Origin of the sequence: Bradyrhizobium lablabi (genome assembly GCF_001440475.1) — a bacterium.
In the GTDB taxonomy this organism is placed as follows: Bacteria; Pseudomonadota; Alphaproteobacteria; order Rhizobiales; family Xanthobacteraceae; genus Bradyrhizobium; species Bradyrhizobium lablabi.
The window spans coordinates 1-56913 of sequence record NZ_LLYB01000129.1 but is presented as its reverse complement, the minus strand read 5'-3'; the positions used below and the strand labels follow the sequence as shown (position 1 = coordinate 56913).

53 protein-coding genes and 4 pseudogenes (1 of these 57 only partly in view) are annotated in these 56913 nt (G+C 63.0%); 27 read left to right on the top strand and 30 right to left on the bottom strand.

The window, feature by feature from the left end:
- Together ilvD and CQ14_RS38435 are read right to left on the bottom strand one after the other, a co-directional pair.
- A protein-coding gene (gene ilvD, locus CQ14_RS38440) for a dihydroxy-acid dehydratase (RefSeq protein ID WP_057862944.1) crosses the window boundary here: on the bottom strand, positions 1-179 show its beginning. It extends 1666 nt beyond the left edge of the window; 179 of the gene's 1845 nt are visible here — the first part of the coding sequence; the start codon lies at positions 177-179; its stop codon lies off the left edge, out of view.
- 187 nt (positions 180-366) lie between these two features.
- Positions 367-1221: a helix-turn-helix transcriptional regulator gene (locus tag CQ14_RS38435; protein ID WP_057862943.1), complete on the bottom strand. Its 855-nt coding sequence runs from the start codon at positions 1219-1221 to the stop codon at positions 367-369.
- A gap of 51 nt (positions 1222-1272) precedes the next feature.
- On the opposite strand from CQ14_RS38435, the gene CQ14_RS38430 reads away from it, so the two are divergent.
- The gene (locus CQ14_RS38430; RefSeq protein WP_199805731.1) at positions 1273-2694 is read left to right on the top strand and encodes an MFS transporter; all 1422 of its coding nucleotides are present in this window, start codon (positions 1273-1275) and stop codon (positions 2692-2694) included.
- 133 nt (positions 2695-2827) lie between these two features.
- Here the strand turns inward: CQ14_RS38430 and CQ14_RS38425 are convergent, their stop codons facing one another.
- Together CQ14_RS38425 and CQ14_RS38420 are read right to left on the bottom strand one after the other, a co-directional pair.
- The gene (locus CQ14_RS38425) at positions 2828-4021 is read right to left on the bottom strand and encodes a CaiB/BaiF CoA transferase family protein (protein WP_057862941.1); all 1194 of its coding nucleotides are present in this window, start codon (positions 4019-4021) and stop codon (positions 2828-2830) included.
- 177 nt (positions 4022-4198) lie between these two features.
- Positions 4199-5128: a glycine reductase gene (locus CQ14_RS38420; protein ID WP_057862940.1), complete on the bottom strand. Its 930-nt coding sequence runs from the start codon at positions 5126-5128 to the stop codon at positions 4199-4201.
- Between the two features lie 282 nt (positions 5129-5410).
- On the opposite strand from CQ14_RS38420, the gene CQ14_RS38415 reads away from it, so the two are divergent.
- The gene (locus CQ14_RS38415; RefSeq protein WP_156435839.1) at positions 5411-5620 is read left to right on the top strand and encodes a dodecin; all 210 of its coding nucleotides are present in this window, start codon (positions 5411-5413) and stop codon (positions 5618-5620) included.
- 46 nt (positions 5621-5666) lie between these two features.
- On the opposite strand, the pseudogene CQ14_RS38410 reads toward CQ14_RS38415, so the two are convergent.
- Positions 5667-5867 (bottom strand): annotated as a pseudogene (locus CQ14_RS38410) (potassium/proton antiporter); the annotation flags it as partial.
- A gap of 85 nt (positions 5868-5952) precedes the next feature.
- Here CQ14_RS38410 and CQ14_RS44255 point away from each other — a divergent pair.
- Together CQ14_RS44255 and CQ14_RS38405 are read left to right on the top strand one after the other, a co-directional pair.
- The coding region (locus CQ14_RS44255) for a hypothetical protein (protein ID WP_210183186.1) at positions 5953-6162 on the top strand (210 nt) is incomplete at its 5' end.
- Entirely contained in the window at positions 6159-6671 is a 513-nt protein-coding gene (locus CQ14_RS38405) for a hypothetical protein (RefSeq protein ID WP_057862937.1), read from the top strand. The genes CQ14_RS44255 and CQ14_RS38405, both read left to right, overlap by 4 nt.
- Before the next feature lie 313 nt (positions 6672-6984).
- On the opposite strand, the gene CQ14_RS38400 is transcribed toward CQ14_RS38405, so the two are convergent.
- On the bottom strand, positions 6985-8778 hold the full coding sequence (locus CQ14_RS38400; RefSeq protein WP_057862967.1) for a potassium/proton antiporter: 1794 nt from the start codon (positions 8776-8778) through the stop codon (positions 6985-6987).
- A 216-nt stretch (positions 8779-8994) separates the two neighbouring features.
- Here CQ14_RS38400 and CQ14_RS38395 point away from each other — a divergent pair.
- The 10 genes and pseudogenes from CQ14_RS38395 to CQ14_RS38355 form a co-directional block, all read left to right on the top strand.
- A pseudogene (locus CQ14_RS38395) lies at positions 8995-9940 on the top strand (mechanosensitive ion channel family protein); the annotation flags it as partial.
- A 54-nt stretch (positions 9941-9994) separates the two neighbouring features.
- A pseudogene (locus tag CQ14_RS47365) lies at positions 9995-10313 on the top strand (mechanosensitive ion channel protein MscS); the annotation flags it as partial.
- Between the two features lie 115 nt (positions 10314-10428).
- Positions 10429-11253 (top strand): type I methionyl aminopeptidase, encoded by an 825-nt coding sequence (gene map / locus CQ14_RS38390; protein WP_057862936.1) that lies wholly within the window; start codon positions 10429-10431, stop codon positions 11251-11253.
- Between the two features lie 53 nt (positions 11254-11306).
- Positions 11307-12290, top strand: coding sequence for an SMP-30/gluconolactonase/LRE family protein (locus tag CQ14_RS38385; RefSeq protein WP_245320864.1), 984 nt, complete (start codon positions 11307-11309; stop codon positions 12288-12290).
- Positions 12291-12444: 154 nt separating this feature from the next.
- Positions 12445-13404, top strand: a complete 960-nt coding sequence (locus CQ14_RS38380) for an MBL fold metallo-hydrolase (RefSeq protein ID WP_057862935.1) — start codon at positions 12445-12447, stop codon at positions 13402-13404.
- A 126-nt stretch (positions 13405-13530) separates the two neighbouring features.
- Entirely contained in the window at positions 13531-14244 is a 714-nt protein-coding gene (gene radC / locus CQ14_RS38375) for a RadC family protein (RefSeq protein WP_057862934.1), read from the top strand.
- Between the two features lie 214 nt (positions 14245-14458).
- Positions 14459-15028 (top strand): HdeD family acid-resistance protein, encoded by a 570-nt coding sequence (locus CQ14_RS38370; protein WP_057862933.1) that lies wholly within the window; start codon positions 14459-14461, stop codon positions 15026-15028.
- A 58-nt stretch (positions 15029-15086) separates the two neighbouring features.
- Entirely contained in the window at positions 15087-15317 is a 231-nt protein-coding gene (locus tag CQ14_RS38365; RefSeq protein ID WP_057862965.1) for a LapA family protein, read from the top strand.
- Between the two features lie 38 nt (positions 15318-15355).
- Entirely contained in the window at positions 15356-16384 is a 1029-nt protein-coding gene (locus CQ14_RS38360; protein WP_057862932.1) for a patatin-like phospholipase family protein, read from the top strand.
- Positions 16385-16398: 14 nt separating this feature from the next.
- Positions 16399-17853 carry a GntP family permease gene (locus tag CQ14_RS38355; RefSeq protein WP_057862964.1) on the top strand — a complete coding sequence of 485 codons (1455 nt, stop codon included), beginning with the start codon at positions 16399-16401 and terminating at the stop codon, positions 17851-17853.
- A 57-nt stretch (positions 17854-17910) separates the two neighbouring features.
- Here the strand turns inward: CQ14_RS38355 and CQ14_RS38350 are convergent, their stop codons facing one another.
- Entirely contained in the window at positions 17911-18756 is an 846-nt protein-coding gene (locus CQ14_RS38350; RefSeq protein WP_245320862.1) for a DUF1326 domain-containing protein, read from the bottom strand.
- A gap of 243 nt (positions 18757-18999) precedes the next feature.
- Between CQ14_RS38350 and CQ14_RS38345 the strand changes: the two genes are divergently transcribed.
- From CQ14_RS38345 to CQ14_RS38330, 4 genes are all read left to right on the top strand, one after another.
- A complete protein-coding gene (locus CQ14_RS38345; protein ID WP_057862931.1) occupies positions 19000-20169 on the top strand; it encodes a saccharopine dehydrogenase family protein in 1170 nt (389 codons plus the stop codon).
- 94 nt (positions 20170-20263) lie between these two features.
- Positions 20264-20446: a hypothetical protein gene (locus CQ14_RS38340; RefSeq protein WP_057862930.1), complete on the top strand. Its 183-nt coding sequence runs from the start codon at positions 20264-20266 to the stop codon at positions 20444-20446.
- A 217-nt stretch (positions 20447-20663) separates the two neighbouring features.
- Positions 20664-21581, top strand: coding sequence for an aldo/keto reductase (locus CQ14_RS38335; protein ID WP_156435837.1), 918 nt, complete (start codon positions 20664-20666; stop codon positions 21579-21581).
- Entirely contained in the window at positions 21581-22264 is a 684-nt protein-coding gene (locus tag CQ14_RS38330; RefSeq protein ID WP_057862928.1) for a DUF6064 family protein, read from the top strand. Before CQ14_RS38335 ends, CQ14_RS38330 begins: the two co-directional genes overlap by 1 nt.
- Positions 22265-22267: 3 nt before the next feature.
- On the opposite strand, the gene CQ14_RS38325 is transcribed toward CQ14_RS38330, so the two are convergent.
- Positions 22268-22762 carry a DUF3237 domain-containing protein gene (locus CQ14_RS38325; protein ID WP_057862927.1) on the bottom strand — a complete coding sequence of 165 codons (495 nt, stop codon included), beginning with the start codon at positions 22760-22762 and terminating at the stop codon, positions 22268-22270.
- 28 nt (positions 22763-22790) lie between these two features.
- Positions 22791-23258 (bottom strand): ester cyclase, encoded by a 468-nt coding sequence (locus tag CQ14_RS38320; RefSeq protein ID WP_057862926.1) that lies wholly within the window; start codon positions 23256-23258, stop codon positions 22791-22793.
- A gap of 116 nt (positions 23259-23374) precedes the next feature.
- On the opposite strand from CQ14_RS38320, the gene CQ14_RS38315 reads away from it, so the two are divergent.
- Positions 23375-23983: a TetR/AcrR family transcriptional regulator gene (locus tag CQ14_RS38315; RefSeq protein WP_057862925.1), complete on the top strand. Its 609-nt coding sequence runs from the start codon at positions 23375-23377 to the stop codon at positions 23981-23983.
- A 12-nt stretch (positions 23984-23995) separates the two neighbouring features.
- Here CQ14_RS38315 and CQ14_RS38310 read toward each other — a convergent pair whose 3' ends face one another.
- The 6 genes from CQ14_RS38310 to CQ14_RS38285 all read right to left on the bottom strand — a co-directional run bounded on the left by CQ14_RS38310 (position 23996) and on the right by CQ14_RS38285 (position 29509).
- Positions 23996-24373, bottom strand: a complete 378-nt coding sequence (locus CQ14_RS38310; RefSeq protein WP_057862924.1) for a hypothetical protein — start codon at positions 24371-24373, stop codon at positions 23996-23998.
- A gap of 80 nt (positions 24374-24453) precedes the next feature.
- Positions 24454-26112: a methyl-accepting chemotaxis protein gene (locus CQ14_RS38305; RefSeq protein WP_057862923.1), complete on the bottom strand. Its 1659-nt coding sequence runs from the start codon at positions 26110-26112 to the stop codon at positions 24454-24456.
- Positions 26113-26141: 29 nt separating this feature from the next.
- Entirely contained in the window at positions 26142-26462 is a 321-nt protein-coding gene (locus tag CQ14_RS38300; RefSeq protein ID WP_057862922.1) for a cupredoxin domain-containing protein, read from the bottom strand.
- A 30-nt stretch (positions 26463-26492) separates the two neighbouring features.
- The gene (locus CQ14_RS38295; protein ID WP_082650221.1) at positions 26493-27578 is read right to left on the bottom strand and encodes a cytochrome-c peroxidase; all 1086 of its coding nucleotides are present in this window, start codon (positions 27576-27578) and stop codon (positions 26493-26495) included.
- A gap of 211 nt (positions 27579-27789) precedes the next feature.
- Positions 27790-29079, bottom strand: a complete 1290-nt coding sequence (locus CQ14_RS38290) for an RNA polymerase sigma factor (RefSeq protein ID WP_057862921.1) — start codon at positions 29077-29079, stop codon at positions 27790-27792.
- Positions 29080-29110: 31 nt separating this feature from the next.
- Positions 29111-29509 carry a YciI family protein gene (locus CQ14_RS38285; protein ID WP_057862920.1) on the bottom strand — a complete coding sequence of 133 codons (399 nt, stop codon included), beginning with the start codon at positions 29507-29509 and terminating at the stop codon, positions 29111-29113.
- 202 nt (positions 29510-29711) lie between these two features.
- On the opposite strand from CQ14_RS38285, the gene CQ14_RS38280 reads away from it, so the two are divergent.
- A complete protein-coding gene (locus tag CQ14_RS38280; protein ID WP_347337183.1) occupies positions 29712-30272 on the top strand; it encodes an SGNH/GDSL hydrolase family protein in 561 nt (186 codons plus the stop codon).
- 150 nt (positions 30273-30422) lie between these two features.
- Here CQ14_RS38280 and CQ14_RS38275 read toward each other — a convergent pair whose 3' ends face one another.
- The 6 genes from CQ14_RS38275 to CQ14_RS38250 form a co-directional block, all read right to left on the bottom strand.
- The gene (locus tag CQ14_RS38275; RefSeq protein WP_057862919.1) at positions 30423-30737 is read right to left on the bottom strand and encodes a barstar family protein; all 315 of its coding nucleotides are present in this window, start codon (positions 30735-30737) and stop codon (positions 30423-30425) included.
- A gap of 195 nt (positions 30738-30932) precedes the next feature.
- Positions 30933-31631: a protease inhibitor Inh/omp19 family protein gene (locus tag CQ14_RS38270; protein ID WP_057862918.1), complete on the bottom strand. Its 699-nt coding sequence runs from the start codon at positions 31629-31631 to the stop codon at positions 30933-30935.
- Positions 31631-32620: a 2-hydroxyacid dehydrogenase gene (locus tag CQ14_RS38265; RefSeq protein ID WP_057862917.1), complete on the bottom strand. Its 990-nt coding sequence runs from the start codon at positions 32618-32620 to the stop codon at positions 31631-31633. Before CQ14_RS38265 ends, CQ14_RS38270 begins: the two co-directional genes overlap by 1 nt.
- Positions 32620-33408, bottom strand: a complete 789-nt coding sequence (locus CQ14_RS38260; protein WP_057862916.1) for an ABC transporter permease — start codon at positions 33406-33408, stop codon at positions 32620-32622. Before CQ14_RS38260 ends, CQ14_RS38265 begins: the two co-directional genes overlap by 1 nt.
- Entirely contained in the window at positions 33405-34202 is a 798-nt protein-coding gene (locus CQ14_RS38255; RefSeq protein ID WP_245320860.1) for an ABC transporter ATP-binding protein, read from the bottom strand. The genes CQ14_RS38260 and CQ14_RS38255 overlap by 4 nt, the downstream gene beginning before the upstream one ends.
- 21 nt (positions 34203-34223) lie before the next feature.
- Positions 34224-35243 (bottom strand): ABC transporter substrate-binding protein, encoded by a 1020-nt coding sequence (locus CQ14_RS38250; protein WP_057862914.1) that lies wholly within the window; start codon positions 35241-35243, stop codon positions 34224-34226.
- 144 nt (positions 35244-35387) lie between these two features.
- On the opposite strand from CQ14_RS38250, the gene CQ14_RS38245 reads away from it, so the two are divergent.
- The 3 genes from CQ14_RS38245 to CQ14_RS38235 all read left to right on the top strand — a co-directional run bounded on the left by CQ14_RS38245 (position 35388) and on the right by CQ14_RS38235 (position 39190).
- Positions 35388-36203 carry a creatininase family protein gene (locus CQ14_RS38245; RefSeq protein ID WP_057862913.1) on the top strand — a complete coding sequence of 272 codons (816 nt, stop codon included), beginning with the start codon at positions 35388-35390 and terminating at the stop codon, positions 36201-36203.
- 146 nt (positions 36204-36349) lie between these two features.
- Positions 36350-36607: a hypothetical protein gene (locus CQ14_RS38240; RefSeq protein WP_057862961.1), complete on the top strand. Its 258-nt coding sequence runs from the start codon at positions 36350-36352 to the stop codon at positions 36605-36607.
- 681 nt (positions 36608-37288) lie between these two features.
- Positions 37289-39190, top strand: coding sequence for a carbohydrate porin (locus CQ14_RS38235; protein ID WP_057862960.1), 1902 nt, complete (start codon positions 37289-37291; stop codon positions 39188-39190).
- Between the two features lie 129 nt (positions 39191-39319).
- On the opposite strand, the gene CQ14_RS38230 is transcribed toward CQ14_RS38235, so the two are convergent.
- From CQ14_RS38230 to CQ14_RS38215, 4 genes are all read right to left on the bottom strand, one after another.
- A complete protein-coding gene (locus tag CQ14_RS38230; protein WP_057862912.1) occupies positions 39320-40627 on the bottom strand; it encodes a hemolysin family protein in 1308 nt (435 codons plus the stop codon).
- A 98-nt stretch (positions 40628-40725) separates the two neighbouring features.
- A complete protein-coding gene (locus tag CQ14_RS38225; protein WP_057862911.1) occupies positions 40726-42357 on the bottom strand; it encodes an FMN-binding glutamate synthase family protein in 1632 nt (543 codons plus the stop codon).
- A gap of 187 nt (positions 42358-42544) precedes the next feature.
- On the bottom strand, positions 42545-43417 hold the full coding sequence (locus tag CQ14_RS38220; RefSeq protein ID WP_057862910.1) for a patatin-like phospholipase family protein: 873 nt from the start codon (positions 43415-43417) through the stop codon (positions 42545-42547).
- 205 nt (positions 43418-43622) lie between these two features.
- Complete coding sequence (locus tag CQ14_RS38215) at positions 43623-44396, bottom strand: ferredoxin--NADP reductase (RefSeq protein ID WP_057862909.1); 774 nt, start codon at positions 44394-44396, stop codon at positions 43623-43625.
- A 290-nt stretch (positions 44397-44686) separates the two neighbouring features.
- On the opposite strand from CQ14_RS38215, the gene CQ14_RS38210 reads away from it, so the two are divergent.
- Together CQ14_RS38210 and CQ14_RS38205 are read left to right on the top strand one after the other, a co-directional pair.
- The gene (locus tag CQ14_RS38210; protein ID WP_057862908.1) at positions 44687-45685 is read left to right on the top strand and encodes a hypothetical protein; all 999 of its coding nucleotides are present in this window, start codon (positions 44687-44689) and stop codon (positions 45683-45685) included.
- A complete protein-coding gene (locus CQ14_RS38205) occupies positions 45685-46998 on the top strand; it encodes a bifunctional folylpolyglutamate synthase/dihydrofolate synthase (protein WP_057862907.1) in 1314 nt (437 codons plus the stop codon). The genes CQ14_RS38210 and CQ14_RS38205 overlap by 1 nt, the downstream gene beginning before the upstream one ends.
- 132 nt (positions 46999-47130) lie before the next feature.
- Here the strand turns inward: CQ14_RS38205 and CQ14_RS38200 are convergent, their stop codons facing one another.
- Together CQ14_RS38200 and CQ14_RS38195 are read right to left on the bottom strand one after the other, a co-directional pair.
- Positions 47131-48057 carry an amino acid ABC transporter substrate-binding protein gene (locus tag CQ14_RS38200; RefSeq protein ID WP_057862906.1) on the bottom strand — a complete coding sequence of 309 codons (927 nt, stop codon included), beginning with the start codon at positions 48055-48057 and terminating at the stop codon, positions 47131-47133.
- A 12-nt stretch (positions 48058-48069) separates the two neighbouring features.
- Complete coding sequence (locus CQ14_RS38195; protein WP_057862905.1) at positions 48070-49359, bottom strand: dicarboxylate/amino acid:cation symporter; 1290 nt, start codon at positions 49357-49359, stop codon at positions 48070-48072.
- Between the two features lie 225 nt (positions 49360-49584).
- Between CQ14_RS38195 and CQ14_RS38190 the strand changes: the two genes are divergently transcribed.
- Positions 49585-50586: an NADP-dependent oxidoreductase gene (locus CQ14_RS38190; protein ID WP_057862904.1), complete on the top strand. Its 1002-nt coding sequence runs from the start codon at positions 49585-49587 to the stop codon at positions 50584-50586.
- 72 nt (positions 50587-50658) lie between these two features.
- On the opposite strand, the gene CQ14_RS38185 is transcribed toward CQ14_RS38190, so the two are convergent.
- From CQ14_RS38185 to CQ14_RS38175, 3 genes are all read right to left on the bottom strand, one after another.
- Positions 50659-51774: an amidohydrolase family protein gene (locus CQ14_RS38185; RefSeq protein ID WP_057862903.1), complete on the bottom strand. Its 1116-nt coding sequence runs from the start codon at positions 51772-51774 to the stop codon at positions 50659-50661.
- A 249-nt stretch (positions 51775-52023) separates the two neighbouring features.
- Positions 52024-55182, bottom strand: a complete 3159-nt coding sequence (locus tag CQ14_RS38180; RefSeq protein WP_057862902.1) for an efflux RND transporter permease subunit — start codon at positions 55180-55182, stop codon at positions 52024-52026.
- A gap of 9 nt (positions 55183-55191) precedes the next feature.
- Complete coding sequence (locus tag CQ14_RS38175; RefSeq protein WP_057862901.1) at positions 55192-56301, bottom strand: efflux RND transporter periplasmic adaptor subunit; 1110 nt, start codon at positions 56299-56301, stop codon at positions 55192-55194.
- Positions 56302-56600: 299 nt separating this feature from the next.
- Between CQ14_RS38175 and CQ14_RS42975 the strand changes: the two are divergent.
- Positions 56601-56913: pseudogene (locus tag CQ14_RS42975) on the top strand (cysteine rich repeat-containing protein); the annotation flags it as partial.

Here is a 56913-nt window from a genome sequence, read left to right as displayed (position 1 = left end):
ACGAGCTGGCCGAGATCCTTCAGGTGCACGTGGCCGGGCACGAACTGGGTGAACGAATTGACCACGGCGATGATCGGCTTGCCGAAATCCTCGTTCTTCATGCCGGTGGCGCGCCAGAGGCCGCGGGCGCCCGCCATGTTGCGGCCGTGGGTCGTGGTTCGGGAGCGGTAGGCGGGCATGATCTGTCCTTCTGGGAAGCGGGAAAGGCGTCTTTTAGACGGTGGACCGCGTCGATAAAAGCGGCTTGGCGCAGGGTCGCCATGCGCCGGCAGGTCCAAAACGGGACAGGAACCGGACGTCCCTGCCCCGGCTACCCGCAGCTTGGACGAGAAACAGGCAGCGGCAGTTGCTCCGAACATCCTCCTGCTAAGGTCGACGGCCGGCCAGCCAGCCTTGCCGTAGCGCGGCGATCCTCGCGGCGCTCTCGGAGTTTGCCGGCGCATACACGACCAACCGTGTGCCGACGGCTCCTTCCAGAAGCAAGGTCGTCTGCTCCAGTTCCATCTCGCCGACGAGGGGCGACGAAAACCGCTTCGGTCCCTCGGGTTTGATCGTGACGTCATGCTGCGGCCACCAGGCAAGGAATTCGGACGAGACCGCACAGAGCCGCTGGATAAGCTGGTTGAAGCGCTCGTCGCCCTGATGGCGCCCATACTCTATCCGGAATCGCGCCAGCATCGCTCGCGCCGCTTCGGCCCAGTTCGGTATCGAAGCCCGTTGCGCAGGATCGGCGAACATCAACCATAGCATGTTGCGGTTTTCTGCGGGGACCAATGAGAGATCGCCGAACACGGCGTTCAACGTTTCGTTCCAGGCCAGCACGTCCAGATTGGCGGTCGCGATATAGGCCGGCCCCTCGAAACACGCGAGCATCCGCTGATGCGCAGGTGCGACCGCAAACGAACCGGCATTGCCGGCGAGCGCAGCGCGGTTGTTGGCGAGAACAAACAGATGTGCCCGCTCTTCCCGGTCGAGGCGAAGAGCACGGGCAATCTGCTCCAGAAAATAGGACGATACCTCGATGGCGCGGCCCTGCTCGAGCCACGTGTACCAGGTCAGGCCGACTCCAGCGAGATGCGCAACTTCCTCACGGCGCAAACCCGGCGTGCGCCGCCGTTTGGTGACGGGCAGGTCGACATCGGCCGGAATCAGGCGCGCACGCCTTGATTTCAGAAAATCGGCGAGTTCCTGTCTCGCCGCCGTGCGTGGATGGCGCGGCAAAGGGATGCTCGTAGTACCAGGATAAAAAGCCAACTACCATGGTATTCCAGCGTGACTCATATTCCCAGCCCGTTCATTTCAAAAGAGGGCTGGCCGTTCGTGTCACGAAATCCTTCACTATCCTGGCCGGGGCTCGCTGCGCTCCTGTCAGCACCGTTTCTGACGGTCATGAGCGCGTTCTCCGTGATGGTCGCGGCTCCGAGCATCCAATCGGAGTTCGATGCAAGCGCCGCGCAGATCTCGGCGATCATTTCCGGCTATGCGGTCGCCTATGCAGCCGCACTGATACCCGGCAGCCGACTCGGCGATATCGTTGGCCGACGACGGATGTTTGCCTTTGGCATGCTTGCGTTCGGAGCGACGGCATGCCTTTCTGCTGCCGCGACGAACATCTGGTGGCTTATCGCCGCGCGCACACTCCAGGGTTTTGCCGCGGCGGCGGCATTTCCGCAGGTCCTGACGATCATTCGATTGCAAGCCGGCGACGAACAGGCACGCGCTCGCGGCTTCGCGGCGTTTGGTGTGGCGCTTGGCGTCTCCGGGATCACGGGACAGGTTCTCAGCGGCGCAATGATCGATACAGATTTCGCCGGCCTGGGCTGGAGGGGGATCTTTCTGGTGAATCCGCTCGTAGCTGTGGCAGCCTGCCTGATCGTCTGGCGAGAAATACCTGAGACGAGAGTATCTCCGGCGCCGCGCCTTGACGGTCCCGGAGCTTTGCTGTCGGCACTGGGTTTCGGCTTGCTGCTTGTTGCGGCGTTGAGTGCGTCCGGGGATTTGACGACCGCGGGCGGCGTGGCCCTGGCCGCGCTCATATTGCTGGCGATCTTCGCGCATCGACAGGTTCGGTTGTCGCGTGACGACAGCCATCCCTTGGTGCCCGTGACGCTTTTCCAATCCAGGTTTGGCTGGGCGCTTGCCGCGGCAGGCCTGTTTCACACCACGGTCGTTGCATTCCCGCTCACGATGGCGGTCTTTCTTCAGGCCGGATTGGGACAGTCGGCCTGGACAGCAGGTCTATTCGGGCTACCCGTGACCATCGCATTTCTTTGTGCCTCGTCGCTTTCGGAACGTGTCCTGCGAGTGTGGCCGCCATATCGGGTCATGATCTGCGGCGGTGCACTGACCGCGCTCGGGTTGGCTGCATGCGCAGGTGCCGGTTTCTCCGGAACGCCGGCGCTCCTGATTGGTCCTCTGCTGGTAGTGGGCTGGGGACAAGGCTGGTTCCTTCCGCTATTGCTGAACGCTGCGCTCTCCGGACTTCGGCCGACGCTTGCAGGCGCGGGTTCGGGCATGCTTGCGACGATGCAGCAACTCGGTGGAGGCTTCGGGGCAGCCGCTGCCAATGGCGTTTACTTCCACCTCATCCAGGGATCGTCGACAGCGGGCTTGGCGTTCGTGCTCGCGACATTCATTCCGACCATTGCAGCAGTATGTGCAATCGCGCTTCTGCCGAATCCGGCGGAAGCGTGAGTGCGGGAGACGGCGCTGTGCGGGCGAACCTGAAGNAGCATGATCCGGAAAAGTGTGTAGCGGTTTTCCGAAAAGATCATGCTCAAATAGAAGGATAAAGCGGGATGACGATTCGAAGAAAAGTCATCGCGCTTTAGACCACCTCGCGTGCCCGCAATTCCGCGATCGCGCCTGCGTCATAGCCGAGCGAGGCCAGCACCTCCTCGGTATGGGCGCTGAGCGCCGGTGCCATCCGGTCGAGCCTGCCGCCGCCATGGGCGAGCTGAAAACCGCTGCCGGCAAAGCGCAGCCGGCCATAGGGCGTGTCGATCTCCTGAATGGCGCCGCGCGCCGCGATCTGCGGATGGTCGATGACTTCCTCGACCTTCCAGATGCTGGCGCAGGGCGCGCCTGCGGCCTCCAGGATCTTCTCCCACTCCCGCGGGTCTTTCTTCGAGAGCGCCTCCTCGATGATGGCCCGCAGCGCCGGCTCATTCTCCTGGCGGGCAAACCAGTCGGCGAAGCGCGGGTCCTCCAGCGCGTCCGCACGGCCAAGTGCGGTCATCAAGGCGATGTATTGCTTCTCGCTGTTGACGGCGAGCAGCAGATAGCCCTCGCCGGCCTTGAAGAGATTGGCGGTCGGCCGGCGGCTCACCGCCTGGTTGCCCGAAAGCTGCTGGCGATGGCCGGCCACCGAATAGTCCGCCACCTGCCCGGACAGGAACGCCAGCGTTGCCTCCAGCATGGAGACGTCAACCAACTGGCCCTTGCCGGTATGGGTACGCTGAAACAGCGCGCTCGACACGCCGAAGGCGGCGGTCGCGCCCGACAGGACATCGCAAACGGCAAAGCCCGCGCGCGTCGGCCCGGTCTCGGCGTGGCCGGTGATCGACATGATGCCGGATAGCGCCTGGATCTTGCCGTCATAGCCGGCGCCCAGCCGCTCCGGCCCGGTCTGGCCGAAGCCGGAAATGGCGCAATAGATCAGCCGCGGGTTGATCGCCGAGAGCGCGGCGTAGCCGATACCGAGCTTGTCCATCACGCCGGGGCGAAAATTCTCCATCACCACGTCGGCTTGCGCGGCGAGCTGCTTGACGATCGCGATCGCCTCCGGCTTCGAGAGATCGAGGGTGAGGCTGCGCTTGTTGCCGTTGATCGCCTGCCAGCCCGGCGCGAGGCCGCGTTCGGCCCATTCGCGGCTGAGCGGCGTGCGCCGCATGTCCTCGCCTTCGCGGCGCTCCACCTTGATGACATCGGCCCCGAGCAAAGCGAGCTGGTAGCTCGCATAGGGACCAGCCAGCACCTGCGTGAAGTCGAGAATCTTCACGCCTTCGAACGGTCGGGTCAAAGGGGCATCCTCCTGCTTCTTTTTGTTTCTTATTCCTTCCCTCTCCCCTTGTGGGAGAGGTGGCTTCGCGAAGCGAAGACGGGTGAGGGGTTCTATCCGCGAGCACCAAGTGCGCGGTGAGATACCCCTCATCCGGCGCTTCGCGCCACCTTCTCCCACAAGGGGAGAAGGAAGGGATCACGCCGCCCGGTTGCCGCGCGCGATCTCCTTCTGCTTGTCGAACTCGGCGCGGCGCCGCGCCAGTTCTTCCGGGCTCATCTGCGAGATGTTGTTGTAGTCGAGCTTCCAGGAAGCATCCTCGCTCCAGCGCAGCGGCGACTGCATCGTGGTGCGCGCGCCGGGGGCGGACTCCAGGAGGCGCAGCGCCAGTTCGAGCGTCAGCGCCTGCGACTCCACTTCATGCGGCTTGCCGGCGGAGTTGCCGAGCGGGAAATCCGAAAACAGGAAGCGCGGCGCGGCGGCATGTTCGACGATGTCCTTGGCGCAGCCCATCACCACGGTCGCGATGCCGTTGGCTTCGAGGTGGCGTGCGACCAGCGCCGAGGTCTGGTGGCAGACCGGGCAGTTCGGCACGATCACGGCGACATCGACCTGATCGGCGAGGCAGCGCGCGAGGATATCGGGCGCATCGGTATCGATGGTGACGCGGTGGCTGCGGTTGGTCGGCGCGCCGAAGAAGCGCGGCGCGACCTCGCCGATCCGGCCCGCGGCCTTCGCCTTGATAAGCTGCGGCAGCGGAAACCAGGTGCCGCTGTCGGTAGCCGTGGTGTGCTTGCGATCGTAGCCGATATGCGAGATCCGCAAATCGTGCTGCTGCGAGGTATCGCCGTCATAGACCTGGTAGAATTTCGCGCTGCCATTATAGGCCGCGCCGGGCCCCTGATCGCCCTTGGTGGGATCATATTGGGCGGCGGTCGTGACGATGGTGACGCGCGATTGCGCCAGCGGCTTCTTCAGCGGCTGAAACGGCGCATCGACATAATGCGCCCAGCGGTAGGGCGTGGTGTAGCCGATCGCGGCATAATAGTCGCGCGTGCGCTGCATATAGGGGACAGGAGAATCGTAGTCGGGCGCAAAGCCGAGCTGGTCGTCTGACGGGCCGGACATTGTTGTGTCTCTCCTTACGTTTCCACCATGAAGTCATCGGCTGACCGTCAGCTAAGCTAATGATAGTTCGCCTATTCCTCAACAACGGAATGCGCCGGAGAATGCACGGCGGCTGCGCAATCGATGCATCGCACGCGGTGCCCTGATCGTCGACTCGGTCGCGCGGCAGTCACCGCGATGCACAAGTCGGCAGAAAGTCATGGAACTGAGGCGGTCGATAACTCGTTCAGAAATGAGCACCGATGGCCGCAACGGAGGTTAGCAATGCCCGATACCGCCGGAATGAAGGATCACGTGTACAAGATCCTCGATCTCGTAGGATCTTCCGAAAAAAGCATCGAGGACGCGATTCAGAACGCCATTACCCGCGCGTCAAAAACCATTCGCGAAATGAAATGGTTCGAAGTCGTGCAGACCAGAGGCCATATCGAAAACGGGTCTGTCCGCCATTACCAGGTCACCTTGCGGGTTGGATTTACCCTGGAGGAGTAATTCCGGACACAACGCGTGGCGGGCGCTAGCCACGGCCCGCACTCGCTCAAACCCCGGCGACCGACGACCAGATCTCGGCCAACTTGCGTCTGGCCTTCTGCCTGCGCGTCAGCGGCACGGCCTCCTCCTCATCCTCGGGCAGCCGCAGGCCGACCACGTTGACCCGGCCGCCGCCGATGCTGCGCGCGACCAGCACGATGGGATCGAGCGTATGCTCGCCCGAGACCATGAAATCGCCGAGCAGATGCGCGAATTACGGTGATAGAATTAAGAATTACNGGTGCAGTGTCACCGTAATTTGACTGACGGATATGCGCGGAGTGCGAAGGGTNTTGGCCGATTGGCTTTGGCGCGAAGTGGGACCTCCTCGGATCATGTCGCAAGGCGATTTCGAAAAGAACTATAGGTCGTCTTCGGGCATCATATACGAGAGTCCGCCGCCGGGGGCTGCGGCCCACATCGACCTTTGGAACGGAAGCGCCCAAAAATCAGGCTCTGGATATTACTTGGCGAAAGAAATCTGGTTCTGGAAGCTAAAATGAACGTACTCGCTATGAGACTAATGAGGCTTGTGATCCTACTCCTATTGGGTGGCCTCTATAACGAGGCCACCCAGGCAGAGGAGCAGAAATGTAGTGCGCACCAGCTTCACGCAAACCTGATGAAATCTGACAGCAACTGGATGGCTGAAGCAGACCCCCTCCCACCAAAAGGAAGAATAGAGGTGGGCTCCATTGTATTTCAGCCAATTCCACGGCTCAGGATTCGAGGCGGCGCGATCTGGGTGGCTCCATTCTACGCAGACTTTGACCAGGCCAGGATTCGAGTGGTGGGCAACGAAGTCAGTCTCGATCGAATCAGATTCATGCGTCCGCTCGGCCCCGAAATGTGGGAGGCCTTGATGGTCCAGAGGTATGCGCAGCCACGCGTGCGGTTCAATCTTTCCGCGCCCGATGGCGAGTGTGGAGCGGAGGCGCTCGTACTGACAATTGACGGCAAGGCAGCTGCTGCACCATTTCCGATCGAGCGGTGGCAGTTCAAACGAAAGTAATGCGAATTGCAAAGTCGCCGACGTGAACATCGTATCATCGCCGTCGCTCACGGTCATGGACAATAAACCGTCCGACCTGCAGATCGGAGATCAGGATTACGGTGACACCCATTAGCCGGCCGGTCGTCAAGAGCCGAGCGAATTTTTTTGGCAGCGCCAGCTGCCAACGTTTCTGGGGTGTTACGGTGACATTGCACTTAATACGCTAAGTCGAAACGCCGTTTGCTCGAGCACTGAATCGCTTAATTAAGTACACTAAACTCGTCACGCCCCCACGCCGTGGCGGGCACGTCGGCACAGATCGCACCGGCGATCAAACCCCCGCCACCGACGACCAGATATCGGCCAGCTTGCGCTTCAACCGTTGCCGACGCGTCAGCGGCACGACCACTTCCTCATCCTCGGGCAGCCGCAGGCCGACCACGTTGACCCGGCCACCGCTGATGCTGCGCGCGACCAGCACGATCGGATCGAGCACAAGCTCGGCGCCCACCTTCGGCGCATGGTCGAGGTGAATGTCGAAATAGTCGGCCAGCGTCAGCGTGGCCTGCTCTTCGCCGGCCGATACGCCGTAGATCTGCGCCAGCTCGCCGAGCGTATGCTCGCCGGAGACCATGAAATCGCCGAGCAGATGCGGGTCCGGCGCCGAGCTCGGCGCCATGTCGACAAAGAAGCGGTCCAGCGCCTCGGCCTTTTCCGGCGGCGCCAGCAGATAGAGGTAGTCGCCGGCCGCGACGGGATCGGCCTCGGCGGGCGAGAGAATCCGCTCCTCGCGGATCACCAGCGTCGGCTTGGACCAGGATGGCAGCAGGCCACGCCGGAAATAGAGGCTTTTCGGACGCACGGGATAACCGACCAGTTGCTGCTCGAGCTGGCCGGGCAGATCGAGCTCGACGCGCCTGGGACCGCGGTCCACGCGCGGCAGCGCCACGTGCAGCCAGCGCGCCGCCGGCGCCAGCGTCCAGCCCTGCAGCAACAGCGAGATGATGACGACGACGAAAGCGACGTCGAAATAGAGATAGGCTTTCGACAATCCGATCAGCATCGGGATCGAGGCGAGGAAGATCGCGACCGCGCCGCGCAAGCCGGTCCAGGCGATGAAGATCTTTTCGCGCCAGTTGAAGCGGAACGGCACGAGACACAGGATCACCGCGAGCGGCCGGGCCACCAGCATCAGCACCAGCGCCACGATGATCGCTGGTCCCACGCTATCGAGGAGACGCTGCGGCGACGAGAGCAGCCCGAGCAGGACGAACATCACGATTTGCGCCAGCCAGGTCGCGGCGTCGAGGAAGGTGATCACCGAATTATGCGCGCGGGTCGGCCGGTTGCCGATGATGATGCCGCCGAGATAGACCGCGAGAAAGCCCGAGGCATGCGCGATCTGCGCCACGCCGAAGATCACCAGCGCGGCCGTGGTGACGAAGGGCGCATGCAGGCCCTGCGGCAGCGCCATGCGATTCAGCGCCAGCACCACCAGGCGGCCGCCGATCACGCCGACGACGGCGCCGAGCACGCCTTCGCGGGCGAGCTCCAGCACGACATGTCCGGCTGAGCTTTCGCCGATCGAAATGAACTCGACCAGCATCAGCGTGAGGAAGATCGCAAACGGATCGTTGGTGCCGGACTCCGCTTCCAGCGTTGCCCCCACCCGGGGCCGCAGACGCAGGCCCTGCGTATGCACCAGCAGGAATACCGCCGCCGCGTCCGTCGACGCCACGACGGCGCCGACCAGCAGGGACTCGGTCCAGCTCAGATCGAGCATATATCGGGCGGCCGGTGCAGTGACCAGCGCGGTGAGCAGCACGCCGATCGTCGCCAGCACCATGGAGGGCGCCAGCACCGTGCGAATGCTTTGAAACTTGGTCCGCAGGCCGCCGTCGAACAGGATCAGCGCCAGCGCCACCGATCCGACCAGATAGGTCGTGCGGACGTCATTGAAGCTGAGCTGGCCCGGCCCGGCATCGCCCGCCAGCATGCCGATCCCGAGGAACACCAGCAGCAAGGGCGCCCCGAAGCGCAGCGCGAGCAGGCTCGACAGGATGCCCGCCATCACCAGAACGGCGCCCAGAAAGATGGCGATGCTGACCGAGTCGAGAGAAGCCATGAACCTCCGATAATCGTTGCAAAATACTTGCAACTGCATCCATATCGTTGCCACAGTTGAACGCCAACCCATTTCTGCGACAGCGGCAATGTGCCCTATTTTAAGGGCTAAACTGACTTGGCCGGTCCATGTATCGATGGTCCGTCCGCCCGGTTTGTGGAAATCTGCCCACTGTTCGAATCAAATTGCCTGCGCTCCGCCTGACGAGATTTACCGATGGATATGGCCCCGAAGGAAGTCATTGAGTTTCTGCAATCGACTGCACGATCGGTCGGTGCAGAGGTCACCTCGCCATGGTTCTATTTGCAGTTCGGACTGATGCTGACCGCCGCCGGCATCGCCTATGCGGCGGATGCGGCGATCCGCGCGCGGGTCGACATGACGTCGCTGGCGATGCGCTGGCCGTTGCCGCTCCGGCATTTCGCCCGCGTGCTGGTCGGCAGCGCCTCGACCGCGGTGTTCGCGGTCCTGGTGATCGCGGAGCGCGTCACGATGTACCATCTGACGTGGCCGAGCCGCAGCTATCTCCTGATGGTCGCCGCCAAGCTGGCGCTGGCGTGGCTGGTGATCCGGCTCATAACTTCGGTGATCCGCAACGCCTTCATCGTCAAGCTGGTGTCGATAACGGCATGGTTTGTCGCAGCGCTGAGTATCCTCGGACAACTCGACCCGGCAGCGGAAACGCTGGATTCGTTCGCGGTCGAGATCGGCGGCTTGCGGCTGACGCCGCTGCTTCTGATCAAGGCCGGCGCACTCCTGATCGCAGCGCTTTGGCTGACCAACATCGCCAGCAACTTCATCGAAAGCAGGATTACCCGGGCCAGCGACCTGACGCCGTCGGTTCAGGTGCTGCTGGTCAAGATCATCCGCATCGGACTGATGGTGGTGGCGATCGCCATCGCGCTCGGTACCGTCGGCATCAACCTTTCGGCGCTGGCGGTTTTTACCGGCGCGGCCGGCGTCGGCATCGGTCTGGGCCTGCAGAAGATCGTCGCCAATTTCATCTCGGGTATCATCCTGCTGGCGGACAAATCCGTGAAGCCCGGCGACCTCGTCACCATCGGCGACAATTCGGGCCGGATCAGCGCCATGAAGACGCGCTACATCTCGGTTGCCGCCGGCGACGGCCGCGAGTTCCTGATCCCGAACGAGGATCTGGTGANCGCAGAAGGTCGTGAACTGGACCTATACCGACAAGAACACGCTGGTGAAGGTNGCTGTTCAGCACCAACTACGACGCCGATCCCCGCCTCGTCTGCAAGCTGGCGATCGAGGTCGCGGCAGCCGCCCCGCGCGCCATCAAGAACAAGCCGCCGAACTGCATCATCACCGAGTTCGCCGAGGCCGGGATGAAGTTCTCCCTGACCTTCTGGATCGCCGATCCAGACGGCATGGACAACGTCAAGAGCGAGGTGATGCTGGCGCTGTGGGACGCGTTCAAGCGCGAGGGCATCCGTGTTCCCTATCCGGTCCGCGAAATCCGCATCCGCGGCGGCGCGCTACCGGTCGAGCAGGTGGTGGAGGTTTCCGGCTAGATGCAAGCTTTTTAAGGCGTCCCGGAGTCCCAACCTTGGCTTGCACTGAGCGGTCGGATCATTAAATTAGACGTTCAAATCAGCCCTTTTTCCGTTCCCGAAGCATGACCCGCCCATGAGCTATATCGAAGCAACAGACACCTCCTTGCGAAAGACCGGACAGATCAAGCTGCATGGCGCCAGCGGTTTTGCCGGTATGCGCAAGGCCGGCGCACTGGTTGCCAAATGCCTCGACGAGCTCACCGACATCGTCAAGCCGGGCGTCCCGACTTCCCGGATCGACGAATTCGTCCGCGACTTCGCCTTCAGCCATGGCGCCTATCCGGCAACGCTGATGTATCGCGGCTACCGCTACTCGACCTGCACCTCGATCAATCATGTGGTCTGCCACGGCATGCCCGGCGACCGCGCAATGAAGGAAGGCGACATCGTCAATATCGACGTCACCTTCATCGTCGACGGCTGGTATGGCGATTCCAGCCGCATGTATGTGATCGGCCCGATCGCCCGCAAGGCGGAGCGGCTGATCGAGGTCACCTATGAGGCGATGATGCGCGGCATCGCCGCGGTGAAGCCCGGCGCCACCACCGGCGACATCGGCCACGCCATCCAGAGCTTCGTCGAGCCGCAGGGCATGAGCGTGGTGCGCGATTTCTGCGGCCATGGCCTCGGGCGCCTGTTCCACGACGAGCCGAACATCATCCATATCGGCCGGCCCGGCGAAGGCGTGATGCTGAAGCCCGGCATGTTCTTCACCATCGAGCCGATGATCAATCTCGGCAAACCGCATGTAAAAATCCTGTCCGACGGCTGGACCGCGGTGACGCGCGACCGCTCGCTGTCGGCGCAGTTCGAGCATTCGGTCGGCGTGACCGCGACCGGCGTCGAGATCTTCACGCTGTCGGCGCGCAACGGCGAGAAGCCGTACGTCGCCGTCTGAGGCGGCGCCTTCAGCCGAACCTGTTCGCGTCCCCGGGAAGCGCGCTTGCGCCGATGGCATTGCAGCACGGACAGGTGATGATAACCGGGGAACGAGACCTTCGAGCCGGATTTGCCGCCACCTTCCTGATCGCATTTGTCGCTTTTTCTGCAGCCCGCACCGATGCCGCCGAGGACATCCTGTTCGTGAGCAAGCAGCTCACGCCGCAGGGCGAGTATACGTCCGGCATAGAAGGCCCCGCGGTCGACGCATCCGGCAACCTTTACGTCGTCAATTTTCGACAGCGCGGCACCATCGGCAAGGTCGCGCCCGGCGCTTCGCAATCCCAGCTCTTCACATCGCTTCCCGCTGATAGCATCGGCAACGGCATTCGTTTCGACCGTGAGGGGCGGATGTACATTGCCGATTTCAAAAAGCACAACGTCTGGGTCATCGCATCAGGCGAAACCACGCCGCGAGTCTACTTTCATTCCGATCGATTCAATCAGCCGAACGATCTGGCGATCGCGGCGGACGGCACGCTCTATGCCAGCGACCCCAGATTTGCATCGCCCTCGGGCGGCCAGATCTGGCGCATTACCCGTGGGCCTGATGGCAATGGGCAAGGTGAGGTGATGTCCTCGACCAGGCGCCTTGGCGTGACCAACGGCATCGATCTCAGCCCGGATGGCGCCACCCTGTATGTGAGCGAATCCAATTCGCGGCAGGTATGGGCCTATCGTCTCGACGGCAGCAAATTGCTCGACCCGCGGCTGATCAGGGGATTTGCGGATTTCGAGGTCGACGGCTTGCGCACCGACGTCGACGGCCGGATCTATCTCGCCCGGCTATCCGCCGGCAAGATCGCCGTGATCGGCGCCGACGGATCGCTCGAGCGCGAGGTGCCGCTGCGCGGCAAAGAGCCGACCAACCTCACCTTTGGCGGTCCCGACGGCAAAACCGTCTTCGTGACCCAAAAGGACGGCGGCTTCATCGAAGCGTTTCGCGTCGGCCGGCCGGGTCGCGAGCCCTGTTTGCAAATGCCTCGCATTTGCTGACAGGCCCGAGCGCGGACGCTGCGATGCGGCAACTTGCCCTGTAGTTGAAGCGGCATCGCGCCGGAATAGCCCGCCTGATCCGGGGTAGTACTGCGCGGGCCTTCCGGACGGGAAGGCTCTGGCGGGCAGCGATCAAGCAAAGGGAGCAAGGGCAATGTTCGAGATTTCACGTCGCGATCTGGTCCTCGGGAGCACGGGGGCGGCGCTGGTTTTCGGCCTCAAGGGACCGGTTTCGTTCATCGGCGCCGCGCATGCGCAGCGCGCCGCGGATAGCCTCAAATACAAGGTCGGGGACATCGAGGTCTTTAGCCTGCACGAGGGCAGTATCGAGCGCACGGTCGCCGAGGGCATGGTGAAGAACGCCTCGCTCGACGACGTCAAGAAGGCGCTCACCGCCGCCGGCATCGGACCCGACAAGATTGACAATCCCTTCACCGTCACCGCGATCAGGACCGGCGGCAAGGTGATCCTGTTCGACACGGGTTTTGGCGGCAACGGCCCGGCGACGGTCGGCAAGCTCGCCGACAACATGAAGGCGGCCGGCCTCGACCCGGCGGCGGTTTCCACCGTCGTGATCTCGCATTTCCATCCCGATCACGTTTCGGGCCTGTGGGTGAAGGAGACCAGCGAACAAGTCTTCCCGAACGCGGAAATCATGATGCCGGAGGTGGAGTTCAAGTTCGCGACCGACCCGGCACTGGTGGAGAAGGTGCCGGAAGCCAACCGTCCGTTCATCAAGCGGATTCAGGCGACCTTCCCGACCTGGAAGAACGTCAAGCAGTACAACGACGGCGCCGACATCGCCCCCGGCGTGAAAGCCATCGCCACCCCCGGCCATACTGTCGGGCACATGTCGTTCCTCGTGGCATCGGGAGGCCAACAGCTCTACATCCAGAGCGACGTCACCGGCATCCACCAGCTGTTCGTCAGGAATCCCGGCTGGTTCTCAGGCTTCGATGCGGACGGCCCGAAGGCGGAAGCGACGCGCCGCGCGTTCTTCGATCGCGTGATCGCCGAGAAGGGCATGATCGCCGGCTATCATTTCGGCTTCCCGAATGTCGGCACGCTGACCAAGGACGGCAACGGCTATGCCTTCGCGGCGGTGAAGGCCTGATAGCCGTTTGACCTAGAACCACCGAAGGCGCCGCGTTCGCGCGGCGCCTTTTCTCTGTCCGAAATCCCCGGCCGGCCCGACACTTCAGAGTTGCAAAAGCTGGCTGGAACGGCATGGTGATTGCCGATGCCAGCCAGGACCAGCCCTCCCCCGGATCAAGCCGCCGAGACGCCGCATTATCACGGCCACCGCGAACGGCTGCGCGAGCGCTTCTATGGCGCCGGGCCGGAGGCGCTGAGCGATTACGAGCTGCTGGAGATGGCGCTGTTTCCCGCCCTGCCCCGGCGCGACACCAAACCGCTGGCCAAAGAGCTGCTGAAGAAATTCGGCTCCTTCGCCGAGGTCATTCACGCGCCTGTCGCGCGCCTGCGCGAGGTCGACGGCATCGGTGAGGCCTCGATCAACCAGATCAAGCTGCTCGCTGCCGCTGCGAGCAGGGTGGCTAAGGGTGAGATCAAGCGCAAGGTCGCGCTGTCGTCGTGGGACGACGTGATCGCCTATTGCCGGAGCGGGATGGCATTCGTCGACAAGGAGCAATTCCGCCTGCTGTTCCTCGACAAGCGCAATCAACTGATCGCCGATGAAATCCAGCAGACCGGCACCATCGACCATACGCCGGTCTACCCGCGCGAGGTGATCAAGCGCGCGCTCGAACTATCGGCGACCGCGCTGATCCTGGTGCACAATCATCCAAGCGGCGATCCGACGCCATCCCAGGCCGACATCCACATGACCAAGGCGATCGTCGAGATCGCAAAGCCGCTCGGCATTGCCGTTCACGACCACATCATCGTCGGCAAGAACGGGCATTCGAGTTTGAAGGGGATGAAGCTGATCTAGCGGACCGCTATCGCTCAACAATCGTCTCACAACGGGACGAACAGCATCATGCCGCGGCGAGGCTGCACGACGAAATCGCGGCCGAAAATGCCGAAATCGGGGTGATCGCAACGCGCAGTTGCGCTATTATGCAGGTGTCGAGCACCCCCGCGCTGTCGCGTCGAGGGACCGGCAAAACTGACGTCGGATAGGTTTTCGTTTTCGGAGGACCGTCATGACCATCACTTCAGACACCGTGAGAACAGCCGCTTCGGATACGGCGCCGCTGCGCGCCAAATGGGGCTGGATCGTCGCGCTCGGCATCGTCTATCTGATCGCCGGGTTTATCGCGCTTGGCAGTGTCGCTATGGCCACTGTCGTGAGCGTCTTCGTCGTCGGCATCATGATGATCGTCGCCGGCGTCGCCGAGGTGTTTAGCGCCTTCCAGATCAAGAGCTGGGGCAAGTTCCTGCTCTGGGTCCTGCTCGGCGTGCTCTATATCATCGGCGGCTTCGTCACGTTCCAGAATCCGCTGCTCGCCGCGGTGCTGCTGACACTGATCCTCGGCGCATCGCTGGTGGTCTCGGGCATCATGCGAATCGTGCTGGCCTTCAGCATGAAACGGGAAACGCCCTGGATCTGGGTGGTGCTATCAGGTGTGATCACGCTTCTGCTCGGCCTGCTGATCCTGGCGCGCTGGCCGGTGTCAAGCCTGTATATCCTCGGCTTGTTCCTCGGCATCGACCTCATCATGGCCGGCGCTAGCTATATCGGGCTCGGCTTCGGCTTGCACCGCGCTCGCTGAGGTGTGATTGGCGGACTGCGCGCGGCGCGGTCTCTTGATCGACGAAAGGGAGGCGCCCATGCGCTGGATCTACCTCGCCGTCATCATTCTGTTCGTCGCCGCGACCGTCATCTTCGCGCTGCAGAATTTCGAGATCGTCACCATGTCCTTCCTCGGCTTGAATGCCCGCGTGCCGCTCGCGCTGCTGGCAGCCGTCGCCTATCTGCTCGGGGCGGCGACGGGCGGCAGCCTGTACGCGCTGCTCCGTCGATCCTACGAAGAGTCGAGAGAGGGTTTCGGAACGTCCTGAATTGAGTGTCGTTTCATCTCCAGCCAACGAGGGTGACGATGGACGAAACAGCGCGCGAACCTGTCCTGATCGACCTCGCCTTGCAGGGCGGCGGCTCCCACGGCGCGTTCACCTGGGGCGTGCTCGATCGGCTGACCGAGGAGCCGTGGCTGCGGATCGAGGCGATCTCCGGCACGTCGGCGGGCGCGATGAATGCCGCCCTGGTGGCCGACGGGTGGACGCAAGGCGGGGCCGAAGGCGCGCGGGCGGCGCTCGCGGCCTATTGGCGACGCGTGTCGCAGGCTGCGGCATTCAGCCCGCTGCAGCGCTCGCCGCTCGACCGGATGATGGGCCGCTGGACGCTGGACACCTCGCCCGCCTATGTCGCCATGGACCTGATGGCCCGCGTGGTTTCGCCCTATGATCTCAATCCGCTCGGCCTCAATCCGCTGCGCGCCATCCTCGCCGAGAGCATCGATTTCGACCGGCTCGCCCGCGCGCCGATCAGGCTGTTCGTCACTGCCACCAGTGTGCGCACCGGCCGCGGCCGCATCTTCCGCAACAAGGAGATCACCGCCGATGTCCTGCTGGCCTCGGCCTGCCTGCCGACCATGTTCCACGCGATCGAGATCGACGGTGAACCTTTCTGGGATGGCGGCTATGCCGGCAATCCGACGCTGACGCCGCTGGTGCGCGAGAGCGACGCGTGTGACACCATTCTGGTGCAGATCAATCCGCGCGAACGGCCGGAGCCGCCGCGCACGGCAAACGAGATCCTCAACCGGCTCAACGAGATTTCCTTCAATTCGCCGCTGATGAAGGAATTGCGCATGATGGCGCTGCTGCGCCAGGTGGCCGACCCCGGGCACGGCGAGGGCGCGCGCTGGGCCGGAATGCGCACGCACCGGATCATGACCGACACCCTCACGCAATTCGGCGCATCATCCAAGCTCAACGCGGAATGGGAGTTCGTTTCGCTGCTCCGGGAAGAGGGACGCAAGAGCGCCGACGCCTTCCTCAGGGCGCACGCTGATGACGTCGGCCGACGCTCCACCACCGATCTCGATGTGCTGCTGGCGGAGTGCTAGGAGCGATGACTCTGTTGGGCCTTTTCGGTATCCTGGTCGGGCTCGGCCTGCTGATCCTGTTCGCGTATCGGGGCTGGAGCGTGTTGCTGCTCGCGCCGCTTGCCGCGCTGGTTGCCGCGCTGTTTTCCCGCGAGCCGCTGCTGGCCCACTGGACCCAGACCTTCATGGTCAGCACCGCCGGTTTTCTGGCCCAGTTCTTTCCGCTGTTTCTGCTCGGCGCGCTGTTCGGCAAGCTGATGGAGGACAGCGGCTCGGTCGCCGCGATCGCGGCCTACATGACGCAGCGGTTGGGCACGCGGCGGGCTGTGCTCGCCGTGGTGCTCGCCGGAGTGCTCGTCACCTATGGCGGCGTCAGTCTGTTTGTCGCCTTCTTCGTGCTCGCACCGATGGCGCATGAGCTGTTTCGCAGCGCCGGCATTCCGCGGCGGCTGATGCCGGCGGCGATCGTGCTCGGCACCTCCACCTTCACCATGTCGGCGCTGCCCGGAACGCCATCGATCCAGAACGCGATCCCGATGCCGTTCTTCGGCACCACGCCGTTCGCCGCGCCCGGCCTCGGCATTCTGGCTTCGTTGATCATGCTCGGCTTCGGCCTGTGGTGGCTCAACCGCGAGGAAGCCAACGCAAGAAAGAACGGCGAAGGCTTTGGCGACGGCGTGCCGATGCCTTCCGCAAGCCTTGCCACTGACGAAAAGCTGCGCGAACGCGCCACCACCGCGCGCGAGTTCGATCCGGCGGAGATCGTACACGGTGCGGTGACCGACGCGCCGCCGTCGGTTGTACTCGCAGGGCTGCCGCTTGTTGTGGTGATTGCCGTCAATCTCGCGATGTCGTTGTTCATCCTGCCGGCGCTGGACACAAGCTTCCTCGCCGAGGCGCGCTGGGGCGGAACGTCGCTCGCAGCCGTCGGCGGCGTATGGGCTGTGATCACAGCCCTCGCCTGCGCGATCGTGGCGGTCCTCGCCGTCAGCCATCGGCGCTTGCCGGCCCTGCGCGCAACCATGGACGCCGGCGCCAACGCCGCCGTACTGCCGGCGGTGAGCGTTGCGAGCCTGGTTGGCTTCGGCGCCGTGGTGGCGGCGATGCCCGCCTTCGGTGTCGTGCGCGACGCCGTGCTCGGCATCGGCGGCGGACCGCTGGTCTCGCTCGCGGTGGCGACCAACGTGCTCTCCGCGCTCACGGGCTCGGCATCGGGCGGGCTGACCATTGCGCTCGACGCGCTCGGAGGAACCTATTTGGCGCGCGCGGCCGAGATCGGCCTCGATCCCGCGCTGCTGCATCGCGTCGCGGTGATCAGTGCGGGGACGCTCGACACCCTGCCTCATAACGGCGCGGTCGTCACGCTGCTCGCGGTCTGCGGATCGACGCACCGGGACAGCTATCGCGATATCGTCATGGCCGGCATCGTCGGCCCACTCGTGGCCCTCGCCGCGATCATCGCGATCGGCTCGGTGGCGGGATCGTTCTGAGCCATCGGCACGGCCAGCCTTCTCAACCGACTGATGAAAGCTCGCACGCACGCCGGGTCAGCCAATCCATACCGTGAGCCTTGATCTTTGCCTGACCAGGCCATCCTGATTGAAGTGGTGAACACAAAAGTGCGCCCATGAATCTTCGAACGCCATGTCCATGTCACCCGTGACCACCGTGGTACCCAGCCCGATTTCTGCGTAGGTGAACTCGAAACTTCCGCTGGGACGCGCCAGCGCAATGCGGAATGGTTGACCGGTAAACTCGTTGATCTTCGGCCTGCCGATGCTGCGCATGACGCCGGGTATCTCTACCTTTGCGGTCCTAAATTCCAGGTTCGCATCGAGATCAATCGGCAGGAACAACGTCCGGCAAAATTCCGAGCATGTGGACGCGAATACCGCGAAGAGATTGCTCAACGGTTCGCACGCCTTGCCCGAGATGATCGTTTCAAGCGCGCCCCGTTGAGCTTCATCCGCTCGCTCGTCGATAACGATCTGGCGCCGGCCGCCTCCGTCCTTGATTTCGCCAGGCCACTTGTACAGCGCCGCCCAGTTCAAGCCCGAGAGCGGCGTATCGTTGAAGCGACCTTCGACGATGGTGCCGACGAAGGCCGACTGACAATAGCCGTGCGTGCTCGGCAGGTTGAACTGGCAACCACAGTTCATGGCGCAATTGCAGTTATCATAGGTCTCGCTTTTGAATAGCCATTGATCAGTCATCTGCACCTCCATGATGCTCCACTCCCTCGCCGGAGCGATTTTCTGGATAATGCGGAAGAAATTGTCCGGGTCATTGGTCGCCTCCACGCTGCGAGCCGCGTAGCTGACGCCATCATTCGCGAGCAGACGAGTGTCGGCTCTGAGCCAGCGGGTTAGAACGGCTTGTATGGTCGCGTTCACACCCCGTTCGCCACAGAAGCTTAGCGGAATTGACCTGCGACTGAAATCGGGATGCATGGATTTCCGGATGTGGCCTGCCACCTCGAAGGAACTCGAAGGGGCCCTGGGTGTTCGCAGTCAGGGGCAGACCAAACTTGCCTCGCGCGGTCCCCCACCGCCGCGTGTGACCCGGCCGGACATCGCGCCCCTAAGGACGGGAACTGTGATATCCTCCGTCAAACGCGATGCAGGAGGACCAACGTCGTGAAGCGGGACCTCGACCTCATCGTCTATGGTGCGACGGGTTACACGGGCCGTCTGATCGCCGAATATCTGGCGACGTCCTATCGCGGCGATGATGCTCCGTCCTGGGCGATCGCCGGACGCTCGACCGACAAGCTGCAGAAGGTGCGTGCCGACATCGGCGCACCGGACGATCTGCCCTTGGTGAAGGCGGACGCCGCCGAGCCGGCCAGCCTGCGTTCGATGTGCGAGCGTGCGGCCGTGATCATCACGACGGTCGGGCCTTATCAGCGCTACGGGCCCGAGCTTGTGGCGGCCTGCGCGGCCACCGGCACCGGCTACGTCGATCTGTGCGGCGAACCGGCCTGGATGCGGCGCATGATCGACACCCATCACGATGAAGCGAAACAGACCGGCGCACGCATCGTGTTCTCTTGCGGCTTCGATTCCATCCCGTTCGATCTCGGCGTGCTCACGTTGCAGGAGAAGGCGCGCGAGAAATTCGGACGCCCGGCGCGGCGGGTGAAGGCCCGCCTGCGCAAAGTGAAAGGCGGGATGTCCGGCGGCACCGCGGCGAGCGCGAGTGCGACATTGGCCGCCGCCGCGCGCGACCCGGCCCTGATCCGGCTGCTGGCCGATCCGTTCGCGTTGACGCCGGGGTTCACCGGGCCGTCTCAGCCCTCGGGCCTCATCCCTGAATACGACCCGGGCCTGAACGCATTGCTCGTGCCGTTCCCAATGGCGCCGATCAATACCAAGAACGTGCACCGCACCAATTTCCTGTTGGGTCATCCCTACGGCACGGACTTCGTTTACGACGAGATGATGGTCGCGCCGGGATTTGGCGAAGTCGCCGGCGTGACGACGGAGGCGTTCGCCACGCTGGTTTCCATGTTCGGGGCCGGCGGCCTCAAACCCGGCGCAGGCCCGTCTCGGGATGTGCGCGAGAAGGGTTTTTACGACATCCTCTTCCTGGGCGAACTGCCGGATGGCGGACGGGTCGAGACGGTCGTCACGGGCGACCGCGATCCGGGCTATGGCTCGACCAGCAAGATGATCACCGAGAGCGCTCTCTGCCTCGTGCGCGACGTGCAGGGCGAGGGCGGCATCTGGACGCCGGGCGCGCTGATGGGTCCGGCGTTGCGCAAGCGTCTGAAAGAACGCGCCGGCCTCACCTTCAGTGCGCATTGAGATAACGCAGAGCGCGAGCCTAAAAATCGGGTTCAGTGGCCGCTTGCGCCATAACCGCCGCGCATGATGTCGCGAATCCAGAAAGGAGCCGACCATGACCCAGCGCATCCCTGAGAACCATTCCGCAGCCGAGTGGAGCCTCGTCACCTCCATGGGCACGATACCGCCGCGCGTTCCCAACGATGACGATGATGACGACGAGGACGAAGACAACGAGAACGACGACGAGCCGGACGACGAGCCGCCGGTCGTCAGAGAACCCGACGAAGACGAATAGGCGCGAGGGCTCGTGCAACAGCTCGCGCAGCTTTGAGAAGACTGCCGTTCATTCCGCGGACGTCAGCGGTCCATCCTGGATTGAGCACCGTGCGCGACTACATATTTGATCCAGTGCCTTAATCTGCAATCTTGTATTGCAAGGCTGGCGGCGGCGTTCCGTTGCCCCGCGCATTTCTTGCGCGGGAGTTTGCCCTGCCGCGATGATGGAGCATCGGATGCGGACCACACGCCGAACGTTGATGCGGACCTCCCTGGCGACGGCCGCTGCTGCGCTCTTGCCAATCCCTCTGCATGCCCAACAAAGCCTCCCCATCCGCCGCCCCATACCCTCGACCCGCGAGGAGATACCGATCGTCGGGCTGGGGACCTGGATCACCTTCAACGTCGGCGACGATCCGGCGCTGAGGGATGAATGCGCTGGTGTCATGGCCGCCTTCTTCGAGGCGGGCGGCCGCATGATCGATTCTTCCCCGATGTATGGCTCGTCGCAGCCGGTGGTCGGCTACGGCCTGCAAAAGCTTGGGCGACCTGCCGCGCTATTCGCGGCCGAAAAGGTTTGGACCTCCTCGGCGACGGCAGGTCCGGCCCAGATCGAGCAATCGCGGCGCTACTGGGGCGTGCCGAAATTCGATCTCGTTCAGGTGCACAATCTCCTCACCTGGAAGCCGCATCTGCAGACGCTCTTCCAGATGAAGGCTGCCGGCACCGTGCGTTACGTCGGTATCACCACATCCGAAGGCCGCCGCCACGACCTGCTCGAACAGATCATGCGGAGCGAGCCGATCGATTTCGTGCAGTTCTCCTACAACGTCGTCGACCGCGAGGCGGAGGCGCGGCTGTTGCCGCTCGCCGCGGAACGCGGCATCGCCGTCATCGTCAACCGCCCGTTCCGGCAGGGCGCGCTGACCGACCGGCTCAAGAACAAGCCGTTGCCTGAATGGGCCGCCGAACTCGGCATCTCGAGTTGGGCGCAGCTCATGCTGAAGTTCATCCTCTCTCACCCCGCCGTCACCGTCGCCATTCCCGCGACCACGCGCGTCGACCATGTGCGTGAAAACCTCGCGGCCGCGGCCGGACCGATGCCGGATACCGCTATGCGGCAACGCATCGCCGCTCACGTGAAGGCGCTTTGATGTCGGAGTGGTGGACCTATCGGCCGGAAGATTTCCTGCTGTTTTCGCCGCGCGTCTACTGGCGCCTGTTCGAATCGTACAATGCGGCGCTCTGGCCTCTCCAGCTCGTAACGCTCGCTGCCGGCCTCGCCATCGTCCTGCTCATCGCGTGGCGGCCGGGAAGCTTGGCGCGCTGGATCGCGCTCATCCTGGCGATGCTCTGGATCTTCGTCGGCTGGTCGTTCCTGTGGAACCGCTACGCGACCATCAACTGGGCTGCCGCCTATATCGCGCCGGCTTTTTTCGTCGAAGGCGCTTTGCTGCTCGTCGCATGCCTGCTCAACGCGCTTGCCTTCGACCGGCGCCGGCCTGCCGACTGGATCGGATACCTCATCATCGGCTTCGCGCTTCTCGGACAGCCGTTGCTTGCGCCGCTGCAGGGACGCGGCTGGGCCGCGTCCGAGGTCTTCGGCATCGCGCCCGATCCAACGGCGACGGCGACGCTCGGCATTCTGCTTCTCGCCCGCGGCAGACTTTTGCCGTTGCTGTTGCCGATTCCCGTTCTCTGGTGCTTCCTGAGCGGCCTGACCCTCCACACCATGGGAGAGCCGCAGGCCTGGGCTCCTGCTGCCGCCCTGGCACTCGTCGCTGCCGCCTGGATCTGGGCGATCGTCCGGCAGCGCCGATCACCGTCGCCCGCGTGAATCTCAGACGATCTGGGAAATGCTGTAGGCGACGCCACCCTCGACCAGATATCCCGACCCGACACAGACGATGTCGTTCATCCAGGCATATTGCGCCGCGCCGGTCTCGAACAGCGGATTGGTGCGGAAGTAATAGCGCGATGGATCGACCTGATAGCGTTTCGCGGGATCGGTCATCTCCTCCCGCAATTCGGGTGGCGTGATCCAGCGGCCGCCATAGGTCATCTGCACCAGCGCGTCGTCATGCGTGCGTAGCGTCAGGCGGACGTCGAGCGACATCGCGCCGTCGGCACGAAACAGCGCCCAGTCACCGCCGCCGGGCACCACCTCGCCGCGCAGTTTTGGGCCTTCGAAGGTGCCGCCGGCCGCGCCGAACAGGATGCGGCGGCCGAGCGGGCCGTCGCCGATGTTCAGTCGCGGATTGAGATCGACGACGATGTCGAACAATGGCGTCGTGCTGATGGCTGCGACGGCCTTGATGCGTGGATCTGCTGTCATGTCCAAACCTCTTGCCGGGAAGGCGTCATCAGGCGGCGACCGGCGAGGCAGCCGCGGCACCGAAAATTCTTTTACGGACCACATCTGTCGAGACGCCCGATTGGGCGCACAGCTCCGATAGATCGAAGAAGAAGCGCTCATGGACGATCAGATCGTCCTCGAAAGCGAATTGAATGAAGACCGGCAGTTCGGCCCGCCTTCCATTGGGGACGACGCCAAAGCGGTCGCCGGTCATCGTCATCTGCACGCGTCCCCAGCAAACCAGCACACCGTCGTTGGCGGCGTGGCCTTCGAGGACCACGTTGTAGTCCGGAAATGTCGCGAAGAACCGGTTTAACACCTTCTCGTTCTCGGCAAGGCCGCGGGCGCTGGTTCCGAACGCCGGGTTCTCCAGCAGCATATCGGGATGCAGGACCTTCAATGCTTCCGGGACATCCTGCCGGCTCTTGGCGGCAGCCAGTGCTTGCGCCAGTTCGAACATTCGATCGCCGTTCATGATCGCCCTCCCACATCTTCGCGGATTCCGCTTGAATTCATACTGATTGTTTTTCACATACCATATGTATGTTATATGTTGATAGGCTCACAGGCGTCAAGTGGTATGTCGGGGGCATGCAGGAAACCGGACGCGAACGAACCCGCCGCGAGGAATACACGGAGGCCACGAGGCAGGCGCTGCTGGCGGCCGGCCAGAATGCTTTTGCGAGCGAGGGCTATCAGGCAGCGGGGATCGAGGCGATCTCGCGCGCCGCGCGGGTGACGCGGGGCGCCTTCTATCACCACTTCGAGGACAAGAAGGCGCTGTTCGACGCCGCGGTCGTCGCCTTGCAGATCGAGGCCGCCGCGAAGATCGAGGCGCGCGCGAAGACGCAGCGCAAGGTATGGGACCGCCTGACCGAGGGCATCGAAGCCTATCTCGATGTCTGTCTCGAGCCGGCCTATGCGCGTATCGTCATCCAGGAAGCGCCGGCCGTGCTCGGCAATGCGCGCTACCGGGAGATCGAGGAAGCCCACCCCATGGCCCTGCTCACCGCGACGCTGGCCGCGCTCAAGCGCCAGGGTGAGCTCGATTTCGAGGACATCGAGCTGCTGAGCCGGATGGTCGATGCGATGATCTGCGAGATGGCGCTGTTGCTGCCCGGGGCGGAGAACCCGAAAAGGCTCCGCGCCCGCGGGCAAAAGATCATCGGCAATCTGCTCGGCACCTTCCGCACGGGTTGAGCGCAGGCGCGCTCATGGCGCGATCCACCGCTGCACGGCGTCCGCCGTGTCGGCCGGCGTGGTGTTGAAGCAGATCCTGCTTTGCGGCGCGGCGAGGTGAACCAGGTTGATGATCCGCTCGAACAAATGCAGCCGCTCCCGCGGCTCGCGCAAGCCGGCGCCGATCACCACGCAGTCATAATGCTTGGCGCCCAGCGCCGCGGCGGTGACGGCTTCGGCGGTATCGCCGAGATCGACCAGGCAGCTATCAGCCTCGAAACCGATCGCGCGAAGTCGCTCGATCTGCGCCGCGATATAGCTCATCACCAGTTCGGCCGTGAGGCCGGGAAAAGCGCTGAGGTCGACGAGGGATGGCTCGATCCCGATCGCCAGCACGGTCTTTTTCGCCATGCGGGTTGCTCCAATGATTGCCGGGGCAACGCGCGCATCGGCGGACTGGTTCCTCTGACGTCGGGCGGAAGCCGGACCGGCTACGCGGCTACGTTTGAGAGGAAACGATCGACGGACGCGCGCAGATCGGCTGCCTGATCCGACAGGTCGCGCGCGGTCGCCAGGACGAGGTCGGCGGAGCGATTGGTGTTCTCGGTCGCGGTGGCCGTTCCGGCAATGCTTCGGGCAACGCTTTCCGTTCCGGCGGCGGCGTGCCCGATGCTCCGCGATATTTCATTCGTCGCTGCATTCTGCTGGCCGACGGCATCGGCAATCGCGGCGGTGAAGCGATCGATCTCGTCCATGATCGAAGCAATGGCGCCCACATTGTCGACCGCCTGCTTCGTCGCCGACTGCACCTCGGCAATCTGTGAGGAAATATCCTCGGTCGCCTTGGCGGTCTGGGTCGCGAGCGCCTTGACTTCCGAGGCGACCACGGCAAACCCGCGACCAGCCTCGCCGGCGCGCGCGGCTTCGATCGTGGCGTTGAGCGCCAGCAGATTGGTCTGGCCGGCGATGTTGCGGATGAAGCCCACGACCTCATCGATATGTTGCGTGGAGCTGGCCAGCGCCCGGATCGTATCGTTGGCCGTCCCGGCCATGCCCGAGGCGCGCTGCACGATCATGGTGGCGTCATTGACCTGCATCTTGATCGCCTGAACGGAATCGCCGAGCTGGCTTGCGGCGGTTGCCACGGTCTGAACGTTGGCCGAAGTCTGACCGGCGGTGGAAGCCGTCTCGACCGATTGCTTGCCGGCGGCGTGCGCGATCGAGGAAAGGGTCTGCGCGGTGTTCGTCAACTCGCCCGTCATCCGGTCGGTGTTGGCGAGAGCCGCGGTGAAGGTGGAACGGAACGCGTCGATCTCGGCCTCGATGCGCTGACGCCGGCTGACCTGCTGCGCATGCGTCTCGTCCTTCGAGGACATCAGCGCGAGATCCTGATCGGCGCGGGCCTTCAGGCTCGCCTGCATCACGGCAAGCGATTTCAGGAGCCGGCCCAGCTCGTCGCGCCGCCGTACTGTGATATCGTCAGCGAAATTGCCGGCTGCCACGCGTTCAGCAACACGCACCGCAGCCGAGATCGGCTTGCTCAGCGAATAGGAAAAGGCAATGGCGATAACGAAGCCGACGAGCGCGGTACCGATGGCAATCCCCAGCATGGCGGTGCGTGCCGCAGTGACCGACGCTTCCGCCTCGGTCCGGTAGTCGAAGCCATAGGCGGCCACCAGTTCAACGAGATCGTCGAGCGCCGCAACAGCCTCATCACCCTGCTGGTTCAGCGTGAAGATCGTGGGTATCTCGGTCAGGCCGCCCGGCGCCGGCTTGAGGATCTTCAAGCCGGCATTCGACCAGCCGCGGAGGCTGGCTTCGGCTTTCTCGCGGGCAGCCTTGGCGTTTGCGCCCTGGACCCTGTCCCTGACAACATTGAGATCTTCGGAGATGTTGCGAACCAGCTTTTCGAAGCGGGCAACGGCTTCGCTCGTCGTCCCCTCAGTCAGGCTGCGTTGCATGATGAGACGCGCCTCGTTCAACCCTGCATGCGCCGAACGCGCGTGGTTGATCCCCATCAGCGGGCCGTCATAAAGGCGCACCACGAGGTCACCCGCGGTGGAGATGCCTTGAATGCCGTAGAATGCGAGTCCGCAGGCAAGCAGGATGACAACGCTAAAGGCGCCGAAAATCTTGTAGCGAATCGACATCAAAAATCTCCGGCGCGGCGTTGGCGCGACTAGTCCGTAACCTTCACCATCATCTTCATCCGCGGATGGATCGCGCAGATCACCTGAATGTCGCCCGCCTCCTTGAAGGTCACGTCCGTCGACGTGCCGGGCGCCTGTGAACCGAGATTGAATTCGCTGCCCTTGGTGGCCGACATCAGGTTGTGGGGAATGCTGTCGTCGTTGACGAAGGTCAGCGCATCGCCCTTCTTGATGGAGACGCTCTCGGAAGAGAACACCCTTCCCTTCTGGTAGACCATCTGGTTGGCGGCCAGCGCCCCAGCCGAGAGACCGGTGAGGATGACGAGAGCGAAGGTAATGGTCTTGTGCATGGAATATTCCTTGAAACGGAGTGGCAGGGATCAGCGGGGGATGACCGGCACGGCGGTCGGACTGAGGTTACTGGTGAGCGTCTTCATGAAAGCGACCAGGTCGGCCTTTTCCTGCGCGCTGAGGCCAAGCGGCTTCATCAGGTCGGAGCGGCTCGGACGATCGATGCCGCCGTGATCGTAATGCTCGACCACGGCTTCCAGCGTGTCGAGCGATCCGTCGTGCATGTAGGGGCTGCGGCGTTCGATCTCGCGCAGGCCCGGCGTCTTGAAGGCATGCTGCATCTTGACCACGCCGGGCACGAACTCGCCGCGGCCGATATCCTTGCTTGGAAGGCCGATATCCTGGAAGCCGTCATTGGTGAAATTCCAGCCTTCATGACATGCGGAGCACATTGCCTTGCCGTTGAAGACGGCGAAGCCGCGCTTGGCCTCTTCGGAAATCGCCTTCTCGTTGCCTTCGATCCAGGCGTCGAATGGCGCGCGTTCGGAAACGACGGTGCGCTCATAGGTGGCGATCGCCTTGGCAAGCGTCTTGGCGTTCATACCCTCACCGGGAAAGGCCGCGGCGAACAGCGGCTTGTACTCGTTGATCGACGCGAGCCGGTCCATCAACTTGTCGAGCGGCATGTTCATTTCGCCGGCGGCCTCGATCGGGCCGAGCGCCTGCTCTTCGAGGGTCGCGAGCCTGCCGTCCCACATGAAGATGGCGCCCCATGCGGCGTTGACGATGGTCGGCGAGTGACGGCCGAGTTTCGCCATGCCGTGACCGACGCCGACCGCAAGGCCGTCGCCCCAACCAAAGCCCGGGCTGTGACAGCTCGCGCAGGATTGCGCCATGGAGACCGAGAGCCGCGTATCGAAATACAGCTTCTTGCCGAGCGCCGCCTTTTCCGGCGTGTAGGGATTTTCCTTCGGGAACGGAATCGTGGCCGGCCGCTTGTATTGTGATTTGATCGAATCGATTCCAGGCGCAGCCTTCTGACCAAGATCGACGCGGCGCGTCTCGCCGACAACGACGGCGCCGAGGCCGATGCTGGCGAAGCCGACGGCACCGAGACTGGCGGCAACCACGACGGTCCCGAACAGGTTTGATCGACGAGGGAAAAGTCCCGGCATGCCGCGTCCTCGAAAGTAGCGCCAAGGACCGCTCGAAGCGCGCGACCGAAAGGCGAATCCGAAAATCTAAAAATGAGTCGCGATGACGATAATGCCGATTGGTTAATCACTGTGTTCGGAATCGGAACTCCGAAGCCCGTAGTACTACGAGCAGCGCGAGGGCTTTATTTGCAGTGGATTCGGCAATTCTAGCGTGCGCGAGATTCTTCGCTCATTCAGAAATCAGCGAACGACTGCGAGCTGCGTTGTACGCTTCATCTGCGCGCCGCTTCATTAATTCCTGCTCGCGCTTGTTGCCGGCGAGTTTCACGGCAACCTCGAACGCGGTGCGCGCTTCGGCAAAGCGGCCGAGCTTGTAGAGCAGATCGCCGCGGACGCTGTCCAGCAGATGATAGTTTTTCAGCGCAGGCTCGTGCGCCAACTGATCGACAATGACAAGCGCGGCCGCCGGTCCCTCGGCCATACCGACTGCCACGGCGCGGTTGAGCTCGATGACGGGCGAACGTACCAATGCGGCAAGTTCGGCATAGAGTTTCGCGATACGCGGCCAGTCAGTGTCGGCAGGCGTCCCGGCACGCGCGTGACAGGCGACGATCGCCGCCTGCAGCGTGTAGAAGCCCTGCCCGCCGCCGAGGCCATGCGCCCGTGCCAATGCCAGCAACCCGCGGCGAATCTGAAGCCGGTCCCACCGCGCGCGGTTCTGGTCCATCAATAGGACTGGATCGCCGGCTGCGTCCGTGCGTGCTGCGAGACGCGAAGCATTCAGCTCCATCAGCGCGAGCAGGCCATGGGCTTCGGCTTCCTGCGGCGCAACCAGCGTCAGCACGCGACCCATGCGCAGTGCATCATTGCAGAGCTGCGGCCGCAGCCACTCGTCGCCGCGCGCGGCCGTATAGCCTTCGTTGAAGATGAGATAGACGACCTCCAGCACCGAGGCTAGTCGCTCGGAAAGCTCGGCGCCGCGCGGGGTTTCGTAAGCAAGCCCGGATTCCGACAGCGTGCGCTTGGCGCGTACGATGCGTTGAGAGATCGTCGCCTCCGGCTGCAGAAAGGCGCGCGCGATCTCTTCCGTGGTCAGGCCGCAGATCATCCTGAGCGCCAGCGCCGCGCGGGCTTCGCGCGACAACCGCGGATGGCAGGCGGTGAAGATCAGCCGCAGCAGCTCGTCGCCTATATCATCATCAAGGGCGGCGTCCGGGTCGGGCATCGCCTGTTGCTCCTGCTCCTGCTCGCGCGTCAGCATCTCGTGCTTGCGCGCGAGCATACGGCGGCGGCGCAGATCGTCGAGCGCGCGGCGCTTGGCGGTTGCCATCAGCCACGCGCCGGGCTTGTCCGGCACGCCGGTGACGGGCCAATGCTCCAGCGCCGCCACCAGCGCTTCCTGCGTCAGGTCCTCGGCCAGCGTCACGTCGCGCAGCATCCGGGACAGGCCCGTGATCAGGCGCGGCTGTTCGATGCGCCAGACCGCCAGAATGGTGCGGTGGATGTCGGCGGCCGTCATCGCCGCCGACTATGCTCGCCGATCGTTTGCATCACGCGCGGGCACGCACGCCGACATCGCAGGCACCATCCACGCCCGGTGTCGCCATTACGCGAACCTCGCAGGTGCCGTCCCAGCCCGGCATGTGCTCGAGGTGCAGCTGCATGAACTCCCTTGCGCCCGCCATTGCCTCTTCCATGTCCCGGTGTTCGAAGATGGCGTAACCGCCGATCAGTTCCTTGGTCTCGACGAACGGCCCGTCGATCACGCCGAGCTTGCCGTCCGTTATCCTGACCTGTGCGCCGGCCATGGCGATCGGCATCAACCCGCCGCTGTCGAGCATGCGCCCGGCCTTGATTTCCCGGTCGGCGAGCTTGCCCATTGCCTCCATCAAGGCCGGGGTCGGCCCCCGGTCGGGCTGCGAGGACGTGACGATGTACATGATCCGCATGAGGAACTCCCGTTGGGGCGAGTTGCGGCGGTCATCGCCCGCAAAACTGGCTCGCTGTGGGAGACGACGAACGGGAAGGCGGCGGATCGACAGGGGCTCGATAAAATTTGTCCGCCTCCCTGCGACCGGCCGGCCCGATATGATTGCAATGGGAGATATTCGCCCTGTAGGTTCCTGGAATCGATGCATATGGGGGCCAAACATGAAATTGCGCGCCTTTCGGCTTGGATTTCTGGGTTCTTTGGCGATCACGGCCGCGCTTGCATCGGCGCCGGCCAGCGCGGCAACGGTCGTGGCGCTTGGCGCCAGCAATACCTTCGGCAAAGGGGTAGCGCGCAATCAGGCCTATCCGGCGCAACTCGAATCGATATTGCGGGCCAAGGGAGCCAACGTCCGTGTCGTGAACGCCGGCATTAACGGCGACACCACGGAAGGCATGTTGCGACGTCTGGACCAGGTCGTGCCGAAAGGGACCAGCGCCGTCATCCTGCAAGCCCGGCGGCAACGACCGGCGCAAGGGCTCGCCCGATCGGACGTCGGAAATTCAAAGCCGGCTGAGCGGCCGCGGCATCCCGGTGATCATGATTCCGAACAGCGCGTTCAGGGGATTACCGCATCAGCCGGACGGCCAGCATCTGACCCCGGACGGCTACCACATGCTCGCCGAACAGGTTGCGTCCCAGGTCGCGGGCGTGATCGGCCGTTAGGATGCGTACTTATGAAAGCGATGTCGGCTTCTGAGGACCGAGCGGAAATCTTCTGATCGGTTAAAGCGCTACTGCGGGTAGCCCTTTCGCGAAGAGATGGCCGACGCCGATGACGTCCGATTATCGGGGTGAACCGGAAGTGACTGGCTGACTTTCTAAACGCCGCTTTTGACCCCAAACGGACATGGCACGGTTTGGGGGGTGTCCTAATTCCCGATCTCAAGACTAACCGCGACATCCTCGCCTATACGCGCAAGCCTACGCGCTCGTGTTTCCTCAATCGCCGACGAAAAATCGCGGATCAGTTCCTTAAGTTCTGGTGCAATGTGCGCCGTGTTCACGACCTTGATGACATAGGGAGGTTTGATGGCATTCATGCTGCCTCCAAAAATGGAATCCAAGAAGGCGGCGGCTATCTCGCCATGCCAGTCCGGCGCCCCTATTGCTGCCTTAAGGGCTGATCGAAAATCCTGGGCAGTTCTCCAACTGCTGGCATCGAGTTCTAATGTGTGCATGATCATGCGAAAGGCCGCCTCAGTTGGCGGCCTCTTTCATATCAGGCTGAGCCGGCGATGTCGCCTCTTGGCCCTTCGGCGACCTCCGGCGATGTCGGCTCTTATGCTGATGTGGAGCGATGAGCCGACATCAGGCGCGACCAAGAGTGAGCGCCTGACTTTTGAGTCCACGCCCTGGTTCACGATCCGAACGTCTGGACGCTACTGCCCCCGCAGCATGATCAGGGGATCGGCGGTATCGGGCACGCGCCGCCACTGCGCATTGTCGTCGGCCTCGAACTGCCAGCTTTCGCCGGTCTTCGACGTCAGGATCATTTGCCCACGATCGAGCCGCCACTCCGTCGGCGCGAAGGCAGCGACCGCGGGATCGCATTTCGGCTTCAGGAACACCTGGAAATTATCGCCGGTCGCTTCGGTGTTGGTCAGCGTCAGGCCGCAGATCGGCCGGCCGTTGCCGCGGACCATCGACCAGTCGCCGATCATCTGATCCATCGACTTGGCGAGCGAGCGCGCGGCGGCGAGGTTCTGCAGGATGTAGACGCCCTCGCCGGTCCGCAAGCCTTCGAAGATGCCGCTCTCGACCTCGGTGAAGTCGATCACCGGCTGGCCTGCCGCATCCTGCAGCCGAACGATATCCAGCCCCTTGATGTTCCAGGCCGTGATGTCCTTGGTGAAGGGCAACGCCTTTGGACAGCCGGGCTCAAGCTCGAGCTTGAGCCCTTGGGGCGTGGCGTCGCTCTTCAGCGTAATGACACAGGTCTTGCTGCGTTCGGTGGTCGCGAGCTCCCACTGCCCGATCATGTCCTTCTTCAGGGTCGAGGCATCCTGCGCCGCTGCCTGCGACGCAAGCGTAAGCAGCGCCGTCAGCGCTGCCGCGATGCCTGAACACCTGCGCGACATCAGCGTCCCTTTACCGGGGTTTCCGGAACCGGCGTCAACGGCGCCTTGCCGGCGAACCAGTTCTTCAGATTGTCGACGACGAGCTGATCCATGGCGTTACGCGTTACCACGGAAGCCGAGCCGATATGTGGCAGCAGCACGACATTTTGCATGGCCTTCAGCTCGTCCGGCACGTTCGGTTCGTTGGCGAACACGTCGAGCCCGGCCGCAAGGATGGTGCCGGATTTCAGCGCCGCGACCAGTGCCGGCTCATCGACGACGGAGCCGCGGGCGACGTTGATCAGGACGCCGCGCGGACCGAGCGCCTTGAGCACGTCGGCATTGATCATCTTGGCGGTGGAAGCGCCGCCGGGCACGATCACGACCAGCGTGTCCACGTCTTTCGCCATTTCCAGAAGGTCAGGATAATGCTTGTAGGAAACGGCCGAGGATGGGTTGCGCGAGTGATAGCACACCGGCACAAGCGAGGCTTCCAGCCGACGACCGATCGCTTGTCCAATACGGCCCATGCCGACGATACCGACCTTGCGGTCGCGCAACGAACCGACGCTCAGGGGATAGTTCTGCGCCTGCCACAGCCCGGAGCGCAGATAGCGGTCGGCCTTGACGAATTCGCGCAAGGTCGAGATCAGCAGCCCCATGGCGACGTCGGCGACTTCTTCGGTCAGCACGTCGGGCGTGTTGGTGACGACGATATTGTGCTCGCGCGCATAAGCGGAGTCGACGTGGTCATAGCCGACGCCGAAGCTCGCGACGATTTCGAGCTTGGGGAAATGCGACAGCGCCTTCGCGTCCGCCGGCACCATGTGATAGGTCACCGCCATGCCGCTGATCTTCGCGACCGTATCCGGCGTCAATCGTTCGAGGTCGGCGCGGCTCTCCGCCATATGCAGGACGTACTGGTCCGAAAAGCCGTTTTCCAGGATCGGCCTGACCGGGCCATAGATCAGGAGATCGATCTTCTCGGACGAAATATCAGCGGCAGCCATTAATTTTCCTTTCCAAGCGCGCTTTCATGCCAGCGCCGTAATACCAAGTGCGAACCTAGCGCCAGCAGCCCATAGATGACAATCCCGGCCACCGACAGCAACAACAACGCCGCGAACATTCGGGGAATGTTGAGGCGGTAACCGGACTCGGCGATCCGGAACGCAAGGCCGGAGCCCGAGCCCGCGGAGCCCGCCGCGATTTCGGCGACCACGGCGCCGATCAGCGACAGCCCGCCCGCGATCCGCAAGCCGCCGAGGATATAAGGCAGCGCCGCCGGCATTTTCAGGTACCGCAGCGTCTGCAGCCGCGACGCGCCATAGAGCTGAAACAACCCTGCCAGATTGCGATCCACCGAATTCAGCCCGAGCGTGGTGTTGGACAGAACGGGGAAGAATCCCACGATCCAGGCGCAGACGATGACCGCGGTCTGCTGCGGCAGATAGATCAGCAATAGCGGCGCAATTGCGATGACAGGCGTGACCTGCAGGATGACCGCATAGGGAAACAGCGAATATTCCAGCCATTTCGACTGGTTGAACAATAGCGCCAGCGCGATGCCGCCGACGGCGGCGGCGATAAAACCTTCCAGCGTGGTGAGCAGGGTGACGCCGAGCGACTCCGACAGCACGGTCCAGTCGCTGACCAGCGTCTGAAACACGACATAAGGGCTCGGCAGCACATAGGGCTGGATGTCGTTGACGCGGACCACGAGCTCCCACAGCGCCAGGCCCACCGCCAGCACGACAACGGGCAGCAGCATGCGGCCGATGTTCTGCAGGGAACTCATGCGCCGCGCTGCCCGGAATAGGACGGCGCGAGCGCGCCGGAGACCTCGCGGCAGTGGGCAGCGTACTCCGCCGAGGTGCGAAACTGCTCGCTGCGCGGCTCTGATGTCGTGACGCGAAATTCGCGGGCAAGCCGGCCCGGCCGCGCCGTCATCACGATCACCCGCTGCGACAGGTAGACCGACTCGAACACCGAATGGGTGACGAAGATGACGGTCTTGTGCAACTTGCGCCACAGCTCAAGCAGATCGTTGTTGAGCCGGAAGCGCGTGATCTCGTCGAGCGCCGCGAACGGCTCGTCCAATAGCAGAATATCCGGATCGGTGACGAGCGCGCGCGCCAGCGAGACCCGCATCTTCATGCCGCCGGACAATTCACGCGGATAGGCATCGGCGAATTCGGCTAATCCCACCTGCGCCAGCGCTTCATCGATGCGCCGGCCGGCTTCCGTCACTGTTACGTGCGCCAGCTTCAGCGGCAGGCGCACGTTGTCGCGCACGCTCGCCCACGGCATCAGGGTGGGCTCCTGAAACACGAAGCCGATGGGATGGCGCCCATCCGCTTTGCTGGCGCGATGGGAAACGTCCACCGTGCCCGCGCTCGGCGCAGCCAGTCCTGCGATCAGCCGCAGCGCGGTGGACTTTCCGCAGCCGGAAGGCCCAAGCAGTGAAACGAATTCGCCTTTTGCGATGTCGAGATCGAGCGGCCCGAGCGCGGTCACGCCGCTATCATAGGTCTTGATGACGGCGCGCAGGCGCACCGCAAGGTCCGCCGCGTCGACATCCGTCTCGGACAATGCGGGCTCCGCCATCTCGCGTCAGTTCTTCGGCCGCAGGTCGAGACCGACGCCCTTGTTGACGAAGCGCAGCGTGTAGGCCTGGCGGTAGTCGATGTCGCGGCGAACCACGCCGGCCCGCACCATCTTGTCGAAGAAGCTCGCCACCCGCGCGTCGGTCATGGCGCCGATGCCGTCGCGCAAGGTGTCGCCGGAATCGACGATGCCGTATTCCTTCATCTTGTCGACGGAATAGCCGAGCAGTTCGTCGGTCATTTCCGGGTTCATCTGCTTGATCATCGCATTGCCGGCCGAATTGTCCCCGTAGAGATAATTGTACCAGCCGATCACGGAGGCATCGACAAAGCGCTGCACCAGGTCCGGCTTCTTGTCGACGATCTCGCGGCGGGTTTCGATCAGCGTCGAATAGGCGTTGAAGCCGTGATCGGCCAACAGGATCACGCCGGGCTTGAAGCCCGCTGTCTTCTCCACGGCATAGGGCTCCGAGGTGACATAGCCCTGCATCGCGCTCTGCTTGTTCACGATAAAGGGCTGCGGATTGAAGGTGTAGGGCTTCACCTTGCTCTCGTTGAATCCGTATTCGGACTTCAGCCACTGGAAGTAGCTCGCCACGCCTTCCTTGGACACCAGGAGCGTCAGCGGCTTGAGATCTTCGAGTTTTGAAATTTTGCTTTCCGGATGGGTCAGGAAAACCTGCGGATCCTTCTGGAAGATCGCGGCGACCGCAATCAGCGGCACGTTGTTGGAGACGGCATCGAAGGATTGCAGCGTGTTCGCGCTCATGAAGAAGTCGAGCTTGCCGGCGGTCAGCAGGATGCGGTTGTTGGTATTGGGGCCGCCGGGAACGATGGTGACGTCGAGGCCGTATTTCTTGTAGGTGCCGTCCGCGACCGCCTGGAAGAAGCCGCCATGTTCGGCCTCCGCGACCCAGTTGGTTCCAAATGACACCTTGTCGAGGGTTTGGGCGCGCACAGGTGTCAGGGCCGAGACCAGCGCCAGAAGACCTGCGGTTAACGCTCGCGGCAAAAAGGCCGGGTTCATGGTTGGACTCCGTCGATCGTTCTGGCCCATGATGGAGGCAGTGGACGTGGATATCGTCCCCACGGCTTTATCCAGGGATTGGATCAATTCCCGGACTATCTAACAAACTACCCTGCAAATTCATCCAAAGAAACGCTTCGCTCGATGGCCACAACCGTTCCGCCCCACGACTGGACCGAGATCCACTGGCCTGAGGTCGCCAGGACCGAGGCCGCGCGCTGGATCGCGGTGCTGCCGCTGGCGGCAACCGAGCAGCATGGCCCGCATCTGCCGCTGGAAACCGATGTCCTGATTGGGGAAGCCTATCTGACGCGGGTGCGCGAGCTGGTGCCTGTGGCACTGCCCGTCACCTTTCTGCCGATGCAGCCGGTCGGCATTTCCACCGAGCATATCGACTATGCGGGAACACAGACGCTGCCGACCGACGTCGCATTGAAGGCGTGGATGGCGATCGGCGAGCGCGTCGCACAAGCAGGAATCCGCAAGCTCGTGATCGTCACCAGCCATGGCGGCAACAGCGCGGCGATGTCGCTGGTCGCGCAGGATCTGCGCGCGCATCACGGCCTGCTCGTGGTGACGACGAGTTGGTCGCGCTTCGGCACGCCGGACGGATTGTTTTCCGCGGAGGAAATCCGTCACGGCATTCATGGCGGCGCGGTCGAGACGTCGATCATGCTGGCGCGCTATCCGCACACCGTGCGGAAGGAAGCGATCGCCAATTTTCAACCCTCCAGCATTGCGATGGAGAAAAAATTGCGTTGGCTCTCCGCGCATCGGCCGGTCCCCTTCGCATGGCAGGCGCAGGACCTTAACGAAAGCGGTGCGGTCGGCGACGCCACCAAGGCTTCCGCGGAGAAGGGTGAACAATTGCTTGATCACGGCGCACGCGCGTTCTGCGAATTGCTCGAGGATGTCGACACATTCGATCCGGAATTGTTTCTTCGAAAAAGGGGACGCTGAGATTTTATCGCCTAACTGCTTGTAATTACTAAGAAATAATTGACGAAACCATATTTCCGGCAGGCTTTTCGAACCGCTTTCAAGAGCGCTCCGTCCAACTGGGCATGCGGACCACAATGGCCGCTCAACACAGGATGGAGACTTCCATGTCGATCAAGACCAAGTTCGCCGCTATCGCTCTCGCTACCCTTGCCGTCACCGGCGGCATGGCTTCCACGCAGGCTCAGGCCAAGCCGCTGCACTGGGGTGTTGGCGCCGGCCTCGTTGGCGCAGCCATCGTCGGCACCGCGATCGCAGCTTCCGGCCCCGGCTATTACTACGATGGCTATCGCCGCTGCGGCTGGGTTCGCCAGTTCGACGCCTACGGCAATTACATCGGCCGCGTCCGGACCTGCGCTTACTGATTTCTTCGGCTGACTTGGTTTGAGAAGCGTCTTCTTTCCCCAAGCAAACCACAGCAGTCCCTGAACACGCTTCTTCTTGTTCGACGCGTTTTCTTCACGCGAACCGGAAGACCACTTCGCTCGAAAACGATTTGTCGTGGATTTGCGTCCGGCACGGGCGCCTCATCCACCCCCGTGCCGAACACGACCCGCCCGGCGTCCCACCGGGCGGGTCAACCTTTTTTTGCGCGGACCGGCAATCAACCGTCACTCCCGACGCCTGTCGATCTGTCAGCCATGTCTCCGAACACCTGTCAGCCCATCTGTCCGAACTGACGCTCCTCCCCACCCGCAATATCGCAACGGCTGTTGCAGCCGCGTCACATAAGGATGCCATCGAACCACAGTGGCCGCCCCCTTCTTGCTATTGCGAACTATTCGCAATAAGGATCGCAGCGTGAATGGCGGGAACTCCGGTCCGACGCGGCCGGGAGAACCGTGGGAATTGGGGGCCACAGGTTGATGACTTCATTTGTTCGATGGCGGCAGGCGTTCGAATCTGCGGTGATGGCGGGCGACGACAGCAAACGTAGCGTCGGGAATATCAGGACTGTGAACCGCAACCGCCGATCCCTGAATTATGCGCTGGCCGGGGCCGCGTTCGGCGCGCTGGCGCTCGGCAGCCCTGCGATCGCGGCCGACATGCCGTTGAAGGCACCCTATCTTCGTCCGGCGTTCGACTGGAGCGGCTTCTATATCGGCGGCCACACGGGCTACAGCCGCGGCTCCTCGAGCGCGGTGCTGTCCGATCCGCTGGCGGTCTCGGTGAACAACAGCGTGTTCAGCGGCATGATCGGCGGCGTCCAGGGCGGCTACAATGTTCAGCTGCCGTCCGGCCTGCTGCTCGGCGTCGAAGCCGACCTGACGTTTCCGAACTACATGATCTCCAACAAGATCGTCTCCACGCTGACCGGCGCGCGTTCCGAGGTCGTCGAGGCCTTCGACTATGCCGGCACCTTGCGCGGCCGCATCGGCTACGCCAGTGGCCACTGGCTGTTTTACGCCACCGGCGGCTTCGCCTTTGCCGGCGAGCGCTTCGTCAACACGCCCGACGTCGGCACCGACCAGAAGATCATCAACGTGCGCCCCGGCTGGGCCGCCGGCGCCGGCGTGGAATACGCCTTCGCGCCGCACTGGAGCGTCAAGCTCGAATATCTCTACAGCCAGTTCGATCGCGCCAACGTCCGCTTCCCCTCAGGCGCGGAGCACACCTCCACCCTCGATTTCCAGCAGATCCGCATCGGCCTCAACCGCAAGGTCGACTGGCCGGGATCGAACAGCCGCACGCCAAAGTCAGACCTGACCGATCCGGAATCCGATCGGTGGGAGATTCACGGCCAGAGCACCTATCTGGGTCAAGGCTATCCGGCATTCCGCGCGCCCTATACCGGCACCAACAGCCTGACGCCGGCGCGGCAGGCGCAGGCGACCTGGAGCAACAGCCTTTACCTGAACGCAAGGCTCTGGGAAGGCGGCGAGGTCTACTACAATCCCGAACTGCTGCAGGGCTTTGGCCTCAGCGACACCGTCGGCGTCGCCGGCTTTACCAGCGGTGAGGCGCAGAAGTCGAACTTCCCCTACCCGCACTACAACACCTCGCGGCTCTATGTGCGCCAGACCTTCGGGTTCGGCGGCGAGCAGGAGGAGCTTGCCAGCGGGCAGCAACAGCTTGCGGGCAAGGCCGACGTCAACCGCCTGACGCTGCAGGCCGGCAAGTTCTCGGTCGGCGACGTCTTTGACGGCAATTCCTACGCCAAGGATACCCGCCGCGATTTCATGAACTGGTCGATCTGGGCGCCCGGCGCCTTCGACTATGCCGCCGACAAGCTTGGTTTGACCTATGGCTTCACCGCCGAGCTCAACCAGAAGCAATGGGCATTGCGCGCCGGCTATTTCATGATCGGCGGGGTATCCAACTCCAACAGTTTCGATACGCAGGTCTTCCGCCGCGGCCAGTATGTCGCCGAGCTGGAGACGCGTTATTCGATCTTCAACCGGCCGGGCAAGCTGCGCACCATCGGCTGGGTCAGCAGCGCCAATTCCGGCAGCTATCGCGACACGCTGAACGATCCGGCGCTCAATATGGACATCGCGCTGACGCGCATGGGCCGGCTCAAATACGGTTACGTCTTTAACGTCGAGCAGTCGGTCACCGACGACATCGGCCTGTTCGGCCGCTGGAGCTGGAACAACGGCAAGACCGAGATCATGTCGTTCACCGACATCGACGCCTCGCTGTCACTCGGCACCTCGATCAAGGGCACCAAGTGGGGACGGCCCGACGACACCATCGGCATCGCCGGCGCGATCAACTCAATCTCGCGCGATCACCGCGACTTCCTCGCCGCCGGCGGACTAGGCCCCCTGATCGGCGACGGCCAGCTCAATTACCGCAAGGAACGCATCCTCGAAACTTATTATGCCTACGCACTCACCAAGGCGATCACGGTGACGGCGGACTACCAGTTCGTCACCAATCCCGCCTACAACGCCGACCGCGGCCCGGTCCACGTGTTCTCCGGGAGGCTGCACGGGGAGTTTTAGTTGTTGCGCACCAACACGTAGCCCGGATGAGCAAAGCGAGATCCGGGGCAACGCCATCCGCGCGCGAGAAAAGTCCCGGATGTCGCTCCGCTCATCCGGGCTACACCACGGGCTCATCTACGCAGCTACTCACGCGTCTGCCTGAACCGAGGCATCGCTGATCTTGGTCGCCAGCAGCTTGTCGATCCGCCGGCCATCGAGATCGACGATCTCAAAACGCCAACCATCCACCTCGATGTGATCGCCGACATCGGGAATCCGGCCGAAATGGTTGAGCAGGAATCCGGCAACCGTCTGGTAATGGCGGGACGCCGGCAACTCGAACTTCAGCAGCGAAGCGAACTCGACGGCCGACATCCACCCCGAGATCAAATACGAACCGTCGTCACGCCTGGTGGCGGCGGCTTCCGGCGGCCCCTCCTCCGTGTGAAAGCCGCCGACGATCGATTCCAGGATGTCGGCACTGGTCACCACGCCCTGGAACCCGCCATATTCGTCGTGGACCAGCCCCATATGGACGCTGGAGTCGCGCAGGATGGCGACGACGTCCCTCGCATCGAGAAATTCGGGGATGACCGGAGCGGCGCGGACCAGTTTGGCGATGTCAGGCGTCTGCCCCGACAGATAGCAGTCCAGCATATCCCTGGCCTGAACGATGCCAACCGCGGCATCGGTGGCCGGATCGAACACCACAAAACGGGAATGGCTGCTGGCGGCGAGCGCGGCGCGAACGGTTTGCATGTCGTCGGTCAGGTTGATCATGCTGACCTCGCGGCGCGGCGTCATCACGGCGCCGACGGGAAGATCGCCGAGGCGCATCACGCCCGCGATCATTTCCTTTTCGCCGGGCTCGAGCACGCCGGCATTCTCGGCTTCGACCACCAGCGTGCGGATTTCGTCCTCGCTGACTTTATCGCCGGCGGCGCCGCGCTGACCCAGCAGCCACAACAGCGCCTTGCCGGAGCGGTCTAGCAGCCAGACGGCGGGCAACGAGACCTTCGCCAGCAGCATCATGTAAGGCGCCACCCGCACCGCCACCGATTCCGGGTCGCGCAGGGCGATCTGCTTGGGCACCAGTTCGCCAATAATGAGCGAGGCATAGGTAATCACCGCCACCACGGCGCCGACGCCGATGGCATCAGCCGGGCCCTGCGACAATCCGGCCTCGGTCAGCATGTTGGTCAGGCGCAGGCCGAGCGTAGCGCCGGAAAACGCGCCCGACAGCACGCCGATCAGCGTGATGCCGATCTGCACCGTGGAGAGAAATTTTCCGGGGTCGGACGCCAGCACCAGCGCGCGGCGGGAGCCTTTGACGTTTCGTTCGGCGAGCGCCGCCAACCGCGCCGGCCGCGACGACACGATGGCCAGCTCCGACATGGACAGCAGGCCGTTGGTGACGATCAGGATCGTCACGATCCCGAGTTCGAAGTAGAGCATTACCGCTTTCTGGCAGATTTCATTTCAACGCGTGGGCAAACCCTACCAGAAAGCCAGCCCTGCGAGATTCAAGAGCGCGTGGGAAACCGCCAGGATTTTTATCCCGCCGGCTGGAACGAATCCGCGCGTGCCATCGCCCAGGCATCGCGGAAGCGCGGGTCCTGGGTGCCTTCGAGCAGCTCGCCCGGACGCAGCGCCGGATAAAGTTTCGCGAATGACATCACCTCCGTGCTCGAGGTGCGCTTCGAGAAGTGGATCGGCCGCAGCTGCTTCGGGTGGTCGAGACCGGCGGCGGCGAGAAGCTCTGACAGCGCGTGCAGGGTGGCATGATGGTACATGTAGACCCGCTCGGTCTTGAGCGGCACCACCAGCGCCCGGGCGCGGATCGGATCCTGCGTCGACACGCCGGTCGGGCAGCGATCGGTGTGGCAGCTCAAGGACTGGATGCAGCCCAGCGCGAACATGAATCCGCGCGCGGAATTGCACCAGTCCGCGCCGATGGCCATGGCGCGCGCCATGTCGAAGGCGGTCGCGATCTTGCCGGCGCAGCCGATCTTGATGCGGTCGCGGGCATTGATGCCGATCAGCGCGTTGTGGACGAAACTGACGCCCTCGCGCATCGGCATGCCCAGATGATCCATAAACTCCAGCGGAGCCGCGCCGGTGCCACCTTCATTGCCGTCGACGACGATGAAATCGGGATAGATGCCGGTCTCCAGCATCGCCTTGCAGATCGCCAGGAATTCCCAGGGGTGACCGATACACATCTTGAATCCGGCCGGCTTGCCGCCCGACAGCCGGCGCATCTCGGCGATGAAGGCCATCATCTCCAGCGGCGTCGAAAACGCCCGGTGGGTGGCCGGCGAGATGCAATCCTCGCCCATCGCCACGCCCCTGATCCTGGAAATCTCCTCGGAGACCTTGGCCGCCGGCAGCACGCCGCCATGTCCGGGCTTGGCGCCCTGGCTGATCTTGAGTTCGACCATCTTGATCTGGTCGTCGTTCGAGACGCGGGCGAACTCCTCCGGATTGAACGAACCGTCGCGGTTGCGGCAGCCGAAATAGCCGGAGCCGATCTCCCAGATCAGGTCGCCGCCGTTTTCGCGGTGATAGGGACTGACACCGCCCTCCCCGGTGTCATGCGCGAAGCCGCCCTTCTTGGCGCCTGTGTTGAGTGCGCGCACGGAGTTGGGGCTGAGTGCGCCAAAGCTCATCGCCGAGATGTTGAACACCGATGCCGAATACGGCTTGGTGCAATCGGGGCCGCCGACTGTGACCCGGAATTCCGCGCCACCATGAGCCTTCGGCGCCACCGAATGATGCATCCACTCGTAACCCTCGCGATAGACGTCCTCCTGGGTGCCGAACGGCCGCTTGTCGAGCTGCATCTTGGCGCGCTGATAGACCAGCGCGCGGGTATCGCGGGAGAACGGCATGCCGTCCTTCTCGCTCTCGAAGAAGTATTGCCGTATCTCCGGCCTGATCTCTTCAAGCAGGAAACGAATATGCGCCGAGATCGGATAGTTGCGCAGGACGGCATGGTTCTTCTGCAGGAGATCGCGAATGCCGAGCAGCGTGAGCGCGCCGAAAATCCCGATCGGGATCAGCAGAATTTCCCACACCTTCGGGTTATGATCGAAAATCCCGATACCGAGCAGTAATGCCGTCACGACAGCGCAGATCGTCAGCACGATGTAGCGTGGCGAGAACGGAAGCAGCACTGTTTCCATGGAACCCCTCAGCCGAATTGTCGCGTCGTCGGCACCAGCTTAGTCCAACCGCCGGAACGAGCGCTACACGATATACGGAGCGGCATACGGGAACGTGACGGCGGCTTGAATAAAATTTGCGGGGTCACCAGGCGACCAAATCGGCGACCTTTTGCAGTGCAGCGTGGCGGCCCCATCGCCCGGCCACTCAGTGGCTATGCAGCCGCATCTCGTGCGGAATCCTGCCTTGCTGCAGGCCGTGCTGGGCCAGCCAGGCGTCGGTGGAGAGAATGGCACGGTCGATATGATCGGCGGTGCGCGAGAAATCGTAAGGCGATCCGACCAGCGGACATAGCGGCGGCACCACGTAATACTCGATGTCGGGCGACAGCATTTCAAGCTCGTTGACCAGTTGGCGCGCGATCAGGAGCGTCAGCGCGTGCAGCGCATTGGCGACCGCGCCGACCGGCGGGGCCTGGTTGGCGCACGCATGCCCGGTCGGCAGAACGATCAGGCGTTTTGCGCCCAGCGTCACCGCGACCTGAACCGGCGTGTTGGAAGAGATCGCGCCGTCGGCAAGATAGGTGTCCTTGTAGCGGATCGGCGAGAACGCGCCGGGAATCGCGGTGGACGCAACGATCGCTTCCGCCGTGGAGCCTTCCGACAACACCACACTGTCACCGGAGATGATGTTGGTCGCGACGATGTGCACCGGCAGCTTCGCCTCTTCGAGATTGCGATAGGGAATGTGATCGTCGATCAGCTTGCGGATGCCGTCGTGGGGTATCAGGAAATCGCGGCGCCACAGGAAGCTCAGCACCGTCCGCCAGCTCATCGGAAACACATCGTGCCGCTGCAATCCGCGCCAGATCGAGGCCAACCGCTGCACGCCGTCAGGCGTGGGATCGCCGGCATAGAACGCGCCGTTCAGCGCGCCGACGCTGCTGCCGACCACCATGTCCGCCGTCACGCCATAGGCGGCGAGTGATTGCAACATGCCGACCTGGATGGCGCCGAAGCTGCCGCCGCCTGCGAACACGAAGGCGGTCTTGGCCCGGCCGGTCTGCTCGAGAAGCGACACGCGCGAAACTCCCTCATCGTCGCGCCGGATACGCCGCGCGACGTTCGGGAGTCGTTATAGCAGTGGGGGAATGGAGCGGGCTACCGGGCCGCCCGTCATTCCGGGATGGTCCGAAGGACCAGACCCGGAATCTCGAGATCCTCAGGTGCGCAATTGCGCACCATAGTTCGCGTCTTCGACGCGCCCCGGGATGACGACAAACCTATCAGCGCTCGACGAACGCCTTTTCGATCACGAAATGGCCGGGCTTACTGCCGCTGCCTTCGATGAAGCCGCCGGATTCGAACATCTGCTTCAGTTCTTCCAGCATCCCCGGGCTGCCGCACATCATGATGCGGTCGGTCTCGATGTCGAGCGGCGACTGGTGGATGTCGTTGAACAGCTGCTCGGACGAGATCAGATCGGTGATGCGGCCGCGGTTGCGGAACGGCTCGCGGGTCACGGTCGGGTAGTACAGAAGCTTCTCCGACAACAGCGGCCCGAACAATTCGTCGTCGCGCAGCGTGGCGACCAGGTCCTCGCCATAGGCGAGTTCGGAAACCTGCCGGCAGCCATGGACGAGCACGATGGTCTCGTAGCGCTCATAGACATCCGGATCCTTGATCAGACTCGCAAACGGCGCCAGCCCCGTGCCGGTCGACAGCAGCAGCAGGCGCTTTCCCGGAATCAGATTGTCGGTGATCAGCGTGCCGGTCGCCTTGCGGCCGACCAGAATCTCATCGCCTTCGCGGATCTTCTGCAGTTTCGAGGTCAGCGGACCGTTGGGAACCTTGATCGAGAAGAATTCGAGCTCTTCCTCGTGATTGGCGCTCGCCATGCTGTAGGCGCGCAGCAGCGGGCGTCCCTCAACCTCGAGGCCGATCATCGCAAACTGGCCGTTCTGGAAGCGGAAGCCGGAATCGCGGGTTGCCCGGAAGCTGAAAAGCGTGTCGGTCCAGTGGCGGACAGAAAGAACTTTCTCTCGATAGAACGCGCTCATGTGTTTTCGTTTTTCCTGACGTCTCGGTGTAGAACGTTTCGGTTTTCGGGCCTCAAAGTGCCAAAAATCAGCGAAATCATCGGCGATTTGGCGCTTCATTTGCGCACGGCACACACATAGTCAATATGACTTACAGCACAATTGAGAACTCGGAATAGCTGTCGGTCTATTTTGCAAAAAGGTTCGATTGGCTTCGTTAATGCCGCCTCCACGCAATTAACTTGCTGAATTCGGCACCCATCTGGCAATAAATGACTACGGCAAATTAAGAACGTTTCAAAAGAGATCGCATGCGAAGCCCAAGCGAGTTTCGAACGGGAAAACCGGGCTTCTATCCGGACCAGTCGGTCTATGCGGAATTTGCCTGCGCCGAATTCGGGCTGCAGTTTCGCGACCTCGACGGCGGCTCGGGACTGCTGTTTGCCGTCGCCTCGCGCGACCGGCTGCTTCATTTCGGCGCCGGCCGATGCTCCTGGTATCCGCAGAACAATGCCACCGCCTCGACGCTGGTATCAGACAAGTATTTCGCAAGCCGGATTCTGCGCGACGCCGGCGTGCCGGCGCTCGGCGGCGAATACTTTTTCCTGCACGACCGCCATCGCGCGCATCGCCCGGCCGGACATGAGCGCAGCGATGCGATCGACCATTTCGCGAAGCTGGGCGGCACGGCCTTTGTCAAACCACTCACGGGATCGCGTGGCGATTTCGCGCAGGCCGTTCACGGCGAAACAGCGCTCATTCGCTATCTCGACGACGTGATGAAGTATTACGACGCGGTCCTGATCCAGCCTATCGTCGAGGGGATCGAGTATCGCGTCTTCCTGCTCGACGATGACGCGCTCTACTGCGCGCGAAAATATCCACCGTCCATCGCAGGCGACGGCGTGCACAGCGTTCGCGAACTGCTCAATGCCCATAACGACGCCCTGCGCGCCCGCGGACTGTCGCCCGCTGCGCTACCGGGCAACGATCCATCGCTCGAAGCGGTGCCGGCGAAGGGCGAGCGCCGCGAGATCCCCGGACGGATGAACCTGAGCGCGGGCGGCACCATGGTGCTGGCGCCGGCGCCTTCCGAAAAGGCGGTTACGCTGGCGCGGCAGACTGCCCGCACGCTCGGGCTTCGTGTCGCGGCCGTGGACATGTTCGTCGATGTCGACGGCAATCCGGAGACAATCGAGATCATCGAAGTGAATGCAAACCCCGCGATCCGACTGCTGGAAGATTCCAATCGCGGCGACCTGATCCTGAAGATCTGGCATCACACCTTTTCCGCCATGGGATTGCTGTAGTGTTTGACCTGCCGAAATACGGCGACGGCATCTGCCTTGCGCGCATGGCGGAATTGTTGGACGTGCTGGCCGTCGATCGCGCCCGGCTGCGCCGCATCTCGGTCGTGGTGACCGGCTCGAACGGCAAGGGCAGCACGGCGGCGATGTGCGCTGGAATCGGCCGCGCCTACGGTCTGCGCACGGGGCTCTTCACTTCCCCTCATCTGTTTCGTTTCAACGAACGCATCCAGGTCGATGGCGCAGAAATCGGCGACGACGTATTCGCCCGACTGAAGTCTCAGGTCGAGGCCGCGGTCGCCGATGTCGCGAAGCGTCGCGGCGAACAATTCGGCGCTTTCGAAGCGCTGTTCGCGCTCGCCTGCCTGCACTTCCAGAAGCGCGGATGCGATCTCGCCGTGTTCGAGGCCGGCATCGGCGGGCGCTACGATCCGGTGCGCCTGATCGGCGCCCGCGAAACCTGCGTCACCTCGGTCGATTACGAGCATGTCGAATTACTCGGCAACACGCTCGAGCTGATCGTATCCGACAAGAGCGACGCCTGCGCTGCCGGCGGCACGATCATCTATGGCGAGAACTGCGGCGGCCTGCGGCGGCATCTCGTCGAATATAATCGCTGGCGCGGCTGCACGTCGCTGTTCGTTCGCGACGAGATCGGCATCGACAATGAGGTTGCCGCGGCCTCAGGCCAGCATTTCGATTTCCATTTCGGAGATCACGATTTCCCCGGCATCGAGTTGAGCCTGCCCGGCGCGTTCCAGTTCAACAACGCCGCCATCGCAGCGACGCTGTTTCTGCTCTGGCTGCAACGCCACCCGCGCAGGGATCACGAGCGGATCGAAACGGCCATCCGTTCGGGCCTGCGTGACGCGCGGTGGCCCGGCCGCCTGGAAGTGATCCAGCAAGATCCGCTCACCGTGATCGACGTCGGCCATACGCCTGATGGTATCAGGCAATCCCTCGCGGGCCTCACGGCGATCCACGGCGCCGAGGATTGGATCCTCGTCACCGGCGCTTCGCGCGACAAGAAGGCTGACGAGATCATTGGCGCGCTGGCGCCGTCCTTCGGCACCATCATCTGCACAGCGGCGCATCACAAGGGAGCCGCGGCGCAGGACATCGCAGCCGCGGCCCGTCTCGCCAATCCCAAGGCGAGCATTCATGTCGCGGCATCGATCGAGGATGCGGTGCGGCTCTCGCAGGAACTGGCGCGAGCGGAGACGAAAAGAATTTATGTGGCTGGCGGCCTGTTCCTCGCGATCGAATATGCGACGGTCGCGAAAGGCGGCCGCGCGGAAGACTTGAAGTTCTTCTGACAGGCGATCCGCTGTTGCTCCTCATCCTGAGGAGCGGCCCATTGGCCGCGTCTCGAAGGATGCAGGCCCATCTGTGGCCTGCATGGTTCGAGACGCCGCGTTGCGGCTCCTCACCATGGGGGGCGATCTCAGCTAATTGCTCGATCCCTGCGTATCGTCGAGCACCTTGAACGCCTCTTCGAGCTGCGGCGAGATCGAAACGCCGAGCTTCTCGCCGGTCGGCAGCCGCCCCACAAACCATTTGTTGTAGAGCGGCACCAGGTCACGCCCCGAGCCGAGCTTGCGGAAGGTGCGCTCGACCACCGCCTTCAATTGGGGCTCACCCTTGCGGAACATGATGCCATAGGGATCGTAGGACAGATATTCACCCGTCACCTTGAACTTGTCCTGGGTCTTGTGGCGCGCGATCAGGCCGTAGAGCAGAATGTCGTCGGTCGCGAACGCATCCGCCTTGCCGTCCGCCAGCATCTGGTAGGACTGCTCGTGATCCGGCGACGTCACGATGTTCAAGCCAAGCGAGAACTTCTTGTCGACCGTGTGCATCGCCTGCTCGTTGGTGGTGCCCTTGGTGACCACCACCGTTTTGCCTTTCAGGTCGGTGGGCGCGGAGATGGTGGACGCCTTCGGCACCATCAGCTTGGTGCCGGCCACGAAGATCAGCGGCGAAAACGCCACCAGCTTGGCGCGCTCGGCATTGGCCGTGGTCGAGCCGCATTCGAGATCGATCTTGTTTTCCGTCACGGCCGGGATGCGGTCGTCGGAAGTGACCTTGACGTATTCGATTCTGAGATTGGCGTCGTCGACCTCGACGCCGATCTCCTCGACGATGGCCTCGCACAGCTCGAGGCTGTAGCCGATCGGCCGGTTGGAGTGGTCGAGGAACGAGAACGGCGGCGAGCTTTCGCGATAACCGAGACGCACGACATGCGTTCGCTTGATGTTGGCGAGCGTCGGGCTAAGCCCTTCGGCGGCGGTCTGCGCCGACGCCGGGGCTGCCAGCAGGCAAGCCGCCAGCAGCACTCCGCCAATCCCGGCCAGTCTCATTGGAATTGGATGCATGCATCCCTCCCATCAATGGGCCGGCAGCGGGGCGCCCGGAACGGCGTCGGTGGGAACGATATCGTCCGGTCCAAGCTCATGCTCGGGCTTCAGCTCGCCCTCCCATTTCGCCACCACGGCGGTCGCCAGCGAGTTGCCGATCACGTTGGTGGCGCTGCGGCCCATGTCGAGGAAGGTATCGATGCCCATGATCATCAACAAGCCGGCCTCGGGAATGCCGAACTGGCTGAGCGTCGAGGCGATCACCACCAGCGATGCGCGCGGCACGCCGGCAACGCCCTTGGAGGTGATCATCAGCGTCGCCAGCATCGCGAGCTGCGTGCCGAGCGACATGTCGATGTGGTAGGTCTGCGCGATGAAGACGGCGGCGAAGGTGCAGTACATCATCGTGCCGTCGAGGTTGAAGGAATAACCGAGCGGCAGCACGAAGGCCGAAATCCGCGACGAGGCGCCGAAGCGGTTGAGGCCTTCCAGCGTCTTCGGATAGGCGGCTTCCGACGACGCCGTCGAGAACGCGATCATCAGCGGCTCGCGGATCAGGCGCAGCAAATGGCTGTATCGCGGCCCGATCACGATGAAGCCGACCACGATCAGGATGACCCACAGGATCATCAGCGAGAGATAGAAGCCGCCCATGAACACGATCAGCTTCCACAGCACGCCGAGGCCGTTCTTCGACACTGTCGCCATGATCGCCGCCCACACCGCGATCGGCGCGAACAGCATTACATAGCCGGTGACTTTCAGCATGATATGGGCGAGGTCGTCGATCAGCCCCAGCATGGGCTTGGCGCGATCCGGCAAAGCGCCGAGCGCGACCGCGAAGAACACGGCGAACACCACGATCTGCAGGATCTCGTTCTGCGCCATCGCATCCGCGATCGAGGTCGGGATCAGATGCGTCAGGAATTTCTCGATCGAGAAGGCCGAGACCGGCAGGCCGGTCGATTGTCCCTTTTCGGGCAGCGTGCCGGGAAAATTGGCGCCGGGCTGCAGCAGGTTGACCATGACGAGGCCAAGCAGCAGCGAGACAAAGGAGGCGCTGACGAACCAGCCCATCGTCTTGGCGAACACGCGGCCCAGCTTGGAGCCGGTACCCATATGCGCGATGCCACCGACGAGGGTCGCGAACACCAGCGGCGCGATGATCATCTTGATCAGGCGCAGGAAGAGCATGGCTATCAGGTTGACGGATGCCGCGATCTCGACGCGGCTGTCGGGCATGTAGTTGAAAACCACCGTGCCCATCACGATACCGAGCGCCATCGCGATCAGGATGAGTTGCGTAAACCTGTTGGACATTCATGCCCCCGTCTCTTGGCAACCGGCAGTGGCAAGCTTGGCAGATTTCGTAACCGATGCAACAGCCGTCGGGACTTGCCGGATTTGCCGGAATGTTCCTGTTGTAGAAAGCGCACACGCCGACTAGCGTTCATGCAGCGCACAATCTGTGCAGCTGAACGCTTCATGCGCAGTCAGTTGCATCAAAAATACCACGGGAAGAATAATACGGAGGGAGAGAACGTCATGAGCGACACCGTCAATCGTCAGATCCTGCTGGTCGAGAAGCCGACCGGCAAGCTGGGGCCTGAGCATTTCAAGATGGTCAACGGCAGCGTTCCCGCGCCGAAGGACGGCGAGGTGCTGGTACGGACGCGCTATATCTCGCTCGACGCCGCCAACCGCGCCTGGATGCACGGCGCCACCTACCGCGCTGCGGTCGAGGCCAACACGGTGATGGCCGGCGGCAGCATCGCGGAAGTCGTGTCCTCGAATGCGCCGGGACTAGCGCCGGGAGATATCGTGTTCGGCGACACCGGCTGGCAGGACTATGCCGCCGTGCCGGCGAAGCATCTGAACAAGATGCCGAAGATGGAACCGATGACGCATCTGCTCAGCGTCTACGGCATCGCCGGCCTCACCGCCTATTTTGGCCTGTTGCATGTCGGCAAGCCGAAGGAAGGCGAGACTGTCGTGGTGTCGGCGGCCGCCGGCTCGGTCGGATCGATCGTCGGCCAGATCGCCAAGATCAAGGGCTGCAACGTCATCGGCATTGCCGGCGGCAAGGACAAGTGTCGGTGGCTGACGTCCGAACTCGGCTTCGATGCCGCGGTCGACTACAAGGACGGCGCCACCTTCAAGGCGCTGCGCGCTGCCGCCCCCAAGGGCATCGATGTCTATTTCGACAATGTCGGCGGCGACATTCTCGAAGCCTGCCTGTCGCTGATGAACAACCGCGGCCGCATCGCCTGCTGCGGCGCGATCTCGCAATATGACGGCGTGCCGTCGGCGCACGGCCCGCGCGGCGTGCCCGGCCTGATCGTGGTGAAGCGCCTCGTCATGCAGGGCTTCATCGTGATGGATTACATGGACCAGAGCGCCGCGGCATTGAAGGACCTGCAGTCCTGGGTCGCGTCAGGCAAATTGAAAGTGCAAGAGGACGTGATCGACGGCATCGAGAACACCCCGAAAGCCCTGATCGGCCTGCTCGCCGGCGAGAACCGCGGCAAGCGGATGGTGCGGGTGTAGGGACGTCATGGCCGGGCGTGGCCGTCCGAACAGCCGCGTGGCTTCCGCTCACCTATGCCCGGCCATCTCCCTTCACCGTGCTTGTCCGACGGACCGCTCCAGATTGAACAGTCTTTCGGCGGTGCGGCCGAGGATATCGGCTTTCTCGTCGTCGCTGAGCGATGCAGAGTCGAAAATGTGGCCCACCGGATTGAGCTGCCAGGGATACGGGTAGTCGCTGCCCAGTACGATCTGGCTGGCGCCAACCTGGGCTGCCAGATGGCGGATCGCCTCGGGTGAGAAGATCAGCGAATCGAAATAGATCTGCTTGAGGTATTCGGTCGGCTTTTTCTTGAGCTGCACGTTCGGATTGCAGCCTTTGGGACCGACCAGACAAGCATGATCCGAACGATCGGCATAAGAGGGCAGGAAGCCGCCGCCATGGGCTGCGATCACTTTCAGCCCGGCAAAGCGGTCGAAGGTACCCTCGAAGATAAGGTGCGAGAGCGCCAGCGTCGTTCCCAGCGGATTGCCGATCGTGTTGGCAAGCCAGCCATTGCCGCTCAATCGCTTGCTGAGCTCGGGAATGCCCTGCGGATGAATAAACAGGGGCACGCCGAGTTCTTCCGCCTTGGCCCACACCGGGTGGAACTTCGGATCGGAGAATTCCATGCCGTTGACGACGTCGCCGATCGCGGCTCCCTTCAAGCCCTGCTTCTTCACCGCGGTCTCGAGTTCCTGCACGGCAAGATCGGGCGCCTGCAGGGTGAGGGAGGCGAAAGCTGCAAACCGGTCGGGCTTTGAGGCACAGAGTTCAGCCAGCTTTTCGTTCTGTATCTTCACGATCTGGCCGGCCAGATCGCGCTCGCGGTTGTACCAGAACGGATTGATCGACAGCACTTCCATGTCGACGGCCTGGGCATCCATGGCGGCGAGCCGCCGGTCGATTTCGATGAAGGCCTCCTCCGCGCCGTTGACCGGCGGAAGCTGGGCTGCGGCAGCATCGGCGCCGAGCAGCGCGCCGGCTTCGCGGAAGTGGCAGTGGGAGTGGACGTCGATCGTTCTGACCCGTTGTCCGGCGACCCTGACCGGCAGGGTCTGGCGTGGTTGCTGGGCCTGCACGCTGTGCAGCAGACCACAATTGCAGAAGACGATCCCGGTAGCGACGGCCGCGCTACCGGCCTTCAGAAAATCACGGCGGTTAGTCATGGAAAGCTTCCTCCGGTTTTTCTTGTTTACTTTCAATCTGCCATCCTGATTTCCGAACGAAGCGGCAATCGGCGGACAGGCAGGCGTTTGGGGAGTACGCGAAGCAACGCCACGTTGACGTGGAGCGTCGCACGTGGCCGCTAACAAACATCAGACCGGAATATTGGTTCCGTCAGACCGGGCTTGATGCCGTCCCTGGTGAACGCCTTGCGCATGACGCCTCGGCCACGACGCGTGCCGACACACGGTTTACTCCATCTGCGGGATCGCCTGCGTCCCCGCCTTCTTCGCCTTCCGCTCCTTCAGCCAGTTCTCGAACCGCTGGATCACGACAAAGAACGTCGGCACGAACAGCACGGCCAGACAGGTCGAGGCCAGCATGCCCGAGAACGCGGTGATGCCGATCGACTTCCGCGCATTGGCGCCGGCGCCGGTCGCGAGCACCAGCGGGATCATGCCGAAGATGAAGGCAAACGACGTCATCAGGATTGGCCGGAATCGCGCCCGTGCCGCTTCGACCGCAGATTCCAAGAGCGGCTTGCGGTCGCGCACATGAAGCTCGAGCGCCACCTCCACGATCAGGATGGCGTTCTTGGCCGACAACGCGATCAACAGGATGATGCCGATCTGGGTATAGAGGTTGTTCTCGATCCGGAGCCCGGTCAGCACGATCATCGGGCCGAGCAAGGATAGCGGCACCGCGAGGATGACAGAGATCGGCGCGTACCAACTTTCATATTGCCCGGCCAGAACGAGATAGACCAGCAGCAGGGCGAGGCCGAACGCCCAATAGATCTGGCCGCCGACCACCTTCTCCTGGTACGACATCGCCGTCCACTCGAAGCCCGTGCCCGGCGGCAAGGTCTTCGCGGCGATCTCTTCCATCAGCTTCATCGACTGGCCGGAGCTGTAACCTGTGGCCGGCAAGCCGATGATGGTTGCGGAAGGATAGAGATTGTACAGGCTGATCAGTGAGGGGCCGACCGCCGGCGTGATCTTGGCCACCGTGCCGAGCGGGATCATGTCGCCATTGCTGTTACGCACCATCATGTTCTGGATGTCACGCGGCGTCAGGCGGAATTGCGCGTCCGCCTGCGCATAGACCTGGAAAGTACGGCCGAACTTGTTGAACTGGTTGACGAAGGTCGAACCCATGTAGGACGACAGCGTCGAGAAGATCTGGTCGGTCGTGACATGCAGCGTCTGGGTCTTGATCCGGTCCACCTCGATGTCGAACTGCGGCACCGTCGAGCGGAACGGCGAACTGACCCGCTGCAGCGCGCTCTGTGACGACGCATTGGCGACGATCGCGCCAGTGATGGCCTGCAGCTTGCTGAAGTCGGAACTGCCGTCGCGCAACTGCACCTGCATCGCAAAGCCGGCGGCGTTGCCGATGCCCTGGATCGGCGGCGGCGGAACCACCAGAATCCGCGCCTCGTCGATCACCGAGAGCTTCTCGTTCAATCCGACGAACAGCGACCGCAAATCCTCGCCCGCGCCGCGCGCGCTCCACTCTTTCAGAATCAGGTAGGCGACGCCGGCGTTGGCGAGACTGGAAGAATTGTCGAGCGCGGAGATGCCGGCAATGGTGATCACCTGATCGACGCCCGCGGTTTTGCCGGTTATCTCGCTGACCCGGTCGAGCACACGCTGGGTGCGATCGAGGGCGGCGCCGTCGGGCAATTGCACGGCGACCAGGAGATAGCCCTGGTCCTCGATCGGAATGAAGCCGGTTGGCACCCGCGACAGGCCGTAGCCACCGATGGCGATCAGGATCAGCGCGCAGATGACGGATATATTGCTGTGCGCGACAAGACGGCCGATCAGCCGGCTATACCAGGCCTCTATGCGGTTATAGACCGCGTTGAAGCCGCGATAGAAGAAGTTGCGTTGCTCCGGCGGCACCGGCCGCCGCAGCCACAACGCACACTGCGTGGGCTTCAGCGTCGCCGCATTGATGGCGCTGAGCAGCGCGGTTGCGGCAATGACCAGCGCGAACTGCGCATACATCTGCCCGGTCAATCCCGGCAGAAACGCCGAGGGCAGGAACACCGAGATCAGCACCAGCGTGATGCCGATGATCGGCGCGAACAGCGCGTTCATCGCGCTGATCGCGGCGTCATGGCCGGACATGCCCTTCTCGATATTGTGCGCGGCGCCTTCGACCACGACGATGGCGTCATCAACCACGATGCCGATCGCGAGCACGATCGCAAACAACGTCGAGATGTTGATGGTGAAGCCGAGCGCCGCCATCGCTGCAAAAGCGCCAATGATCGTCACCGGCACCGTGGTCGCCGGCACCAGCATCGCGCGCCAGTCCTGCAGGAAGATCAGGATCACGACGAGGACGAGAAGGCCGGCCTCGATCAACGTCTTGTAGACCTCATTGATCGATTCCGAGACGAATTTGGTGGTATCGAACGGCGTAGCGTAGACCACGTCCTGCGGAAACGCCTTCGCGAGCAGCTGCATCTTCTTCTCGACGGCCTGCTGAACCTCGAGCGCGTTGGCGCCGGGCGACTGGAACACGCCGATGCCGGTGGCCGGCTTGTTGTTAAGCGAGAACACCTGGCTGTAGGTCTGGGCGCCGAGCTCGACCCAGCCCACGTCGCGGACGCGCGTGACATCACCGCTAGTGCCGGTCTTGACGATTATGTTCTCGAACTCGCTGGTGTCAGTGAGCCGTCCACTGACGTTCAGCGTAAATTGGAACGCCTGCCCTGCGGGCGTTGGCGGTGCCCCGACCTGGCCCGCGGTGACCTGCTGACTCTGCTGCTGGATCGCGTTGATCACGTCCTGCGGCATCAGGCTGCGCGCATACAGTTTGTTCGGATCGAGCCAGACCCGCATGGAATACTGGCCGGCACCGAACACGGTGACGTTGCCGACGCCGGGCAGACGCGAGAGTTCATCGCGAATGTTGATGGTGGCGTAGTTGCTCAGGAACAGGCTGTCATAGGTCGCATTCGGCGAGCTCAGCGTCACGAACAGCAGGATCGCCGTCGATCTTTTCTGCACCGTGACGCCCTGATTCTGCACCGATTGCGGCAGTTGCGCCAGCGCACTCGACACCCGGTTCTGCACCAGCACCTGCGCGAAGTTGAGGTCGGTGCCGATCTTGAACGTAACCGTCAGCGTATAGGTGCCATCGGCGCCGCTGTAGGACTGCATGTAGAGCATGTCCTCGACGCCGTTGACCTGCTGCTCGATCGGCAGTGCCACCGTATCGATCACGGTTTTCGCGCTGGCGCCGGGATAGCGGGTGGTGACCTGCACCGTCGGCGGCACGACCTCAGGATATTGCGCGACGGCGAGCCGGAGCAGGCAGACGCCGCCGATCAGGATCATCAGGATCGCGATGACGTTGGAAAGAACGGGCCGCTCGATGAAAAACTTCGAAATCATGGCCGGCTCCTACTTGGCTGCAGCAGGCTGTGCTTCGATCTTCTTCAGTTGCGGATCGACCTTCTGGCCGGGAATCGCGCGCAGCAGCCCGGCGGTGACGACGCGATCGTCGGGCTTGAGCCCCTCCTCGATCACGCGCAACCCGCCGTCCAGCGGCCCGACCCGCACCTTGCGCTGTTCGACGATATTTTCGCCGTTCACGACCAGCAGATAGCGTCCGGCCTGATCGGCGCCGAGCGCGACATCAGGCACGAACAGCGCGTTCTCCACCTGATCCACAGGCACGCGGACGCGGACAAAGAACCCCGGCAGCAACGCGCGGTCGGAATTGGCCAGCACGCCACGCACGGGAAGCGTACCCGTCGACTGATTGAGTGTCGCGGCCGCGTAGTCGAGGTTGCCCTTGTGCGGAAACCCGGTCTCGGTCTGCAACCCGACTTCGACTGGCAATTGCCTGAGATCATCAGCCGTCATCCCGCGCTGACGGGCTTCCGCCCGAATCCGCAGCACGTCCTGCTCATTGACGTTGAAATTCACATAGATCGGTTCGAGCGCCACAATGGTGGCGAGTTGCGTCGGCGGCGACGATGCCCCGACGAGTTCACCGATGGAGACGAGGTGCGCGCTGACGACGCCGTCGAAAGGCGCGGCCACATTGGTATAACCATAGTTCACCGCCGCGATCTTGGTATTGACCTGGGCCTGCAACAAGCTCGCCTGCGCGTTGTCGCGCGTCGACGTCGAAGTATCCAGCGTGGCCTGGGAAACGGCTTGCCGCTGAACCAGCTCCTGCTGGCGCTTGAAGTCCGCCTCGGCCTGCCTCAGCGTTGCCTGCGCACCGGATTCGGCCGCCTGCGCCTGTTCGAGCTTCAGCTTGTAGGTATCAGGCTCGATCGTGAACAGCGACGTGCCTTCCTTCACATAGGCGCCGTCCTTGTAGTTGATCGATTGCAGAAAGCCTTGCACGCGCGCGACCAGATCGACGTTCTTGAATGCTGCGGTATTGCCGGTCGCCTCCAGATAGCGCGTGAAGGACCGTTGCACCGGTACCGCGACGTCGACCTTCGGCGGCGGCGGCGGGACAAAAGCATTTTGTTCGCAGGCACTTAAGAGACCCATCGCCGCAATTGCGAAACCCGCACGCCAAGCGGCGGCGCCTCTTTGTGCGGCGGTGCCGTATGATTCCGAGCGTGCAGGCGAACGCGAAGCCTTCATTTTCAGTGCCCCAATAGGTTCTGTTCTGGAAAAGGCTTTATTCAAAAACTGGCTTTCCGCTACCCCATGAAAATAGCAACAATCCGCTTGCAGCGGAACCGGAAAGCGAAAATGATGCAGGCCGATTTTTTCTTTAGGCGCTTTCGAGATTATCACTTCGGTTGAAGCGGCGGGCTTCCGGCGACGACAAAAGGATTATTCAAATGATCAACACGTTGACGCGTGCGAGAACGTATGGGCCGCTGTTGGCGGCCGCGATATTCGCAATTGCAGCACCCGCGCTTGCGCAAGCGCCGACCCAGGCGCAACGTGACGCGATCAAGTCGCAGTGCCGTTCTGATTACATAGCGCATTGCTCCAGCGTGCCGCCGGGCGGCGAGGCATCGCTGCAATGCCTGCAGAAGAACATGTCGAGCCTGTCATCGAGCTGCCAGGGCGCGGTACGCGCGGTGGAGGCCCCGGCGGCGGCGAAGCCGGCCGACACTGCGGCACCGAAGGCGGCAGCGCCCGCGGCCG

What these genes read in the sequence shown, in the direction of transcription:
- CQ14_RS38420 (WP_057862940.1), bottom strand. Translation starts at nt 5,128, where the DNA reads ATGTCCGGCCCGTCAGACGACCAGCTCGGCTTTGCGCCCGACTACGAT.
- CQ14_RS38415 (WP_156435839.1), top strand. Translation starts at nt 5,411, where the DNA reads ATGAAGGATCACGTGTACAAGATCCTCGATCTCGTAGGATCTTCCGAA.
- CQ14_RS38405 (WP_057862937.1), top strand. Translation starts at nt 6,159, where the DNA reads ATGAACGTACTCGCTATGAGACTAATGAGGCTTGTGATCCTACTCCTA.
- CQ14_RS38400 (WP_057862967.1), bottom strand. Translation starts at nt 8,778, where the DNA reads ATGGCTTCTCTCGACTCGGTCAGCATCGCCATCTTTCTGGGCGCCGTT.
- map (WP_057862936.1), top strand. Translation starts at nt 10,429, where the DNA reads ATGAGCTATATCGAAGCAACAGACACCTCCTTGCGAAAGACCGGACAG.
- CQ14_RS38385 (WP_245320864.1), top strand. Translation starts at nt 11,307, where the DNA reads ATGGCATTGCAGCACGGACAGGTGATGATAACCGGGGAACGAGACCTT.
- CQ14_RS38380 (WP_057862935.1), top strand. Translation starts at nt 12,445, where the DNA reads ATGTTCGAGATTTCACGTCGCGATCTGGTCCTCGGGAGCACGGGGGCG.
- radC (WP_057862934.1), top strand. Translation starts at nt 13,531, where the DNA reads ATGCCAGCCAGGACCAGCCCTCCCCCGGATCAAGCCGCCGAGACGCCG.
- CQ14_RS38370 (WP_057862933.1), top strand. Translation starts at nt 14,459, where the DNA reads ATGACCATCACTTCAGACACCGTGAGAACAGCCGCTTCGGATACGGCG.
- CQ14_RS38365 (WP_057862965.1), top strand. Translation starts at nt 15,087, where the DNA reads ATGCGCTGGATCTACCTCGCCGTCATCATTCTGTTCGTCGCCGCGACC.
- CQ14_RS38360 (WP_057862932.1), top strand. Translation starts at nt 15,356, where the DNA reads ATGGACGAAACAGCGCGCGAACCTGTCCTGATCGACCTCGCCTTGCAG.
- CQ14_RS38340 (WP_057862930.1), top strand. Translation starts at nt 20,264, where the DNA reads ATGACCCAGCGCATCCCTGAGAACCATTCCGCAGCCGAGTGGAGCCTC.
- CQ14_RS38335 (WP_156435837.1), top strand. Translation starts at nt 20,664, where the DNA reads ATGCGGACCACACGCCGAACGTTGATGCGGACCTCCCTGGCGACGGCC.
- CQ14_RS38330 (WP_057862928.1), top strand. Translation starts at nt 21,581, where the DNA reads ATGTCGGAGTGGTGGACCTATCGGCCGGAAGATTTCCTGCTGTTTTCG.
- CQ14_RS38325 (WP_057862927.1), bottom strand. Translation starts at nt 22,762, where the DNA reads ATGACAGCAGATCCACGCATCAAGGCCGTCGCAGCCATCAGCACGACG.
- CQ14_RS38320 (WP_057862926.1), bottom strand. Translation starts at nt 23,258, where the DNA reads ATGAACGGCGATCGAATGTTCGAACTGGCGCAAGCACTGGCTGCCGCC.
- CQ14_RS38315 (WP_057862925.1), top strand. Translation starts at nt 23,375, where the DNA reads ATGCAGGAAACCGGACGCGAACGAACCCGCCGCGAGGAATACACGGAG.
- CQ14_RS38310 (WP_057862924.1), bottom strand. Translation starts at nt 24,373, where the DNA reads ATGGCGAAAAAGACCGTGCTGGCGATCGGGATCGAGCCATCCCTCGTC.
- CQ14_RS38305 (WP_057862923.1), bottom strand. Translation starts at nt 26,112, where the DNA reads ATGTCGATTCGCTACAAGATTTTCGGCGCCTTTAGCGTTGTCATCCTG.
- CQ14_RS38300 (WP_057862922.1), bottom strand. Translation starts at nt 26,462, where the DNA reads ATGCACAAGACCATTACCTTCGCTCTCGTCATCCTCACCGGTCTCTCG.
- CQ14_RS38295 (WP_082650221.1), bottom strand. Translation starts at nt 27,578, where the DNA reads ATGCCGGGACTTTTCCCTCGTCGATCAAACCTGTTCGGGACCGTCGTG.
- CQ14_RS38290 (WP_057862921.1), bottom strand. Translation starts at nt 29,079, where the DNA reads ATGACGGCCGCCGACATCCACCGCACCATTCTGGCGGTCTGGCGCATC.
- CQ14_RS38285 (WP_057862920.1), bottom strand. Translation starts at nt 29,509, where the DNA reads ATGCGGATCATGTACATCGTCACGTCCTCGCAGCCCGACCGGGGGCCG.
- CQ14_RS38280 (WP_347337183.1), top strand. Translation starts at nt 29,712, where the DNA reads ATGAAATTGCGCGCCTTTCGGCTTGGATTTCTGGGTTCTTTGGCGATC.
- CQ14_RS38275 (WP_057862919.1), bottom strand. Translation starts at nt 30,737, where the DNA reads ATGATCATGCACACATTAGAACTCGATGCCAGCAGTTGGAGAACTGCC.
- CQ14_RS38270 (WP_057862918.1), bottom strand. Translation starts at nt 31,631, where the DNA reads ATGTCGCGCAGGTGTTCAGGCATCGCGGCAGCGCTGACGGCGCTGCTT.
- CQ14_RS38265 (WP_057862917.1), bottom strand. Translation starts at nt 32,620, where the DNA reads ATGGCTGCCGCTGATATTTCGTCCGAGAAGATCGATCTCCTGATCTAT.
- CQ14_RS38260 (WP_057862916.1), bottom strand. Translation starts at nt 33,408, where the DNA reads ATGAGTTCCCTGCAGAACATCGGCCGCATGCTGCTGCCCGTTGTCGTG.
- CQ14_RS38250 (WP_057862914.1), bottom strand. Translation starts at nt 35,243, where the DNA reads ATGAACCCGGCCTTTTTGCCGCGAGCGTTAACCGCAGGTCTTCTGGCG.
- CQ14_RS38245 (WP_057862913.1), top strand. Translation starts at nt 35,388, where the DNA reads ATGGCCACAACCGTTCCGCCCCACGACTGGACCGAGATCCACTGGCCT.
- CQ14_RS38240 (WP_057862961.1), top strand. Translation starts at nt 36,350, where the DNA reads ATGTCGATCAAGACCAAGTTCGCCGCTATCGCTCTCGCTACCCTTGCC.
- CQ14_RS38235 (WP_057862960.1), top strand. Translation starts at nt 37,289, where the DNA reads ATGCCGTTGAAGGCACCCTATCTTCGTCCGGCGTTCGACTGGAGCGGC.
- CQ14_RS38230 (WP_057862912.1), bottom strand. Translation starts at nt 40,627, where the DNA reads ATGCTCTACTTCGAACTCGGGATCGTGACGATCCTGATCGTCACCAAC.
- CQ14_RS38225 (WP_057862911.1), bottom strand. Translation starts at nt 42,357, where the DNA reads ATGGAAACAGTGCTGCTTCCGTTCTCGCCACGCTACATCGTGCTGACG.
- CQ14_RS38215 (WP_057862909.1), bottom strand. Translation starts at nt 44,396, where the DNA reads ATGAGCGCGTTCTATCGAGAGAAAGTTCTTTCTGTCCGCCACTGGACC.
- CQ14_RS38210 (WP_057862908.1), top strand. Translation starts at nt 44,687, where the DNA reads ATGCGAAGCCCAAGCGAGTTTCGAACGGGAAAACCGGGCTTCTATCCG.
- CQ14_RS38200 (WP_057862906.1), bottom strand. Translation starts at nt 48,057, where the DNA reads ATGCATCCAATTCCAATGAGACTGGCCGGGATTGGCGGAGTGCTGCTG.
- CQ14_RS38195 (WP_057862905.1), bottom strand. Translation starts at nt 49,359, where the DNA reads ATGTCCAACAGGTTTACGCAACTCATCCTGATCGCGATGGCGCTCGGT.
- CQ14_RS38190 (WP_057862904.1), top strand. Translation starts at nt 49,585, where the DNA reads ATGAGCGACACCGTCAATCGTCAGATCCTGCTGGTCGAGAAGCCGACC.
- CQ14_RS38185 (WP_057862903.1), bottom strand. Translation starts at nt 51,774, where the DNA reads ATGACTAACCGCCGTGATTTTCTGAAGGCCGGTAGCGCGGCCGTCGCT.
- CQ14_RS38180 (WP_057862902.1), bottom strand. Translation starts at nt 55,182, where the DNA reads ATGATTTCGAAGTTTTTCATCGAGCGGCCCGTTCTTTCCAACGTCATC.
- CQ14_RS38175 (WP_057862901.1), bottom strand. Translation starts at nt 56,301, where the DNA reads ATGGGTCTCTTAAGTGCCTGCGAACAAAATGCTTTTGTCCCGCCGCCG.